The sequence below is a fragment of the Ruegeria sp. K5 genome (assembly GCF_056531805.1).
Window position 1 is genome coordinate 55129 of record NZ_JBQFML010000006.1, and the last position, 53905, is coordinate 109033.

The window sequence follows — 53905 nt, forward strand, 5'->3', positions numbered from 1 at the left end:
CGCCCCCAGACCGCGCGAGGCATCGACCAGAGTACGGGTTATCAGAAACACGGCCCCAGACCGGACCAACCCGGCCGAGACGACCAGCACAAGTGCGACGATGATCGTGGCCGGGTGCCCGAACCCCGCAAAAGCGTTGTCGACCGGCACCACGCCCAGCACGACGCCCACCATCAAAGCGGCAAAGGCCACAAGGTCATAGCGAAAACGCCCCCATAGCAGCAGCCCAAAAACAGTGATGAAAAGTGCAAAAAGAATGATTTGATCTGTCGTCATGGGCTCACCATACCCGCAAGGGGGCGTCTCGCAAGCCGGTCTCTTGATCCTGCCCCCCGCAAACGTCTATATGAGCGCCGAATACGCAAACACGATGACGAGGACGCATTATGGCAGGCCACTCCAAATGGGCCAATATCCAGCACCGCAAGGGACGTCAGGACGCCGCGCGGTCCAAACTGTTTTCCAAACTGTCGAAAGAGATCACCGTGGCCGCCAAGATGGGCGACCCCGATCCCGACAAGAACCCGCGCCTGCGTCTGGCGGTGAAAGAGGCCAAGTCGAACTCGGTCCCCAAGGACGTGATCGACCGCGCGATCAAGAAATCGGTCGCGGGTGAAGGCGACGATTATGAAGAAATCCGGTACGAGGGCTACGGCCCCAATGGCGTTGCTGTGATCGTCGAGACGATGACGGATAACCGCAATCGGACGGCCTCGACCGTGCGCTCGACGTTTTCGAAGAATGGCGGCAATCTGGGTGAGACCGGCTCGGTCGGGTTCATGTTCGACCGCAAGGGTGAGGTTGTCTATCAGGCGGACGCAGGCGACGCGGATACCATTTTCGAAGCCGCGATCGAGGCCGGCGCCGAAGATGTCGAAAGCTCGGAAGACGGTCACATCATCTGGTGCGCGGATACCGATTTGAACGATGTCTCCAACGCGCTGGAAGAGGCGCTGGGTGAATCCGAATCCACCAAGCTGGTCTGGAAACCCACGACCACAACCGAACTTGGTCTGGAAGACATGCAAAAGCTGATGAAACTGGTCGATGCGCTGGAAGACGATGATGACGTGCAGCGCGTCACAACCAATTTCGAAGCGACTGATGAGGTCATGGCGCAGCTCTGACCCTTTCAACCCGATCGGTGTTGGGCCCGGCCAGTTTGGCCGGGCTTTTTTGTTTCGGGCATTTCACGGGATGCTTGGTCAAGGCCCGGGAACGCAATAGTCTGGGGGCCTGACAAAGCAACCGGGACGGGCCCGCAGGCTGGCTGCGTGGCTTGGGATTTTGACAAGCATGGCAAAAGACCCATCAGATCTGGCAAGGCGAAACGTTCCGGTTTTGGCGGGGCAGAGCATTCTGTCTCAGGTCGCCTGGACGTTGGGAAGCCCATCCGTTGTTCTGCCGTTTCTGGCGGTGTCTTTTGAATTGCCGATGTTCGTCGCCGGGGCTTTGGTCTCGGTTCGGATGGTCGGCAGCATGATCGCCGATTTTTTCCTGGCCCGAACCATTGCCGCCCAGACGCAGAAAAAGCGCGGGATCGCGATGACCGAGGTTGCAATTGGCGCCTGCCTGTTGATCGCCATAGCTGTGGCGGCGACGGGATTGGTGCCCCTGATCGCGGTTGCATTCATTTCGATCTTTTTCCTGATCGGTCTGTTCGATGAGATCCAAAACCTGATGTATACGGATCTGATCGGGGATCATGTTCAGTCCAAATCCCGAATGCTGATGCATTACCTGCAACTGGGTGCAGGCGGTTTGGGCGCAATTGGGCTGGCATTGCTGGTCCACGAAATCACCAAGGACAACCCGCCCTTTTCCCGCCATTCTGCCGTTATTGCCGTTTCGGTCACGTTCTTCCTGCTGTCCGGCCTGTCGATCCTTGCCATGGCCGAGATTGGTCAGGCTATACAGGGCAAAGGCACTGAAAAATCGACACCGAAACTGTCGCTGAGGGCCAATATCCAATCCGTTCTCAGCATGTTTCAACATCAGTGGTTCCGGCGCTATCTGGTCATGCGGATGCCGCTGGTTGTTGTCTCGCTATCTGTGCCCTTCTTCGCGTTGATCGCGGCCGAGGCGCATCACAGTTCGGCCAAAGGGCTGACGGCGATGATTGTGTCGTCGGCGTCGGGATATCTGGTCTCGGCCCCGCTTTGGCAGATCGTGAACATGAAATCTCATCGCGCGGTGATGGTGGCCGGAACGCTGATGGTGGCGGCGACGGGGATCATCCTGCTGGGGTTTCACTATCTTGGTATCGATCACGAGGTTCACCTGCACGCGATTGCGTTGTTCATCGTCACGGTCGCGGTGACCGGGATCAGCAGCGCCCGCAAGCTGTACTTTCTGGATGTCGCGCCGAAAGAGCAGCGCGTTCAGGGGTCAGCCGCGATCAAAAGCATCGTGCGCCTGACCGCCGTTGCCGTATCCGCCGCCCTTGCAGGCGTTGCGCATCTGCATGAGGTGTCGCTGGCGGTCGCCTTCATCGTGTTGTGCAGTTTGATCGCCGCGGTGGCCTGTTACCGTGTGGTTTTGCCGAAAGAGGCACAGGTTGCGCCAGGCAGCGCAACCGGCACCTGATCCAAGATCGAGTTGCTTAGAAGAAGGAGGAAATCTCCTCCAGCGGCTTTTTCAACTTGGCCACAGCCGGAACCGTCGCACTGTTCGACGGGTGCCCGACCGCGATGATCATCGTGGGCTTTTCCGAGGCCGGACGCCCCAAAGCGTCGTTGAGGAATTTCATGGGATTGGGTGTGTGCGTCAGGGTGGACAACCCCGCGTGGTGCAAGGCGGCCAGCAGAAAGCCGGTGGCGATGTTGACGCTTTCGGGAACGTAGTAGTTCTTGTAGCGTGTCCCGTCCTCGAACTCGCCCCAGCGCTGGGCGAACACCACGATCAGCCAGGGGGCGATGGTCAGGTGCTCCTTGACGGCGTTGGTGCCGATGGGTTCCAGCGCCTTGATCCACTCATCGCTTGCACCGCCATCGTAGAACCGGCGCTCTTCTTCTTCCGCCTCTTCCCGGATGCGCTGTTTCAGGGCGGGGTCGGAAATGGCCGCAAAATGCCAGGGTTGATGGTTTGCACCAGAGGGCGCGGAACCCGCTGTACGCAGGCAGGTCTCGATCACTTCTTTTTCAACCGGTCGATCTGTGAAGTCGCGGACCGAGTGGCGCTGCCGCATCTTGTCATAGAAGGCCTGCGCCGCCTCCTGCATCTGTGCGTCGGTGAAATCGCAGCGGTCGGGCAGGGGAATGGGATCATAGCTGAGAGCGTCGCGTGAAAACATAAAGTTACTCCGAAGGTTTCCCTTTTATCCGGTGGTCAGCGGCAGGGATCAAGGCTTTGGCAGCAGCGTGTTTGACTGCCCGGGTCAACGGGGCCAGCGCCGGGGCCAGAACGCGCCTGACCTGCCAGGTCAGCGCAATGTCCAGCGGCGCGTCCGGGACAATCGGCTGCAAGCGCCCATCTGATATGGGGCCGTGCACAAGGGGTTCGGGGTTCATGCCCCAGCCGATCCCCGCAATCGCCGCATCGACGAACCCATGGGATGACGGCAAAAAATGTGACGGAGGAGAAATGCGGCGACTGGTCCGCCCGGCAATCCACGCCTTTTGCAGCCCGTCCTTGCGATTGAACACAAGTTTGGGCGCTGCGCTAAGGGATTCGGCATCGACACCGTCGCGAAACCAGCGTCGGATGAAGTCCGGGCTGGCAGTTGGCAGGTATCGCATGGCCCCAAGCTCGACCGCGTCGCAGCCCGTGACCGGCTGGCCGCCCACGGTGATCGCCGCGCTGACCTCGCCCCGGCGCAGCCACTCGGCAGAATGGTCCTGATCGTCGATGACCAGATCGAACAGCAGGCCCGTTGCGCTGGCCATGGCATCCACGAACCACGTGGCCAGAACATCAGCTGGAATCGCCACCCGCACCCGTGCCGGATCGGTGCCTTGATCCAGCGTGAGCTCGCGGGCCAGCTGCGCCTCTAGCAGCCCGATATCCTCGGCATATTGTGCGATGCGCAGGCCAGCCGGTGTGCCGGTGCAGGGTGTCCCCCGGTTGATCAGCGCCGCGCCGATGCGATCCTCCAGCGCCTTGATCCGTTGCGAGATCGCCGAAGGCGTCACCGCCAGCGCGTTTGCGGCCGCGTCAAAGCTGCCATGGCGCAGAATGGCGGACAAAGCCGACAGATGGTTGGGATCAAGTAGCATTAGCCAGATTTAATTCACTTCAGCATCTTTAATTTGATAGAGCGCGCCGCGATCGCTAGTCAACGCCTCGCAACAGCAGGAGGCCCCATGTCGACAACCCTCATCGCCGGATTTGTGCTCAGCTTCAGCCTGATTCTTGCCATCGGGGCGCAAAACGCCTTCATCCTGCGGCAGGGTGTGCGGCGCGAGCATGTGTTTGTCCTGTGCCTGACCTGCGCGGTCTCTGACGCGATCCTGATTGCAGCGGGTGTGGCGGGGTTTGGTTCGTTGGCAAAGGCAATGCCCTGGTTCGAACCCGTCATGCGGTACGGCGGGGCCGCTTTTCTGACCTGGTACGGGCTGCGCAGCTTTCTGTCGGCCTGGCGAGGTGGCGCGGCATTGGAGGCGGCCAATGGCCAACGCACAAGCCTGCGCAGCGCGTTGCTGACAGTGTTGGCCTTCACCTGGCTGAATCCGCATGTTTATCTGGATACGGTTGTCCTGATCGGTTCGATCTCGGCGCAATATGACGACCGGCTGAGCTTTGCGGTCGGGGCCATTCTGTCCAGCTTTGTATTTTTCTTTTCCCTTGGCTACGGGGCCCGAATTCTGTCCCCGCTTTTTGCACGTCCCCGGGCCTGGCAGGTGCTGGATGTCCTTATCGGTCTGGTCATGCTGAGTATCGCTTTGAAACTTGTTATCATGTGAAGGGTTGTTCCCGACCGGGTTTCGGTGTTCAACCAAAGCCATGAACACCCTTGCCGTTTCATCCCGCCCGATCGCAGGCATGTTCTGGATGTTTTCCGCCGGGCTGTGCTTTGTTGTCATGACCGCGCTGGTGAAATCGCTCGGCTCGACGATGGACCCCATTCAGGCGGCGTTCCTGCGCTATGCTCTGGGGCTTGTGTTTCTGCTGCCCGCGCTGCGATCCATTCTGGCCACCCATCTCAGCAAACGCGATCTGACGCTGTTCGGGCTACGCGGCGTGATCCATGCGGGCGCAGTGACGCTGTGGTTCTATGCGATGACCCAGATCCCATTGGCAGAAGTTACCGCAATGAACTACATGACGCCGGTTTACGTCACTCTTGGGGCTGCGCTGTTTTTGGGCGAAAAACTCGCCTTTCGCCGGACCGCTGCCATTCTGGTCGCGGTGGTGGGCGTGCTTATCATCCTGCGCCCCGGATTCCGAGAGGTCTCGACCGGGCACATAGCGATGATCGGTACCGCTCTGACGCTGGGCGGGTCTTACCTGTTGGCCAAGCTGCTGGTGCGCGACATCCCGCCCTCGGTCGTGGTGGCGCATTTGTCGATCTGGACGACGCTGGCTTTGATCCCTTTCGCCATTGCGGTCTGGAGCGCGCCCAGCCTGCGCGACATCGGTGTTCTGTTCCTGATCGCCACTTTCGCCACTGCCGGGCATTATTTCATGACGCTTGCCTTGCAGGCGGCCCCGGTTGCGGTGACGCAGCCGGTAACGTTCCTGCAACTGATCTGGGCGACCTTGCTGGGCGCCGCTGTGTTTCACGAAGGCGTTGACGTGTGGGTGGTGGCTGGTGGTACGTTGATCCTTGCGGCGGTCAGTTTCATTTCCTGGCGCGAATTTGTGCTGAACCGCCGCGACGTGACCCCACCCAGCATCGCGACCAAGCTGTAACCCGGCGCGGCTTCGTTATTGATTGACGAGTCAATAAAAACGCCCTAGCTTTGGCGTGTAGCGCCAGTTCAGGGGGTAGGGATGCCGAAAGTCGGAATGGAACCAATCCGTCGCGATGCGATTGTCCGTGCCACGATCGCCGAGCTTGGCGTGAAGAAATCCCTGGACGTCACGGTCAGCCAGATCGCCAAGCGGGCGGGCATGTCCAGCGCGTTGGCCCATCACTATTTCGGTGGCAAGGACCAGATCTTTCTGGCGGCCATGCGACAGATTCTGTCGGATTTCGGGGCCGAGGCACGGGCCGAGCTCAAAGCTGCCGCCCCGACCGAGCGCGCGCAGGCCATTATCCGCGCCTGTTTTGCCCCTTCGTGTTTCTCGCCGGATGTGATCGCCGCCTGGATGACATTCTATGTTCTCGCGCAGACCAATGATGATGCGCTGCGGTTGTGGAAGATCTATCAGGCGCGGATCCGGTCGAACCTGATCGTCGGGCTGCGGCCCTTGCTCGACGATCCGGTGGCTGCTGCGGAAGACATGACCGCGCTGATCGACGGGCTATATATCCGCGCGGCGCTCAGCGCGCCCGAAGACCCGCAACTGGCCGTGAACCATGCGATGCGTGTCCTCAACACTCTGCTCGAGGCTGAAAAATGACAAACCCGAACATTCTGATCCTGATGGTGGATCAGCTGAACGGAACCCTCTTCCCCGATGGTCCCGCGGAATGGCTTCATGCACCGAACCTTAAAAAGCTGGCCGAACGTTCGACCCGGTTTGCCAATGCGTATACGGCGTCCCCGCTTTGCGCGCCGGGGCGAGCGAGCTTCATGTCCGGTCAGTTGCCCTCGCGCACGGGGGTATATGACAACGCCGCTGAGTTTCGTAGCGATATCCCCACCTATGCGCACCACCTGCGCCGGGCGGGCTATTACACCTGCCTGTCGGGCAAGATGCATTTCGTCGGCCCCGACCAGTTGCACGGGTTCGAGGATCGCCTGACCACCGACATCTACCCCGCCGATTTCGGCTGGACCCCTGATTATCGCAAACCGGGCGAACGCATCGACTGGTGGTACCACAACATGGGCTCGGTCACAGGCGCGGGCGTGGCCGAAATCTCGAACCAGATGGAATATGATGATGAGGTCGCCTACAACGCCAAGGCCAAGCTTTACGATCTGGCCCGGGGCAAGGATGAGCGCCCGTGGTGCGTGACCGTCAGCTTTACCCATCCGCACGATCCGTATGTGGCGCGCCGGAAATACTGGGATCTCTATGAGGATTGCGAGCACCTGCTGCCCGAGGTCGCAGACCTTGGCTATGACAATCAGGATCCGCATTCGCAGCGCATTTTCGATGCCAATGACTGGCGCAGCTTTGACATTACCGAAGAGAACATCCGCAAGTCCCGCCGGGCCTATTTCGCCAACATCTCGTATCTTGACGACAAGATCGGCGAAATCCTTGAGGTACTGGAAAGCACCCGGCAAGAGGCGATCATCATGTTTGTCTCGGATCACGGTGATATGCTGGGCGAGCGTGGTCTTTGGTTCAAAATGACCTTCTACGAAGGTTCGGCACGTGTACCGCTTATGATTTCCGCGCCGGACCTGCCTGCCGGACGGATCGATACGCCGGTTTCGACCATCGACGTCACGCCGACCTTAGGCGCATTAGCAGGCGTGGATATGGCCGAGATCGCGCCTTGGACCGATGGCGAAAACCTTGTGCCGCTGGCGCAGGGCGAGGAACGCACCACACCGGTGGCAATGGAATACGCGGCCGAGGCGTCTTATGCGCCGCTGGTGTCGCTGCGCTATGGCAAATGGAAATACAACCGCTGCGCGCTGGACCCGGACCAACTGTTTGATCTGGAAAACGACCCGCAGGAATTGACCAATCTGGCGGGCAATCCGGAACACGCAGGCACGTTGCAAACCCTGCGCGCCAAATCCGAGGCACGCTGGGATCTCGACCGGTTCGATGCTGATGTCCGCGCCAGTCAGGCCCGCCGCTGGGTGGTTTATGAGGCGTTGCGGCAGGGCGGTTATTACCCCTGGGATTACCAGCCGCTGCAAAAGGCCTCGGAACGCTACATGCGCAACCACATGGATCTGAACATCGTCGAGGAAAGCCAGCGCTTCCCGCGCGGCGAATAACCTCTTCATCTTTTTGAAAATACTCCCGCCGGAGGCGAATTGATTATGCGACGGATAATCTGGGCTGGGGGGCAAAGGAGACCCGAAAATGGAAGCTGATTTCGTCATTGTGGGTGCCGGTTCCGCCGGTTGCGCGATGGCCTATCGCCTGAGCGAGGCCGGGGCCTCGGTTCTGGTGATCGAGCATGGTGGCACGGATGCCGGACCGTTCATCCAGATGCCCGCCGCGCTGAGCTACCCGATGAATATGTCGCGTTATGACTGGGGCTTTAGCTCGGAACCCGAGCCACATCTGAACAACCGCCGTCTGGCTTGCCCGCGTGGCAAGGTGATTGGCGGGTCGTCCTCGATCAACGGCATGGTCTATGTGCGCGGCCATGCGCGCGACTTTGACACCTGGGCGGAAATGGGGGCCGATGGTTGGTCCTATGCCGATGTGCTGCCCTATTACAAACGGATGGAGACCTGGCACGATGGCGGCCATGGGGGCGATCCCGAATGGCGCGGTACGGATGGTCCGCTGCATGTCTCGCGCGGCCCTCGCGAAAATCCGCTGTTCCAGGCTTTCGTCGATGCAGGTCGGCAAGCGGGATACCAAGTCACGGGCGATTATAATGGCGAACAGCAGGAAGGCTTTGGCCCGATGGAGCAGACCGTCTGGAAAGGGCGGCGCTGGTCGGCGGCGAATGCTTATCTGCGGCCTGCGCTCAAACGGGACAATTGCGAAATCATCCGCGGTCTGGCGGCGCGTGTGGTGATGGAAAACGGACGCGCCACCGGTGTCGAGCTGGTGCGTGGGGGAAAGACCGAAATTATCCGCGCCCGGCGCGAAGTGGTTCTGGCCGCATCGTCGATCAACTCTCCCAAACTGCTGATGCTGTCGGGGATCGGCCCTGCGGCCCATCTGGCCGAGCATGGGATCGATGTGGTCGCAGATCGCCCCGGCGTGGGTGCGAACCTTCAGGATCATCTGGAGCTTTATATCCAGCAGGCCTCGCTGCAGCCGATCACGCTGTACAAGCATTGGAATCTGATCAGCAAAGGGCTGATCGGGGCGCAATGGCTGTTCACCAAAACCGGGCTTGGTGCCTCGAACCAGTTCGAAAGCGCGGCCTTTGTCCGGTCGAAACCGGGTGTGGAGTATCCCGATATTCAGTACCACTTCCTGCCTATGGCTGTTCGGTACGACGGGCAGGCAGCGGCCGAGGGGCATGGGTTCCAGGCGCATGTCGGTCCGATGCGCTCACCCTCGCGCGGGGCAGTTACCTTGCGGTCGAGCAGGCCCGAGGATGCGCCTGTTATCCGGTTCAATTACATGAGCCACGAAGAGGATTGGGAGGATTTCCGAACCTGCATCCGCTTGACCCGCGAAATCTTTGGTCAGGATGCCTTTAAGCCCTATGCGGGGAAAGAAATTCAGCCGGGCGCAGATGTTCAAAGTGATGAGGAATTGAACGGCTTCATCGCGGAACATGCCGAAAGCGCCTATCACCCCTGCGGCACCTGTCGGATGGGGCGGGCGGACGACAAGATGTCCGTTGTCGATCCCGAAGGTCGTGTCATCGGTGTGGACGGTTTGCGCGTCGCCGACAGCTCGGTTTTCCCGCAGATCACAAACGGCAACCTGAATGCGCCGTCGATCATGGTTGGCGAGAAAGTCTCGGACCACCTGCTGGGTAAAGACGCGTTGCCAAAGGCCAATGATCGCCCGTGGATTCACCCGAAATGGGCCATTGCGCAACGGTGATTTGATCCGCGTCAAAGCGGGGTGAGGCAGCGACCTGTAGATGTGACTTGCAATGACATAATTCAGGAGCGAACAGGAATGTCCCACACCCCGCATGAACTGGCCGAAGAGTTTCCGGACAAGGTCGAATTGATGAGCCAGCTCAAGCAATCGGACGCGCATTTCGCCCGGTTGGCCGAGGAATATCACGAGATCAATCGCGTCGTGCATCGGGCCGAAACCAATATCGAGCCGATGGAAGATCTGGCTGAGGGTGAGATGCGCAAGAAACGCGCAGCCCTGAAAGACGAGATCTGGGCGATTCTGTCAAAAGCCTGAGCCATGTGGCGGGGGCTCTGCCCCCGTCGCGGCAGGCCGCGACTCCCCCGGGATATTTTCAGCCAGGTGAAGTTCAGGTGACCTGATAGGGCAGGGTGCCGCGGGTATGGGTGTCGATGGTGAGGCGACGTTCCAACGGCGGAACCGAGCGCTGGTGGCAGGTTTGCCGCTCGCAGATGCGGCAGGAAATGCCGATGGGCTCGTAGGCGCTGGCGTTGTTGATGTCGAGGTTGTCGGCATAGACCAGGGCTTGGGCGTGGCGCACCTCGCACCCCAATGCAATGGCATAGCGGCGGACGGGCGCGCCATAAGATCCGCCCGATTTCGAAACATCTGTGGCCAACGAGATATAGCGGACGCCATCCGGCGTTTCCGCAAGTTGCAACAGGAAGTGACCGGGTGTCTCAAACGCGCGGTGAACGTTCCACAGGGGGCAGGCACCGCCGAAACGCGCAAATTGCAGCCGCGTGGCCGAGTGGCGTTTGGTGATTGTTCCGGCCTGATCGACGCGTACGAAGAAGAACGGGATACCCTTTGCGCCGGGTCTTTGAAGTGTGGACAGGCGGTGGGCGATTTGTTCGATTGATGCGCCGAACCGGGTGCTGAGCAATTCCAGATCGTGCCGGTAATCCTGTGCGGCGGCCAGAAATTTGGCATAGGGCATCAGGGATGCGCCTGCAAAGTAATTGGCCAGCCCGATTTTGGCGATCGAGCGCGCCTCTTCGCTTTGGAATTTGGCGAAATCCAGTGTGGCTTCGAGGAGTTTGTCCTGGCTGATCAGGGCCACTTGCAGCAGCAGTTGAAAAACCTGCGTCTGTGGTGCGGTCCGTGAGGACAGGCGCAGCGTTTTGCTTTCGGCATCATAGACGCGCAGGTCCTCGATATCGGAAAAGACGACCTGAATCCCGCGCTCGGACAGGCTGCTGAGGGCGGCTTCTCGTATGCCGCCCGGCTCTTCAGCGCGGTTGGCGAACAGTTCGGCGGCGCGGTCGACGGCGTCGATATAGTTGTCGCAATAATGGAAGAAATCCCGCACCTCTTCCCAGGGGCTGGCCTGGGTGCTGGCATCCTCGCGCCCCAGCGCTTCGTCCAGCGATGCCAGACGTTCGTGGGTCTGGCGGTAAGTGCGGTGCAGTTCGATAAAGGCGCGGGCAAGGGCCGGAGCATTCGAGGCCGTCAGGCGAAGATCGGCCAGCGGCGGGACCGCGTCGGCAAAGACCGGATCGGCCAGCGCCTCGCGCATGTCCGACACGAGGCGTTCGCTGTCACCGGTGCTGAGCTCGGTGACGTCCATGCCGAATTCCTGCGCAAGCGCCAGAACCACCGTGGTCGAGATCGGGCGGTTGTTGTTCTCCATCTGATTGAGGTAGGGCAGCGAGACGCCGAGTTTTGCGGCGAATTCCCGTTGTGTCAGGGACAGTCGTGTGCGCATCTCGCGCAGTTTTGCACCGGCGTAGAGTTTCTGGGTGGCCATGGAGTGCCTTTGCAACTTTACTTCTGTTGCAGGCTAACTTTGCAAACCCACAATGGCAAGCGATGTTAAAGGCCCAATTGCCGCTCGCGCCAGATCACGGTGCAAATCGCGCAGATGGCCAGGATAGCGGTGGTCAGCATCAGCCAAAGCAGCGGCATGGCGCCCGATTCCACGGTCAGCAATGCGCCGGCCAGCGCGCTCAGGCCGGCCCCGCCGCCCAGCATGATCGCCCCGCTGAGGCCCGAGGCCGTGGCCGCCAGATGCGGGCGTACGGACAGGGCGCCGGATGTGGCGTTTGGGATGGTCATGCCGTTGCCGATGCCCACAAAAGTCATGAAGCTGAAAAAGCTAAGTGCCGTCCCCATTCCGGTCAGGAAAATGACTGCAGAAATGGCGACGCCGGTTGCGTTAAGAATGCTGCCCCACAGAACCATACGGTTGACGCCAAAGCGGACAGAAAACCGACCGCTGAGGAAATTGCCGAGGAAGTACCCGACGGCAGGCGCGCCAAAGTAAATGCCGACCTCGGCCGCGCTCAGGCCAAAAACCTCGGTTCCGATGAAGGGTGCGCCACCGAGATAGGCAAAGAATGCGCCTGACGAAAACGCTGAAGACAGCGAATAGCCCCAGAAGCGGGGGGATTTCAGAAGCTCGGGGTATTCGCGGAATTGCTGGATCAGGGTTTTGCCGCTTTTGGCCGAGGTCTCGCCGAAGTCCACATATGTCAAAAGAAGCGTCAGTGCGCCCAAGGCAAATGGCAGCCAGAAATTGGCCTTCCAGCCGAAGGTCTCTTCGAGCAATCCGCCAATGGCGGGACCGATCATCGGAACCACCGCCATGCCCATTGTGACATAGCCGATCATTGATGCGGCTTGGTCCTGATCGTATAGATCCCGCACGGCTGCCCGGCTGAGGACCATGCCGACAACAACCACCGCCTGACACATGCGGAAGGCCAGAAATATCTCGGCAGTTGGGGCGAAAATACAACCCAGCGTGGCCAGCAGGAACAGCGACAGCCCCCACAGAAGAACCGGTCTGCGCCCCGCTTTGTCAGCCAAAGGGCCGAGGAGGATTTGCAGGACAGCGTTCACCAGCAGGTACAGCGCGATGGACAGTTGCATGACCTTGTAATCGGTCTCGAAATGCAGTGCCATGTTCGGCAGGCTGGGCAGAAACAGGTTCATGCTGAGCGCGGCGAGGCCAGACAGCAAGACAAGTGTGCCGATCTTTGGGGGTGTGCGGCGGGCCGGTGACGTTCTGAACTGCATAGTTCACATGTATAGCTGCGGTTCCGAGGAATGCCAGACGGGTGCTGCTGCCACGTCAGCAATTTGCACTTTTACAGTTTTCCAAAATGCAGTTGCCAAAACTTTGCAAATTTGCCGAAAAGGGCTTTGGTCGGATCACAACTGCATATACTGTCCGTCCAAATTTAATAGGGGATACGCGCCATGAAAGACATCCTTTCCGAGCTTGAAGACCGTCGCGAAGCCGCCCGTTTGGGTGGTGGGCAAAAGCGAATTGATGCACAGCACGGGCGTGGCAAACTGACCGCGCGCGAGCGGATCGAACTGTTGCTGGATGAAGGCAGCTTTGAAGAGTTCGACATGTTTGTCAGCCATCGCTGCACAGATTTTGGGATGGATAAACAAAAGCCTGCCGGTGACGGTGTGGTGACCGGCTGGGGCACGATCAATGGCCGTATGGTCTATGTGTTCAGCCAGGATTTCACCGTGTTCGGCGGCTCTCTGTCAGAAACGCACGCTCAGAAGATCTGCAAGATCATGGATATGGCGGTGCAGAACGGCGCGCCGATCATCGGCATCAACGATTCGGGCGGTGCGCGAATCCAGGAAGGTGTTGCCTCGCTTGCCGGTTACGCCGAAGTGTTCCAGCGCAACATCACGGCCTCGGGCGTTGTGCCGCAGATCAGCGTGATCATGGGCCCCTGTGCCGGTGGCGCGGTGTACAGCCCGGCGATGACGGACTTTATCTTCATGGTAAAGGATTCGTCCTACATGTTCGTCACCGGCCCCGACGTGGTGAAAACCGTCACCAACGAGGTCGTGACCGCCGAGGAACTGGGTGGCGCATCGACCCACACCAAGAAATCGTCCGTCGCGGACGGCGCATTCGAAAACGATGTCGAGGCGCTTGCCGAGGTGCGTCGTCTGGTCGATTTCCTGCCGCTCAACAACCGCGAGAAGCCGCCGGTTCGCCCGTTCTTTGATGAACCGGACCGCGTCGAGAAATCGCTGGACACGTTGGTCCCGGACAATCCGAACACGCCCTATGACATGAAAGAGCTGATCACCAAGATCGCGGATGAGGGCGATTTCTACGAAATTCAGGAAGATTTCGCCAAGAACATCATCACCGGTTTCATCCGTCTCGAAGGGCAGACGGTCGGCGTTGTGGCCAACCAGCCGATGGTTCTGGCCGGTTGTCTGGACATTGATAGCTCGCGCAAGGCCGCGCGGTTCGTGCGCTTCTGCGACTGTTTCGAGATCCCGATCCTGACTCTGGTCGACGTGCCGGGCTTCCTTCCCGGGACGCAGCAGGAATATAGCGGCGTAATCAAGCACGGGGCCAAGCTGCTGTACGCGTATGGCGAAGCAACCGTGCCGAAGGTCACCGTGATCACCCGCAAGGCCTATGGCGGTGCTTATGTTGTTATGGCGTCCAAGCACCTGCGCGGCGATTTCAACTATGCCTGGCCCACCGCTGAAATCGCCGTGATGGGCGCCAAGGGCGCGACCGAGATCATCCATCGCGCCGATCTGGACGATGCCGAAAAGACGGCGCAGCATGTGGCGGACTACGAAGACCGCTTTGCGAATCCGTTCGTGGCGGCCGAGCGTGGCTTTGTCGATGAGGTGATCATGCCGCAATCGACCCGTCGCCGGGTGTCGCGCGCATTCGCCAGCCTGCGCGGCAAGCAGCTGAAGAACCCGTGGAAAAAGCACGACAATATTCCGTTGTAAGCCTACGGGGTGGGGCAACCCACCCCATCCGGCCCTTGGCCGGGTAACGCGAAAAACAGGTCAGAACTCACCGCCAAATGAGGCAGGTTTGACAATAGCCGATAAATAGTTAAATGATCCGTCCCACCAGACATAGAACCGCGCAGGCCAACAGCACTGCGCGCGCGACTCCGGAAGGAGGAGCCTGCCGTCGGTGGGTCCGGGGTCGCGCCATTGGTCTGGTCTTGTCCGTTCTTGGCACCGCAACCTTTGCGCAATCCGACGTAACCTTGCCGGTTCCGTCAGGGCAGCCGGTGCACCTGAACGATGTCTTGCTGGACAATAACCCCGGAGAGCTGTGGGTGCGGTTCCGGTTCATCGCTCCGAAGATCGGCGCGACGGTGGGACGGATCGGATATGATGTGGCATCGCAGGACATGGCGCATCTGTGCCAGACGCTGGCGGTGGCCTATGTTGCGCAGCATGAATTGGACCCGGCGCTGGTGATCATTTCGCTGGCCGATCGCCCGATCGAGTTCGGCAACACGGCACCGGATGCCACGCAATTCTTCGAAGCCTACAGGCTGGAATCGTCAGATTGCATCTGGGAGGGGCTTTGATCATGTCCTTCGGGTTTCACGACCTCAGCGCGCCGCAGGCCAAAGCTGCCATATTCGGGGTGCGCCGCATGAAAGCGCCCCATAAAGGCTGTGTTATTTCCCGTCTCGGTGCTACCCGGGGCACGGAGGTAACGACATGCTGAAACATCGTGGATTCCCCGGACGTCTGGCCGGGACAGATTTTCAATTCACCATCCGCCGCGCCAACCCCAAGGGCGTGACGCCGATCACACGGCGCGAGCGGTTTCGGGATCGCAAACCGGCGGACCGGCGGGCTGATGCGGCGTTCATGGAAGCGCTGTGGCACCATTTCGGAGATCAGCCGTTTGAACGCGGCAACCTGGATGCAGGCCGGTTAAGCTGGCTGTTCGGGCGCGAGGTTGTTCCGGCGGAAGATCCGTTTGATCCGGCAAGCTATGATGCGCTGCTGGTGATCGACCCGGATGCGGCGCGTGCGTCGTTCCCTGATCTGTTTGGAGCGGCCTGATCATGCAGAGGCCGATGCCGCATAATCTCGTCCGGTGTGGCAAGACCCCGCCCAGAAATGGGCGAGGCCGATTTGCGGTATCAGAAGTTCAGCTGGGCGGCGACTTGTACCCGGCTGCCATCGAAGGTGTCGCCGGAATTCACGTCATTCCGCTCACCGTAGATGTACTCGGCGCTGAGCGTCAGGTTGTCGGTGGCCTTGTAGAAGGCGTTGACGTGGATCGTCTCAAGTTCGGTGAAGGCCAGATCGCCGGTCGAGGTGGGGAGGTCGTAATCCTCGCGACCGTAGGCGATGCCGACATTCCACTTCGGGCTCAGATCCTGCCGGAACTCTATCGTGTAGCCGTCGACATCGTTGGCCTGCCCACCGACGATTGGATCACCAAGGCCGATCAGGTAGGGGCCAAGCGCTTCGCCGGTCACGTAGTTGACTTGGAACAAGCCGCCCTGCCACGGACGGATCGAACCGGACAGTGTAAAGCCGGTCTGATCCACCTCGACGCTACCGGACTCAGCCTTGCCGTAGAGCGCCGACGCACGCGCGATGTACTTGCCATCATTGTACTCCACCGCACCGGTCAGAACCGGATCGTCCGAGTTCGAGCCGCCTACGTTCTCTTCAACAGACACTGCGAAAGTAGTGTTCGCGCCAATGGTGTTCGTGTAGCGCACTTGGGGTACGCGAGCGAACGGAATACCAACCGGACCGTTGAATTCGACCGAGGTAGGATAGGTGTCCAGCGGCTGGAAGTTTGTCCAGTACTGACCGATGAGCCAATGATCACCAATGGTGATGTTCGCGTGACGCAGGCGAAGCTCAGCAGCGCCGCCACTGGCAAACAAGTCCAGTTCCAACTGACCTCCGATTTCGCCGATGCTGGTGGGGGTGCTTGTCCGCAAACCGATACGCGATTGGCGGATCGTGGCGCCAAACGTTCCGTCAGTAGCCGCAGAAGGCTCACCGATGACGTTCACAAAAGCCGTGTCTCCCTGATCGAAATCGAAATCGTAGAAGAAGTCGGCTTTGACGTATCCGTAGACGTCCAGAGTGGTGTTTCCGATTCTGAAGTCGCCATTGGCGGGGCCGGACTTGTTGGCCTCGAGCGCTTCGACCCGGGCGCGCAGCGCGTCGAGTTCGGCCTGCGAGGCGTCCTGGGCAAAAGCAACCGTGCCGGTCACACAAAGCGCAGAGGCAGCAAGCAGGATTGCCTTGGTTCGTATGGTCTTCATGTAGGTGTTTCCTTGTGTGCGAGTGTGCGCTCGCACCGTTTCACGCAGTTGTTAGTGAAGGAAATCACGAGAATGGGATCGAAAAAGCCAAACTTCTCAAGCAATTGTGCATTGGTTGCGGAAAATTCTCACGCCAAGGTGAACAGATCGGTCAACTCTATGAATCCGAACGTGTTTCTGCACGGCGGCGAGTCATTGGATTGTGATGCTGCGTGTGCGAATTGTCTCAGCCAGAGAGAAAAATGTAACAGCAATGTGACTGCTGATCACCGCCGTTTGGCGGAAATGTCAGACCCCCGGATCGGCACGATTTTGCGCGGATTTTCGCCGGATGGGCAATTTCCAGCCGGAATCTCGCTTGGAAACAATACTTTGTTTGCGGCCATGATTGTGGCGTGCAACCTGTTCAAGCCGTGCGGCTCTACTTTGCCTGCGCCGCACATGCACCTACTATTCCGTACCCCTTCCTTCCGCGGGCAGGCTTGTGTTCCCCACATAGTCCTGTCCGCGTTTTTCTTTGCGCAGTCTGCAGGCGTAAAGCGGCATAAATCTGCGCAAAACGCGGAAATGCCGCGTCTGATATTGAATAACAAAGCCCAAAACCGGCATCTGCCCTCAAAGCTATCGAGACGACAAAAAGGGCAGACATCATGCGACTCTCACGTTTCTTCCTTGTTGCGGCAACCTGTGCGGGCCTTGCCGCGTGCGGCGACACAACCGGCGAACAGGCCATCCTGGGCGGCGGTGCAGGGGCTGTCGGGGCGGCTGTGCTCAGCGCCGATCCGCTGTTCGGGGCCGCAGTGGGCGCCGCGGGCAACGTGCTCTACTGCAAAACGCAGAACACCTGCCGCTAACCTGAAATTCCCGGGGCGCGTTTCGTCGCCCCGTCCGTCATCGCGCATCACGCCGTCGTGGGGGTCATTCCCTGCGGCGGCGTTGTGCGTTTCCAGAACACCAAGCCAAAGGACGTTCCATGTTCAATAAGATCCTGATCGCCAACCGGGGCGAGATCGCCTGCCGGGTTATCAAGACCGCCCGTAAGATGGGTATCGGCACTGTCGCCATCTTTTCGGACGCAGACAAAAACGCGCTGCATGTGTCGATGGCCGACGAATCCGTGCATATCGGCCCGCCCCCTGCGAACCAGTCCTATATCGTGATCGACAAGGTCATGGACGCCATCCGCCAAAGCGGCGCGCAGGCGGTGCACCCCGGCTATGGCTTCTTGTCGGAAAACGCCAAATTTGCCGAGGCGCTGTCGGCAGAAGGCGTGGCGTTTGTTGGCCCCCCAGTCGGCGCAATCGAAAGCATGGGTGACAAGATCACCTCGAAAAAGATCGCTCAGGAGGCCGGTGTTTCGACGGTTCCGGGGTACATGGGTCTGATCGAGGATGCGGAAGAGGCAGTCAAGATTTCCAACGAGATTGGCTATCCGGTGATGATCAAGGCCAGCGCCGGGGGCGGTGGTAAAGGCATGCGGATCGCGTGGAACGACGAAGAAGCACGCGAAGGTTTCCAGTCGTCCAAGAACGAAGCCGCGAACTCGTTCGGCGATGACCGGATTTTCATCGAGAAATTCGTGACCCAGCCGCGTCACATCGAGATTCAGGTTCTGTGCGACAGCCACGGCAACGGCATCTACCTGGGCGAGCGTGAATGCTCGATCCAGCGCCGGAACCAGAAAGTGGTGGAAGAAGCCCCTTCGCCATTCCTGGACGAAGCGACCCGCAAGGCGATGGGGGAACAGGCCGTGGCTCTGGCGAAGGCCGTGGGTTATGCCAGCGCCGGTACGGTGGAATTCATCGTTGATGGTCAGAAGAACTTCTACTTCCTTGAAATGAACACCCGCCTGCAGGTGGAACACCCTGTGACCGAGCTGATCACCGGCGTCGATCTGGTCGAACAGATGATCCGTGTTGCAGCCGGTGAGCCTCTGTCGATCACGCAGGATGACGTGACCCTGACCGGTTGGGCCATCGAAAACCGTCTGTATGCGGAAGATCCCTATCGCAACTTCCTGCCCTCGATTGGGCGTCTGACCCGCTATCGCCCGCCGCAAGAGGTCGCGGCTGGCCCGATGCAGGTAAACGGCAAATGGCAGGGCGAGGCACCCGAAGGTGAGGCCGCAGTGCGTAACGATACCGGCGTCTATGAAGGCGGCGAGATCAGCATGTATTACGACCCGATGATCGCCAAGCTGTGCACCTGGGCCCCGACCCGTGAGGCCGCGATCGAGGCAATGCGCGTGGCGCTGGACAGCTTTGAGGTCGAAGGTATCGGCCACAACCTGCCGTTCCTGTCTGCGGTGATGGATCACCCGAAATTCATCAGCGGCGACATGACCACCGCCTTCATCGCCGAGGAATATCCCGAAGGGTTCGAAGGTGTCACCCTACCCGAGGGCGATCTGCGCCAGATCGCAGCATCGTGCGCCGCGATGCACCGCGTGGCCGAAATTCGCCGCACCCGCGTATCGGGCCGGATGGACAACCATGAACGCAAGGTTGGCAAGCGCTGGGTCGTCTCGCTGGAAGGTCACGAGTTCGCCGTTCAGGTCAACGCCGACAAAGAAGGCGCGACGGTCAAGTTCGAGGACGGCTCGACCCTGCGCGTGGCCTCTGACTGGACACCGGGCGACCAACTGGCCGTTCTGGACGTCGATGGCAGCCCGCTGGTTCTGAAGGTTGGCAAGATCTCGGGCGGGTTCCGCGTGCGCAACCGGGGTGCTGACCTGAAGGTGCAGGTGCGCCGTCCGCGTCAGGCTGAACTGGCCAAGCTGATGCCGGAAAAACTGCCGCCGGATACCTCGAAAATGCTGCTGTGTCCGATGCCCGGCCTGATCGTAAAGGTCGATGTCGAGGTGGGTCAGGAAGTGCAGGAAGGTCAGGCGCTGTGCACCGTCGAGGCGATGAAGATGGAAAACATCCTGCGCGCCGAGAAGAAAGGCGTGGTTGCCAAGATCAACGCAGGCCCCGGCGACAGCCTTGCCGTGGACGATGTGATCATCGAATTCGAGTGATCATGACCGCGTTTTTGTCATATCTCCAAAGGTATCCGGCGTTTTGCGCTGGGGCCTTCGGGCGTGGCAAAAACGCTCAGCCGCCCTCGCGCCGCTCGCGGATTTCGCGTTCGCGCAGGGGGGTTTTGTCGATGGACCGGCCAATCTCACGCACACTCCACGGCGAGGGCTTGCGCAGTTTGACCACGCCGTCCTTGTCGACAAACACCATCTGGAACCCACGCGGGCGCAGTTGCGACCGGATCGGGGATCGGGCCGACGGATCGGTGTCGGTCAGGACCACCACATCTCGGTCCCGCATGGCCTCTTCCCCCTCAAGCAGCATGTCGACCTGTTGCTGGAACCGGGGGTCGGCTGGCGTGTCTGCGAAGACGATTATGGGCCGGTGGGTCCACAGAAATTCAGACAATTCACTGTCGCCGACCGGGCGGACAAATTCATCATCAGCAGGTGCAGACCCGTCAGCGGCCATCGCGGCCAGCGGGATTAGTGCCGAGAAAACAAGGGCAAGCGTTCTGTTCATGGGGCCTCCTGTCCCGTTGAATATAGCCTCTGCGCGCGCGAATGCGACTGACGAAATGCACATGATGCTCAATTTGTTGCGCGTTGCCCCGACCGATTGGATGCTGATCAACCATACGCACGGATTGCAGCCATCTGCGATCCGAATTGACAAGAGGACCCCTCAATGACCGACACAAAGGATTGGCGCGCGCTGGCCGAGAAAGAGCTGCGCGGACGGCCATTGGACGATCTGACCAAGGAAACGCTGGAAGGCATCGACGTCAAACCGCTGTATACGCAGGAAGACACCGCCGATCTGCCGCATATGGGCTCGCTGCCCGGTTTCGGCCCGTTCACGCGCGGCGTGAAGGCCACTATGTATGCGGGGCGCCCGTGGACGATCCGTCAGTATGCCGGTTTCTCGACCGCCGAGGAATCGAACGCGTTTTACCGCCGCAACCTGGCCGCAGGTCAGCAGGGCGTCTCGGTGGCCTTCGATCTGGCGACGCATCGTGGCTATGACAGCGACCACCCGCGCGTGGTGGGTGACGTGGGCAAGGCCGGTGTGGCCATCGACAGCGTCGAGGACATGAAGATCCTGTTTGACGGCATTCCGCTGGACAAGGTCTCGGTCTCGATGACCATGAACGGCGCGGTGATCCCTATTCTGGCGAATTTCATCGTCGCAGGCGAAGAGCAGGGGCATGACAAATCGCTGCTGGCGGGCACCATTCAGAACGACATTCTGAAAGAGTTCATGGTGCGCAACACCTATATCTATCCGCCCGAGCCGTCGATGCGGATCATCTCGAACATCATCGAATACACGTCGAACGAGATGCCGAAATTCAACTCGATCTCGATCTCGGGCTACCACATGCAAGAGGCCGGTGCGAACCTGGTGCAGGAGCTGGCCTATACGCTGGCCGATGGCCGCGAATACGTGCGTGCCGCGACCGAAGCCGGGATGGATGTGGACAAGTTCGCGGGCCGTTTGTCCTTCTTCTTTGCCATCGGTATGAACTTCTTCATGGAGATCGCCAAACTGCGCGCGGCCCGGACCCTGTGGCATCGCGTGATGACCGAATTCGGGGCCAAATCCGAGCGGTCGAAAATGCTGCGCACCCACTGCCAGACCTCGGGCGTGTCGCTGCAGGAACAAGACCCCTATAACAACGTGATCCGCACCGCTTATGAGGCGATGAGCGCGGTTCTGGGCGGCACCCAGTCGCTGCACACCAACGCGCTGGACGAGGCGATTGCGCTGCCGACTGACTTTTCGGCCCGTATCGCGCGGAACACGCAGCTGGTGCTGCAGGAAGAAACCGGCGTGACCGATGTGGTCGATCCGCTGGCGGGCTCGTATTACATCGAAAGCCTGACCAACGAGTTGATCGAAAAAGCCTGGGCCCTGATGGAAGAGGTCGAGGAGATGGGCGGCATGACCAAGGCCGTGGCTTCGGGTATGCCCAAGCTGCGGATCGAGGAAAGCGCGGCACGTCGTCAGGCGATGATCGACCGGGGCGAAGAGGTGATCGTCGGCGTCAACAAGTACCGCAAGGAACAGGAAGACCCGATCGACATTCTGGACGTCGACAACGTCGCCGTGCGCGAAGCGCAGGTGGCGCGTCTGGAAAGTATCCGTGCCACCCGCGACGAAGCGGCCTGTCAGGCCGCGCTTGAGGCCCTGACCACCACCGCCCGCGAGGGTGGCAACCTTCTGGCCGCTGCCGTTGAGGCCGCCCGTGCCCGCGCATCCGTAGGAGAGATCAGCATGGCAATGGAAAAAGAGTTCGGTCGTCACCGCGCCGAAGTGAAAACGCTGGCTGGCGTCTATGGCGCGGCCTACGAAGGCGACGAAGGCTTTGCCGCGATCCAGAAATCCATCGAGGAATTCGCCGAGACCGAAGGCCGCCGCCCGCGTCTGCTGGTGGTCAAGATGGGCCAGGACGGTCACGACCGTGGGGCCAAGGTGATCGCGACCGCCTTTGCCGATATCGGCTTTGACGTAGATGTTGGCCCGCTGTTCCAGACGCCTGCCGAGGCCGCTCAGGACGCGGTGGACAACGACGTGCACGTGATCGGCATTTCGTCTCAGGCGGCGGGGCACAAGACGCTGGCACCGCAACTGGTCGAGGAACTCAAGAAAGCCGGCGCCGAGGATATTATCGTCATTTGCGGCGGTGTGATCCCGCAGCAGGATTACCAGTTCCTGTATGACCACGGCGTCAAGGCGATCTTTGGACCTGGAACAAACATTCCCGAAGCGGCGCAGGACATTCTGCGCCTGATCAGCGAAGCGCGCGGCTAACAGCGACCGCGGTTTTTCGACGAAAAATCTTGTGGTCCGCCGCCTTTGGCGAAAACATGCGACCAGACCTGCTTGGGTCTGGTCGTTTTGTTGGGAGGGCGCGCATGATACTCGATCATTTGGCCGTTGCGGGCGAGACGCTGGAAGAGGCGTCCGCGCATATCGAACAGGCGCTGGGTGTACCGCTTCAGCCCGGCGGAAAGCACGAGAAATTCGGCACCTATAATCGCCTGCTGGGCTTGCGGGATGGTCTGTATCTGGAAGCAATTGCCATCGATCCGGATGCTCCGGTGCCCGAGCGTACCCGCTGGTTCGATCTGGATCGGTTCGCAGGCAAGCCGCGCCTGACCAACTGGATATGCCGTGTGCCCGATATCGAAGCGTCGCTTGCTTTGTTTCCCGATGGCGTCGGCACGCCGATTGATCTGACCCGTGGGGCATTGCGCTGGCGCATGGCTGTGCCGCCCAATGGCCGCCTGCCTTTTGACAATCTGTTTCCCGCGCTGATCCAGTGGCAAGGCGATTTGCATCCGGCGCAGATGTTGCAGGACAGCGGGTGCAGCTTGCGGCGACTGGTGGTGTACCACCCGGACGCGATGCGTTTGGCGCAGCATCTGGGCGCACTCGATCTGGTTGTCTTTGACACCGGTCCGGTGTCCATGCGGGCCGAGTTTGATACGCCGCACGGGCTGCGCGTGCTGGAATGAGGGTGCGTCAGGCCCAACCTTCGGACGCCGCCGACATTGCCGCGATCAACAACGCGATCATTCGCGACACGCTGGTGACCTTCACAACCGACGAACGCAGTGCCGAGGCGATTGCAGCCGACATCCGCCAACGTGGCCCATCCTATCTGGTGGTCGAGGATCACGGTGCGGTACTAGGCTCTGCCACCTACGGTCCATTTCGGCACGGGCCCGGCTATGCCCGTAGCTGCGAGCATGCGATCTATTTGGCCCCAGATGCGCGGGGCAAAGGCGCGGGGCGGGCTTTGATGACGGAATTGGAAGCCGCCGCATGTGCTGACGGAATCCATGTTCTGGTCGCCGGGGTGTCCTCGGCCAATCCTGCGGCCATTGCGTTTCACAAGGCGTTAGGGTTTCAGCAGGTCGGCCTGATGCCGGAAGTGGGGTTTAAATGGAACCGGTGGTTGGATCTTGTGCTGATGCAGAAAATTCTTGCCACTGAGTGACCTGTTCCACCTGACAGTCCCGAAATGGGACGCTAGGGTACGCCCATGTCGATCTGGACCCGCATATCCGATGCGCTGAGCGCGCTGGCCCAAGGCGAAAGCCTGACCGCTGTTTTCGAGAAGCTGCGCTCGCCGCCCGAGCGATCCGTGGCATTTACCATCGCGGTGATTGCCCTGGGCGCCAAAATGGCCAAGGCCGATGGGCAGGTGACACGGGATGAGGTCACGGCCTTCCGCGATGTGTTCCAGATCGCGCGCGAGGATGAGGAAGGCGCTGCACGCGTCTTCAACATGGCGCGGACAGATGTGGCAGGCTATCAGGACTATGCCCGCAAGATCGCCCGGATGTTCGCCGAAGACAGCACCACGCTGTGCGATTTGATGGAGGGGCTGTTTCACATCGCAATGGCGGACGGGTTCTATCATCCTAACGAGAACGAGTTTCTTGAGGATGTCAGTCGCATTTTCGGCCAGACCGACGCGCAGTTTCTGGCCCTGCGCGCGCGTTTTGTGCCGGATGCGCCAAACGATCCTTACGTGGTGCTGGGTGTCTCGCGCGATATGCCGGTGTCCGAGATACGCAAAGTCTGGCGTCAGTTGGTGCGCGAGACCCATCCCGACGCTATGATGGCAAGGGGCGTGCCGGAAGAGGCGATCCGGCTGGCCGAGAAAAAGATGATCGACATCAACCGCGCCTGGGACGACATCAACGGCGCGCGAGCCTGAGCGGATGCGGCTGGCGACCTACAATATCGAATGGTTCGCCAATCTGTTTGATAAGAACGACACTCTGATCATCGATGACAGCTGGTCCGGTCGGCATGACGTCACCAAGGCACAGCAGGTCGAGGCCATTGCCAAGGTTCTGACCGCGTTGGACGCGGATGCGATTTTGATCGTTGAAGCTCCGAACACCGGAAAAGTTCAAAACACCGTGCGGGCCTTGCAGCAGTTCGCCGAAGCCTTCGATCTGCGGACCAGTCATGCCATCATGGGATTTGCCAACGACACCCATCAGGAATTGGCGCTGCTATATAATCCCGGCGCATTGACGGCACGCCATGATCCCCGAGGCGACACAAACGCGCCGCGCTTCGATGGTGATTTCCGGATCGATCTGGATGTGGACGCGACCGAAGATGTGGTGCGCTTCTCCAAACCGCCGATGGAGTTGTCGGTAAAGACAAAGTCCGGTTCTGAGTTCCGCCTGATCGGGGCACATCTCAAATCCAAAGCACCGCATGGGGCTGACTCACGCGATGAGGCGATACGAATTTCAATTGCCAACCGACGCAAGCAACTGGCGCAGGCAATCTGGTTGGCGCGGCGGGTTGAGGCGCATATTGATGCCGGAGAACCGGTCATGCTGCTGGGCGACCTCAACGATGGGCCTGGGCTGGATGAGTTCGAGCATTTGTTTGGGCGATCTTCGGTCGAAATCCTCTTGCAAGCGGGTCTGTTTGATCCCCATGCGGTGACGGCGCATGGCCCGCGGCCCGGGTCCGTGCCTTCGACCGCGCGGTTTGCACGTCCGAAACAGGGGACGTTTCTAGAAGCGCTGTTGGACTACATCATGATCAGCGCCGATCTTCGTGCCCGCCGTCCGGCCTGGCGCATCTGGCATCCGTTTCGCGATGCGGGCTGTTGGGAGAACCCCGAACTGCGAGAGGCGCTTTTAACGGCCTCGGATCATTTCCCGGTGACGCTGGATATTGAGCTGTGATCTTTCCACAGATGTCACGGTTGCTTATATTCCAGATATGAAACGCATTCTGATCATCGCCGCCGTCTCGGCCAGCTTTAGCGCTCCGGCTCTGGCGCAGGACGAAGACAGCAAATCCCTGATGGAGCAGGGCGCAGAACTGTTTCTTGAGGGTTTGCGCAAAGAGATGGAGCCCGCGCTGGACGAGTTGCTGGGCATGGTCGATACGTTCGGCCCAGCCATGCAGTCGTTTTTCGAAGAAATGGGGCCTGCGCTGGCGGAACTGGCTGATGAAGTTCAGGACTGGAGCGCGTACGAGGCGCCCGAGATATTGCCGAATGGCGACATTATTATTCGCAAAAAGCCTGAACCAGCCGAGCCTGAGGACTCCACTCCGCAGAATCAAGCGCCCGAAGAAGAGGGCACCGATATCTGATCAGGCTCGACCTTAACCTTTTATGATCACTCGGAAATCGGATTTCAGCGCGTTCGCAAGAGAGTTCAAGCGAGCCTCGGCCACTTCGTTGAACAAAGGGCCAGCCGCTTTGGGCAGATACAGTTCAAGCTCGCGCTTTTTGGGATAGTATCTCAACCGCCCCATATTGGCGTCATTGTGCATCCAAAGCATCGCACCGAAGCGCATCGCCTTACCTAGAATTTCGGCCTGTTTCTGCCCCGGTTCGTCCAGCAAATCATATAGCGGTGCGAACCGGTTCCCCTCGCGCTTGTTGCGATAGCGGTGTTGCAGGGCGAGCCCGATAAACACCCGTTCCGAATGCTTTAGCCCGCCCAGATTGGCACGGGTGACATAGTCAAAACACACCTCGGCCCGATAGTCGGGATGCGCGCGCCAGCTGACGTCATGCAGCAAGCAGGCCGCCTTGATCAGCCGAACCCGCGCGGGTGGGGCGGATTTGAATAAGGGCATGACAAAATCATAAAGGTTCCGCCCAAAGCCCGGCAGGCGCGCGTCTTTAGATTCCGAGAACCGGCTGGCCTCGATCAGCGGATCCCGGTCGCGCAGCTCTTGCGACATTTGCTCGTAGAGCAGCCCTTCGCGAATGCCGTAGCTTGAGATTGCGATGTCCTTGGGTTTGAACGTCCTGATCAAACGGGCCAGAACGTCCATCGCATAAGGGATCAAAGCCATACGGGAACTGGAGACCCCGGCCTGACTGCGCAGTTTGTCGTGGTCATTGGCTTCGATGAATTTGATCGTCTCGCGCACCTGACTGGTGGTCATACGATATTCGTGCAGAACGTTCAGCGGGTAACCGCGGCGCAACATGTCCAATCGGGCAAAGGCGCGCCAGCTTCCGCCGACCAGGAACAGACGGTCGCGCTGTTGGCCGAGATGTGAGCGCAAATCCTCCATCGTGTCTTTGATATGGGCTTTTCGCGCCCGACGCCCGCCCTTGATGTCGCGCAGCTTTAGGGGGCCGAGGGCCGAAGTGACTCGTCGCCCAACATCCCCGCCACCGATTTCGGCCAGTTCCATCGACGACCCACCGATATCGCAGATCAAACCATATGCCCCGGGCCAACCCAGCATGACGCCCTGCGCGGACAGCCGGGCCTCCTCTTCCCCATCGATCACGGCTACATGCAGGCCTGTTTCGGCTTTGACCTGATCGCAAAACTCGGGGCCGTCTTTCGCCTCGCGCACGGCGGCTGTTGCAACGACGTGCAGACCGGGCAGGTTCAGATCGCGTGCTAGCTGCTGGAATCGGCGTAACGCGGCCAGCGCCCGCTCACGTCCGCGCGGGTTTAGCTTGCCAGTTTCGGACAGGCCGGCACCAAGCTCGCACATGACTTTTTCGTTGTAGAAATAGGCGGGCGAGCGCGCCGCGCCATCAAAGATCACCATCCGGACCGAGTTCGAGCCTACATCAACAACGCCCACCCGCGACAAGGCTCGGGTTTTCGGGTCATCGAACAGAGGTTTACCGAAAGGGCCCCAATCCGGGATGTCGGTTTCGACGGTCTGATCCATGTGTCTTCCAGATATTCCAGTCGTAAGATGCGAAATCCCCGGTGCCCGGTCAATCGCCAGTATCCATTTCGTATTGGTCTGTGTTCAGGACCCGTATCGCCAGCGCCCGCGTGATTTCGCGCTTTTCGGCCAAAGCAAGCTGATCCAGTTGCTGCACGACGTCTGCCGCAGATTCAAAGCGTCGGTCCATGTGTTTGACCAGATAGGCAATAACCTCGGGGCCCGGGTTCAGCTGGCGGTCCACGAACAGCTTGGCCAGCACCGCGCCCAACAGCGCGTCATCCGGCGGGTCGAGCGCCACATGATGCGCCCCTTCGACCCGGCTTTGCAGATCGGCCAGCGGCAATTGCCAGAACCGGGGCGCAAGCCGTCCGGTCATCAGCAGCGCATGTCCTTCGGCGAGGACCAAATTGTGCAGGTGAAACAGGACCTTTTGCTGTTCGACATCTGCAGCAATATCCGGCACATCCTCGACCGCAATGGCCGAGCGTGCCAGTTCAGGCACATCGTCATGGTGCAGGTCCACGGCGCGCACGATACGTCCACCGGTTTCGGCGGCCCAGACATGCGCCAGATGGGTCTTGCCCGCGCCTGCCGGGCCGCTCAGCACCAGTTTGTTGCCGGGCCAGGATGAGGCCGAAATCATCGCCACGGCCAGCGCATTAGAGGGCGAGACAAAGAAATCCTCGCGCCCCAGCGCGGTTTTGGCTGGTAGATCAAAGCTCAGTTGTCGAGCCATTTATTTGTCTTCCTGATCCGGGCTTTCAAGGCCGGTGTAAAGGCGACTGTCAAGATAAAGCGATGTGCCGAACCGCGCTACGACCCCCAAGGCTGCGGCGACAGGCACAGCGATCAGCATCCCGACAAATCCGAACAGCGCGCCAAAGACCGACAGGGCCAGCAGCAGCCAGACCGGGTGCAACCCAACCGAACTGCCGACCAGTTTGGGCGTCAGGAAATTGCCTTCGGTCACCTGACCCAGCGCGAAAATCCCGGCAACCAGACCGATATGGGCCCAATCGCCCCAGAACTGGAACAGGGCCAGCCCGATGGCCAGAGTACCCCCGATCAGCGCGCCCAGATAGGGGATAAAAGTGACCAGCCCGGCGATAAAGCCGACGATCAGCCCGAACTGCAGGCCGACAATCATCAGGGCAACTGCGTAGTAGGTACCCAGGATCAAACAGACCGTGCCCATACCGCGTACGAATGAGGCCAGAACCGCATCGATCTCACCGGCCAGCCGCTTGATTGTGGGGGCGTGATCGCGGGGCAGAAGCTCTCCGATACGGGCGATCATACGGTCCCAGTCCAGCAGCAGGTAGACCGCGACAACCGGGACGATGACCAGCAGAACAACGATGTTGATGGCCGAACCCAGCGAGGCCAGCACCGTTTCCAGCACATCGCCGGTTTTCGATTTCAGAGTTTCCCCGAATGAGACCAGCATCTGATGGGTGCTGGATTCGCGGTCCAGCAAGGATGGGAATTGTTGTTCGACGAAGCCGCGCAATTGCTTGAACAGGCTGGGCAGGATGTCGACCAGTTCGAGCAACTGCGTGATCAGGGCCGGGACGACCATCAGGATCATCAGGACGAATCCCAGAACGCCGACAACGGTTATGATGCCGGTCGCCGCAACCCGAGACAGGCCCAACTTTTCCAGCCGGTCGGCAACCGGATCGAGGAAATAGGCAATCGCGCCGCCAATCACAAAAGGCAGAAGGACGTCGCCCAAGGCCCACAGGATCAGAATGATAATCGCTGCGGCGAAGCCCCAGTATCTCAGTTGATCCTTTACCGGAAGCGCCATGGTCGTCCTCGTGCTTTGACCGTCGGGGATGTTCTTCGCTTATACCGGCACATGATGCAAGCGGTTCATGACACGCAGATTTAGGCGCTCAATCCGCCAGCGTCCCCAATTCCGGAGTGTCGCTTGTCGCCGCCTCGTCCGGCCAGTTTGTGCGCCAGATTTCCGCGGACCAATGACCGCAATGCACGGCCGGGCGATCAAAACCGGGCAGGGTGGGCAGCAGCGGCTGGACCACCACGTCATGGCGCGGGACGGCGAAATAAGGGAATGAATACCGTTCCTTGCCGGATCGATTGACGACGCGGTGCGGTGTCGATTTCAACCGCCCGCCTGACCATAGCTCTAACATGTCGCCAATGTTTACGACAAAGCCACCTTCGGGACAGTCAGGTGTGATCCAGCCACCATCGCGGGTTTGCACCTCCAGCCCGCCAACCGGGTCGGGGGCGATGATTGTCAGCGCGTCGGTGTCTTTGTGCGGATGGATACCATACCCGTCCTCTTCTGCGGCTTGCGGCGGATAGTGCAGCAGGGTCATGTTGGTCAACGGATCGCGAAATGCGTCTTGCAACTGCCCCGGTGTCAGGTTCAGGCCAGTTTCAAGCGCGCCAAGCAACAGGTCGGTCACGTGGTCCAACTGGGACCAATAGTTCAGAATGACCCCGCGCGCCTCGGGCGCGTGGTCAGGCCAGATATTCGGGCCATACAGCGCACAGGCCTGCCGGATTTCCGCGTCTTCCTGGACTTCATGATGCAGCTTGTAGCCTTCGTATTTGTCAGCTTTGCCCGACCCGTCATTCGGGGTGAAAAACCCCATCGGAATGTAGCCGCGATAGTTTTCGCGCGTGATGGCCTGATCCCATTTGCGGCTCTCTTCCAGGTCGAAGATCTTGCGCACCGTCTGCCGGACCTGATCGACGCTGCCCTGCGACACGCCCGTCCCGGTAATCGACAAGAAGCCGATGCCAACACAGGCGTCGAGTATCTGTTGCGCCGTTGCCTTGTATTCGGGGCTGTCCGGGTGTGCCAGTGCCGAGATATCTATGGTCGGGATTGTATCCATCAGTTGATCCTTACGCCCTGACGTTCCAATTCGGTATGCACGGGGGTCAGATTCAACCGATCCAGTTCCTGATTGCTTTTCAGCGACAGCGCGGCCGCAATGCCCGCGCCCTGACCCATCACCGCACAGCAGGCCATGTTGCGTGTGGCCGCATGGGCCACCCGGTCCGCACCGTGCGAGCGCCCGGCGACCAGCAGGCCTTTGACCCCTTTGGGCAGCATCGAGCGATAGGGGATTTGCATGTATCGCCCCGTGGTGGGCAGGATCAGGATGCCATAGCCGTCGATGAATTCGGGGTAGATGCCGATCGTATCCTCAAACCGGCCCTGATGGCGGGCGTCATCCTCGGTCATATTGTAAACCGCGTCGATCTTGCGGGTGTCGCGGATGCCGATGGTCATGCCAAAGTTCCGAAGCCGTGCGTTTTCACAGCCCGGCATAAACCGGCGTAGGGCTTCGATGGCCAGCATCGACTGGCGTCGGCCTTCAATCTCACCCTTTGTCAGGCTGTCGGGATCTGTGCCGTCGACCTCAGCCAGATGGATGAGGTTCATATAGGTCAACTCACCCGTGTCATGCATCGCGCCCCATGTGCCTGCGATGGTGTTCAGGTGCGGTGGGATCAGCCCTTGATCGATGGCCTGCTGGAACGGTTTGTGCACGAAGGGCGAAAACATGTCGTCCTCTTTGCCTGAGGTCTCGATGTTCCACTCACCGCCGCCGCCCCAATCCTTGTAGGTCTGGGGGTCGGCCTTGACGCCCTCCATGAACGCGCGCTTGTCGACGCCTGCCAGATGGAACATGACCGAGGCGGCCATCATGTCTTCGCGCGGCGTCTTTTGCGTGGGCGCTCCGGCACGATGGGCCACATCCGCGTCGCCGGTGGCGTCGATCACCACCTTGGCCAGGATCGCCTCTCGCCCGGCTTTGGATTCGGTAATGATGCCGGTGATCCGGTCGCCGTCCATGATCGGGGCGACGAACTGACGGTGCAGCATCGGATGCACGCCCGCTTCTTCGACCAGTTTGTCAGCCACCAGCTTGAAGCCTTCGCTGTCCAGCTCATAACTCAGCGACTGGCTTTCGGGCACCGCCGCGCCCATCTCTTTGGCGCGGGTTTCGAACTCCATGCCGATACCGCCGGCTTCGACGGTCTGTTCGTGGCGATACCATGCGAACCCCTCGACCCCCACGGCGGTGATATTGCCGCCCATGCAGCCGAACCGGTCGACCAGAGACACCTCGGCCCCCGCCCGCGCCGCCGCCAACGCAGCCGCCAGCCCGGCAGGGCCTGAGCCGACGACCAGAATATCGGTCTGGTGAACAACAGGGATTTGGCGGGCGGGTTCCTGAATCGTCTGCATCGGCGCCTCATGGGTTTTACATTCCTGTCACAATTGAAAACCCTGACTGGCGGGTCAATCAAAAACCGACAGGTCTGGGGTCGCAAATTCGCCAATGCGCGATTGCCCCCGGCGGGGCTTTGGAATAATGACCTTTGAAGTCCAAATTCACCTTTGAAGGTCCACCCATGCGCCTCAGCCGTTACTTTCTGCCCGTTCTCAAGGAAAACCCCTCCGAGGCTCAGATCGTCAGCCACCGGCTGATGCTGCGCGCCGGGATGATCAAGCAGGCCGCCGCCGGGATTTATTCCTGGCTGCCGCTGGGCTTCAAAGTGCTGCGCAAGCTGGAAAACATCGTGCATGAAGAACAGGCGCGCGCGGGTCATATCGCGATCCAGATGCCGATTCTGCAATCGGCGGACCTGTGGCGCGAGTCCGGGCGGTATGACGACTACGGTCAGGAGATGTTGCGGATGCAGGACCGCCATGGCCGCGACATGCTCTATACACCCACAGCCGAAGAACTGGTGACGGACATCTTCCGCGGCCATGTCAGCAGCTACAAGGACCTGCCGCTGACGCTGTACCAGATCCAGTGGAAGTTCCGCGACGAAATCCGCCCGCGCTTTGGTGTTATGCGCGGGCGCGAGTTCTACATGAAGGACGGCTACAATTTCGACCTGACGAAAGAGGACGCGCTGCACGCCTATAACCGCCATCTGGTCAGCTATCTGCGCACCTATGAACGCATGGGTCTGCAAGCAATCCCGATGCGCGCGGACTCTGGTCCCATTGGCGGCGACGACACGCATGAATTTCTGGTACTGGCCGACACTGGCGAGTCCGAGGTTTTCTATGACAGCGCAGTGACCGATCTGACCTTTGGGGATCGGGAGATCGACTATGACAACCGCGACCAATGTCAGGCGATCCTGGAAGAGTTCACCTCGAAATACGCGCGCACCGATGAAACCCATGACGAGGCGCTGTTCAACGAGGTCCCCGAAGATCGCCGCCGCGTTGCGCGCGGGATCGAGGTCGGCCAGATATTCTATTTCGGCACCAAATACTCCGAGGCCATGGGCGCGACCGTTCAGGGCCCCGATGGCAAGCCGGTTCCGGTACATATGGGCAGCCACGGTATCGGCGTCAGCCGCCTGATCGGTGCGATCATCGAGGCCAGCCATGACGACAAGGGCATCATCTGGCCCGAAGGCGTGACCCCGTTCCATTGCGGGATCGTCAACCTGAAGCAGGGCGATGAAGAGGCGGATGCGGCCTGTGAGAAACTCTACGTCGCGCTGACGGCACTAGGCCTTGAGCCGCTCTATGATGATCGCAACGAACGGGCCGGGGGCAAGTTTGCCACGATGGACCTGATCGGTCTGCCCTGGCGGATCACTGTCGGACCGCGTGGTTTAAAAAACGGTGTGGTTGAATTGACCAGCCGCCGGACCGGCGAAAGCGAAGAACTAAGCCCCGAGGCGGCTGTTACCAAGATCGCTGAAATTTATCAGGGTATCGCCTGACCACGGCGATAGGCCTCGATCAATGCTGGCGCGGTGTTACAACCGCGCCGACGCAGGGCGGGCGATCAGCAGCTCGCCATCCGCCTGATTGCCGCGTGCAACCACGATGGGGCGGCCCAGCCGGTTGACCAGTTCTTTCAGCTCAAAGCCCAGAAACCGTATCCCGCAGATGCGCTGACCGGTTGTACGATCGGTGATGCAAAGGCGGCCTTTGAGAAAGGCAAGGCGATAGCCCTTTTCCCTTAGCCGATCCGCTAAGCTGCCCCAGCTTGCTGCTTTTGCGAAGATTGGCCGGATCGCGGCCCGCAGCAACGCGGCCGTTTCGCAATCCAATTCCGTTGATGATGCGCGGACCAAAATCGGGTCCAACCCTTCCGGTGTATTGTGAATATTCATTGAGCGACCCCCGCTCTGAAATGTGTTCCCCCGCAAGCAGGGTGACAAAGTTTCTGAAAATAAGCAAAAAGCGAAATAATATTGCTTACTATATGTGGCATTTTGAGTTCAGTCGATCACGCAATGCCGATATTGACTTCATAGCTGAAACAATGACGCGCGGTCTGTGAAGGTCGTCACAACCAATAGTGTAGTCTTTGATTCTAATATCACTTTTTATCTGAGCGCTGTGTCCGGCAGCCGGAACTGATTCGGTTCGATATTGGGGTTTTCCACGCCGAATTCGCCTGCCGGGACCGACACGCCCATAAGCGGCTTGACCATCGCGCGAAATGCCGAAAGGGTCGCCGCCAAACAACAAGACCGGAGCAGGCATGGCCAAGACACCCCCGCCTTTTGCCCCTTTCGAATGGAAAATCGCGTGGCGATACCTTCGGGCCCGCCGGGCCGAGGGGGGCGTCAGCGTGATGACGTGGATCTCGCTGATCGGGATCACTCTGGCGGTATTTGCCCTGATCGCGACCCTGGCGGTGCGGTCCGGGTTCCGGGCCGAGTTCGTGGGCACGATCCTTGGGGCCAACGCGCATGTCGCCGTGTATTCCTCGGGCGAGATTGACGCGCAGGGCCGCCCGGTGCGCACCATGGCAGATTATGAGGAACGGGCCGCGCGGATCGCTGAGGTGCCGGGCGTCGAACGGGCTGCGCCGTTGGTCAAAGGTCAGGTGCTGATCACCAACCGCGACCGCAGCAGCGGGGTCGAGGTATTTGGCATCCGTCCCGATGACCTGATGGACCTGCCAGGCATTGCGCAAGCCGAACAGGCGGCAGGGGATCTGTCCCTGTTTCAGACGGGCGAGGATGTGATCGCCATCGGCTCGGGCGTGGCGCGCAGCATCGGGGCCACTGTGGGGGATACGGTCAAGCTGACGTCACCCAACGGGGTGAAAACCGCCTTTGGAACCTCACCGCGCGTCAATGCCTATCGCGTGGTCTACGTGTTTTCCGCCGGGCGCTATGACATTGACCGCACCCGCGTCTACATGCCGTTTTCCCAAGCTCAGGGGTTTTTCAACCGCGAGGGTGTGGCGGATGAGATCGAGGTGATGGTCAACAAACCTGAAACGCTGGGCCCGATCCTGATCCCCATCCTCGAAGCGTCGGGCCAGCGCAGCCAGATCTGGACATGGCAGGACGCCTCGGGCGGGTTCCTGCGCGCGCTTGAGGTTGAGGACAACGTGATGTTCATCATCCTGTCGATCCTCGTACTGATTGCGGCAATGAACATCGTCTCGGGCCTGATCATGCTGGTCAAGAACAAGGGTCGCGACATCGGCATTCTGCGCACGATTGGCCTGAGCGAGGGCTCGGTCCTGCGGGTGTTCTTCATCTGCGGTGCCTTCACCGGCATCATCGGAACCGTGATGGGCGTGATCCTGGGTTGCCTGTTCGCGATCTATATCGACCCGATTTTTTCCTTCGTGAACTATGTGATGGGCGGTGGCGTCTGGGATCCGTCTATCCGCGTCATCTATTCCCTTCCCGCCGAACTGCACCTGAGCGACGTGCTCAAGGCTGTGGCCCTGTCGCTGGGCCTGTCCTTCATCGTCACCTATTTCCCCGCCCGCCGCGCGGCGCGGCTGAACCCGGTTGAGGCGCTGCGCTATGAATGATGTGACATTGCGACTGAAGGGCCTGACAAAGACCTATCTGCAAGGTACTCCGGGCGAGGTGCAGGTCTTGCGCGGCGTCGATCTGGACCTGCGCGCGGGTGAGGCGGTGGCGATGGTTGCGCCGTCGGGCGCTGGCAAATCCACCCTGCTGCATATCGCGGGCCTTCTGGACATGCCGGATGACGGCCAGGTCGAGATCGGCGGGCAGAATGTCAGCGGCAAGGGCGATCGGACGCGAACGGCCTTGCGGCGACAGGATGTGGGCTTTGTCTATCAGTTCCACCATTTGCTGCCCGAGTTCACCGCGTTGGAAAATATCACCCTGCCGCAACTGGCCAACGGCGTCTCTGAAAAAGCGGCGCAGGAGCGGGCCATGGACCTGCTGGACCGCGTTGGCGTGGCCCCACGCGCCAGCCACCGCCCGGCGGCGTTGTCGGGCGGCGAACAACAGCGCGTGGCGTTCTGCCGCGCGCTGGCGAACAAGCCGAAGGTTCTGCTGGCAGATGAGCCAACCGGGAACCTTGATCCCGAGACGTCAGATCAGGTGTTCGATGCGCTGATGACGCTGGTGCGGGACGAGGGTCTGTCGGCCCTGATCGCCACGCATAATATGGAGCTTGCGGCGCGTATGGATCGGATGGTGCGGCTTGAGGGCGGTATTCTCAAGCCAGTTGAGTGATCGCCACACCAACGGCCATCACGGCGATCCCACCTGCGCGTATCCAGGTCAGCGGCGTGATCTGTGCGCCAAACAGCCCGAAATGGTCAATCGCGGCGGTGCTGACCAACTGACCCAGCAAAACAAAGAAGACGGCGTTTCCAACCCCGAAATGCGGGGCGACATGGGTGATCGACAGCACGTAGAAGGCGATCAGAACGCCTGCCAGCAAAAGGTGTTTTGGGGCCTGTGCAACCTTGGACAGCGCCTCGAAACCGGGAAACACCAGCATCACCAGGGCCGACGCGGCAAAGGCGATGGCAAACAGGACCACGGCAGCGGTGGTGGGCGACCCGATCAGCTTGCCAAGCGCCGCGTTCAATGCGGCCAGAATGGGAACACCGATCCCTGCGGCCAGCATGATGGCTGCGTATTGTGTCATGGCCCGAACCCTCCTGCCTCGTTGATCTGGATCATTGCGCCAAGCCGCCGCGCGGGCAAGCCTGTAAATGCCAATGCTGACAGGAGGATGCGATGAAGTGGTCAAAGCTCGGAACTGTATCTGTGTTGCTTATGTTCGCCGGACACAGCGCCGCGGCGCAGGATGCGCAAACGGGCGCGGAACTGTATCAGCACTATTGCGCGACGTGCCATGGCATAGATGCCACCGGCCAAGGTCCGATGGCCGGGGTTCTGGTCATTCAGCCGACCGACCTGACGGGCTTGGCGAAAGGGGGTGGCTTTCCAACCGCGCGCGTTGTTGCCCGGATTGACGGGCGTGATCCGTTGGTCAGCCACGGAAGCCCGATGCCGGTTTACGGGCCGTATTTCGACGGGCAGGACACGTCGATGAAAACCGAAGATGGCCAGCCTATCCTGACAAGTCAGCCAATCGTCGATCTGGTGGCGTATCTGAAAACCCTGCAGCGTAATTGACGCTTAGCTGCAGATCCCTTCGACCTTCGCATCGCTCCATGGGATGGCAACCGCACGCTCGCGCCCTTCCTGCGGCAGCGGAGAAAGGTCAAAATGCGCGCCCAGCATACGGTGCAGCCGTTTGGTCCGCTGCGCCTGTGGGTCCAGCGCGCGGCAGCACACATACTCTTCGACAATCGCGCCCTGCTGTTCATAGCCGTAGGACAGGAAATCGGGCGAGGTATCCAGATCGAACAGATACGGATCCTTGCGCCCGCCATGCTCGGCCGCTGCGCGCAGGGGATGATAGCCGGTGGTCTTTCGGTTTTGCCATTGCCAGACATGGGTCAATTCATGCGCCAGCAACATGGCCGCGATCAGGTTCATCTGCTCGGGATAGTCGGACATATAGTCCTCAAGATACCAGTCGCGGGCGAAATAGACCTTGTTGAACAAGGCGATGGCCGCAGGCTTGCCGGTAACCGGTCCCGGCTCGACCGGGGGCAGAATGCGCTCGCGGCAGGCCAGACGCGGGCGGGCTTCGCGGTAATAGGTGATCGGCGCGACCGGGGCACCTTCGACAAGACGAACGCGATCCAGATTCAGCGTCTCGCCTTGCACGGCATCAGCAAAGTCGCGTTCCTGCTGAGTCAACGGGCGTCCGCAAGCCGCCAGAAACAGAAACGCCAGAACCAAAAAACGCAAACCCATGAAGCAAAATTTAGCTTGCCCCATCGGTTCCGCAAGCCGTTTTCATATGCTCATCGCCAGAACACGGCTGATTTCCGTCAGTGAGCGTCCGGACTGATCCATCCATGCATTGAATGCCTCTTGCACGGCAGCCAGCGCCTTTTTGGACGTCGGGGCCTTGTCGATCACGCCTTCGGCGATCAACCGGGCTGTCACGTCTTGTGACAGGATGAAACTGTCGCGCCCGGCAAACCGCATCGCATATTGGGCCGAGGCCCCGCCCAGCCGTGATCCCCGTTTTGCCAGCATCGCCAGAAGGCCGATGTAATCGGTCGAGGGCCAACCGCCCAGAACCTGACCGGCACCGCCTTCGTCCCGCAACTCCAACAGAAACGCCGCGTTGTCGCGGACGGTTGCGATCTTGGTGCCGTTGCGCACGATACGGGTGTCCTGCAAAAGCGCGTCGAATTTCTCGTCATCCATAAAGGCGCAGCGGCCCACGTCGAAGCCGTCAAACGCCTCTTCAAACCCGTCCCACTTGGCCTCGATGACCTTCCAGTTGAACCCGGCCTGAAAGATGCATTTGGTCAGGGTCGCAAGCCAGCGATCCTCGGGCATCGCAGCCAGTTCTGCGGGGGTTTTGGGCTTGCTCAGGTTTGCATTCAGGGCGTCGACCCCGCCGTGGCGACCTGCTGCGATGTCAAAAATCTCATCAAATGAACGCATTGTTGCGACCTCCGCCTGTGACGCTTTTTCTTTGATGCCAGATTGCAGGAGGTTTTGCCAATCCATGGCCCGGCGACTTGATTTCGGACAAAGACCCGCCGGTCCGGTAAACCTACCAATTCCAGAAAACAGGTTCGGAGATCGAAATGGCCGGATGGGGCATCTTCATAGCAGCGTTGACAGTATTTCTGCTCAGCCACGTCATACCCGTGCGCCCACCCGTTCGTGGATGGCTGATCGATGCGATGGGGCGGCGGGCCTATTTCGCCGCTTATTCGTTGTTGTCCGTCGCAGTGCTGATCTGGCTGATCATAGCCGCCGCAAACGCGCCTTATGTCGAGATCATCCCACCGGCGCAGGCCCTGCGATGGGTTCCGATGTTGGTCATGCCGCTTGTGTGCTGGCTGGCAGTCGCCGGTTTGAGTATCGAAAACCCGTTCTCGTTTGGTGGCATGGGTACGCGCAGGTTTGACCCCGAATGCCCGGGTATTCTGCGCACCACGCGCCATCCCATCCTTGCCGCCCTGATGCTGTGGGCCGCCGCGCATCTGGTCGCCAATGGCAGCCTGTCCCATGTGATCCTTTTTGGGTTGTTTGCCGGGTTCGCGCTGATGGGAATGGCCCTGATCGATCGCCGCAAGGCCCGAGAAATGGGGCCAGAGTGGGTGCGCCTGTCGCGCAATACCGCGCGCCTGTCGCTGCGCGCGCCCCGCCCTTGGCCCGGGCCTTGGGTGTGGGTGAGCGCGGTTGCGGCCTATGCGGTGCTGCTTGTGCTACACCCTCTCGTGACCGGCCTGTCGCCGCTTCCCTGACGCCGGGAGTGGTCGAGCCGCAGTCGGCGTGCTATTTGAAACTCTGAAACTCATCCCACGGGGGTCCAAAGATGAATCTGGCCTATGTCACAACCACCGATCGCGGCGCAACCGACCGCTTGCTGAGCGCAGTGGCAGAGCACCTGCTGGCATCGGGCGCGAAGCTGGCAGGCGTTGTCCAGACCAACACGGAATGCGCTGACAGCAGCAAATGCGACATGGATGTGCGCGTGTTGCCGGAAGGTGAGACAATCCGGATTTCCCAATCCTTGGGGACCGAATCCCGTGGGTGTCGTCTGGACCCGGCGGCGCTGGAACAGGCGGTTGGCTATGTCACCGCCTCGCTGTCGGATGCGCCGCAGCTATTGATCATCAACAAGTTCGGCAAGCATGAAGCTGATGGCCGTGGGTTCCGCCCTGTGATTGCCGAGGCATTGGCGCAGGACATCCCGGTTCTGGTCGGTGTGAATGGGATGAACAGCGAAAAGTTTCAAGAGTTCACGGATGGCGAGGCCGAGCAGCTGGCCCCGGACCTGACCGCCGTGTCCGAGTGGTTCAAGCGCGTCTCAGCGCAGCGGGCCAACGCGGCTTAGGTGCGGGTCACGTAGCGTAACGCGCTGATTCCCTGACTTGTTTTACAGTCTGCTGGCTGCAATCCTCTTGCAACGGAGGAGCAGGAGCATGTGGTCAAACTGGGCAGGGAACGAAAGCGCCAAGATCAACGTCGCGCGCCCCGAAACGCTTGCAGAGTTGCAGCAGGCGGTATCCGCGCCCGAAAGCCTGCGTGTGGTCGGGGCCGGGCATTCGTTTACGCCCATTGTGGCCGGGGCCGACAGAATTCTGGACCTGTCAAACCTGAACCTGCCCGCAGTCGGCGACGCTAAGGATGGTCAGGTCTGGGTGAACGCCAACGCCCGCCTGCGCGACCTGTCGCCCGCACTGGGTCAACAGGGTCTGGCCTTTCGCAATCTCGGTGACATCAACGCGCAGTCTCTGGCCGGTGCAACCGCAACCGCGACCCACGGCACCGGGCGCAGCTTGCCCTGTTTGTCGGCCGAGATCACCGATGCCCGTTTGATCAGCGCAGGCGGAGAGATCTTGACCACGGGTGACGTGCCGCTGGAAATGATACAGGTATCGCTTGGCCTGCTTGGGGTGCTGACCGAAGCACGCATCAATGTCGTGCCCAAATACAACCTGCGCCGACGCGTGACCCTGACCGATTTGTCAGAGTGTCTGGCCAATATGCACCAGAACTGGGCCGAGAACCGTAATTTCGAATTCTTCTACATCCCCTTCACCGGCAAGGCGGTCGAACTGAGGCATGCCGTTGTTGATGGTCCGGAAAGCAAGGCGCCGCGCGATCTGGATATGATCGCGGTCAAGGTGCTGAAACTTGCCCGGAATGCGGGCCGCTTCAGCGCAGGCCTGCGATCCGCGCTGTTGAAACTGCTGACGCTGGCGCAGTCCGACGAGGACTATGTTGGTGAAAGCTGGAAGGTTCTGTGCAGCGACAGACATATTCGTTTCAAGGAAATGGAATATCATCTGCCGCCCGATACTGCCGGTGACGTGCTGAACGAAGTATTTCGCAGGCTGGAACGGGATCACAAGGACATCTATTTCCCGATCGAGGTTCGGCAAACCGCCGGAGATACTGCGTGTCTGTCTCCATTTCAGGGCGGCCCCCGGATCTCGGTCGCGGTTCACACGGATGCGGATCAAGATCACAGCCGGTACTTCAATGCGCTGGAACCGCTGTTCCTTGAGGCCGGGGGCAGGCCGCATTGGGGCAAGATGCACAGCCTGACCTACAAGGACCTGTCCGGGCTTTATCCGGATTTCGACCGCTTCTGCGCCTTGCGCGCGCAGCTGGACCCGCAGGATAAATTCCTGACACCCGCATTGGCGCGGCTGTTCCGGCCATGAGCGATCCGTATCTAAAACGATTGTCCGAAACGCTGCACAAACATGGCGTAGATCAGCCCGTTGTGGCCGTCGATCTGGACCGGTTAGAGGCGAATTGCGCAGCCGCCGATGCTGGCGCGGATGCTGCGCTGGATCGGCGACTGGTGGCCAAATCTCTGCCCTGCCTGCCGCTTTTGGATCATATCAGGGGCCTGATCCCAACCTCGGGCCTGATGACGTTCTCTGCGCCGATGCTGACGGCTTTGCTGAAAGCAGAAAGCGGAACGGATCACCTGAGCGGAAAGCCTCTGCCGGTTCGATCCGCCGCCCGTGTCCTGGCGTCCTGTCCTGACGCGGCGGAGCGGGTGCAATGGCTGATCGATACGCCCGACCGGTTGCGTGAGTATCTGGCCCTTGCCGATCAGACCCAGTCCCGGCTCCGCCTGTCGCTGGAACTCGACATCGGTCTGCATCGCGGCGGTCTGACGCCCGAGCAGGTCGCCGAGGTCGCCAAGGGCATCCAAGCGCATCCCTTGGCACGGCTGAGCGGTGTGATGGGCTATGAGGCCCATCTGGCGAAACTGCCAGGCTTTCTGAGAAACAGAGCGGCCCGCGCCTCGGCCCAGACCTTTCGCTGCGCGGTCGCCGCACTGCCGGATCAAGGCGCAGGCCTGTGCCTGAATACCGGGGGCAGCCTGACGTTCCAGACCCATGCCTCGGACAATTCAGCGACCGAGGTCGCCTTTGGCTCGGTTCTGGTCAAACCCTCGGATTTTGACCACAGCGCGACCCGTGCCTTTCAGCCAGCGGCGTTTATAGGGACGCCAATTCTCAAGGCCATGCCCGGCAACGGGTTGCCCGGGCTGGATTTTCTGCCCCGTCGCAAAACCGATATCGCCGTGTTTGGCGGTCACTACCTCGCACATCCGGTGCATCCAAAGGGGTTCGCCTATTCCTCAATATTCGGTCGCTCCAGCAATCAGGAGGTTTGGACAGGACCTGCCACAAGCGCAGCCCGACCCGGCGACATCGCCTTGCTACGCCCCAGCCAAAGCGAGGCTGTTCTGAACCAGTTCGGTACAGTCCTTGCGGTATGCAGCGACGCTGTAGTCGACGAGTGGCAAACCTTGCCGAATTGATTGGTGGTCTTGTTAGACTGCAAACCCAGGTAGATTTGGTGGAGCCTAGGGGAGTCGAACCCCTGACCTCTTGCATGCCATGCAAGCGCTCTCCCAACTGAGCTAAGGCCCCATCCGGGTACTGCCGAAGCAGTGGGAGGACGTTTATGAGACGACGGCGGGGAGTGCAAGTCCAAAAATAGAATTGTGCAAAAACTTTCCGTCGCCATCCGCACAAAGAACCAAGGCGGCCCAGGGCCGCCTTAAGATCAGTTTTCGTCTTCTGATGACATGTCCTTGATGTCGTCCAGCGAGACGTCATCGTTGTTGTCGTCATCATCGTCCAGCAGATCGTCGTCCAGATCCACGTCGACATTGTCGTCATCATCCAGAACCAGATCATCCTCGGATGCGTTTTCGCGTGCTTTCGCGGTCGCTGCGTCCTCGGCATCGGCGGCAATCATCCGGCTTTTGCCGGTTTCAAGCTCCACGATCTCGCCCGTGTAGGGGCTGACGATCGGGTCCTTGTTCAGGTCGTAAAATCGCTTACCGGTGGTCGGGCAAACGCGCTTTACGCCCCATTCTTCCTTGGGCATGTCAAATCCCCTTGATATCAGGTGAGTCGTCTAAAAGATTCAGTTCACCTGCCACAGGCGGCGGGCACTGTCAAAGCCTTTGCGCGGAAGAGGTCGGGATATGGGAGATCACGCTTTGCCGGGAACGCCGCCGGTGCCGCTGACGCTGCGCAGATCGACGCGGGCGCGGCGGATCAGCCTGCGGATTTCCCAATTGGACGGGCGGGTTACCCTGACCTATCCGCAAGGCGTGCCCGAGGCCGAGGCGTTGAGTTTCGCGCGCAGCAAAGAGGAGTGGATCCGGCAGCATTTGGCAGGCCAACCCGATCTGGAACAGGTGCGTCTGGGCGGTGTGATCTGGATCGAAGGCACCGAGCGTCGAATCGTGCCCGCGCCGGGGCGGCGGGTGGTGCTGAGCACAGACTCGGTGGCCGTGCCTGCCGGGGCCGAGGGGCGGCGACTGGCCCGGTTTCTGAAAGAACTTGCACGGGATCGGCTGACTGGGGCCTGCGATGATTACGCCGCCATTCTGGGGCGCTCGTACACCAGTCTGACGCTGCGGGACACGCGATCCCGCTGGGGGTCGTGCAGTTCGCATGGCGGGTTGATGTTTTCCTGGCGCCTGATCCTCGCGCCGTCCGAAGTTCTGCACTATGTCGCCGCGCATGAGGTGGCGCATTTGGCCGAGATGAACCATTCGCCCGCATTCTGGGCGCAGGTCGAACGTATTTTTGGCCCCTATGATGCCCCGCGCCGGTGGTTGCGTGAAAACGGAGCGATGCTGCACAGATACCGCTTTGACGCGTAGTCGAGTTGACCCCGCAGGTTTTTGTGATCACATGAGACCATGTTAGCTACACGCCCGACCGACTCGCATATCGCAACCCATGACAGGGTGTATCGCACTCTGCGGTCCCGTATCCTGCACGGAGAGATCGCCCCCGGCGAGGCGCTGACCTTGCGTGGGATCGGCAAGGAGTTCGATGTCTCGATGACGCCTGCGCGCGAGGCGGTGCGCCGTCTGGCGGCGGAAGGGGCGTTGTTTCTGTCCTCATCGGGGCGGGTTTCGACGCCGGAACTGACGAATGACCGGATCGAGGAACTGGCCGCATTGCGCGCCTTGCTTGAGGTGGAACTGGCCAGCCGCGCCCTGCCGCGTGCCCATATCGCGCTGATCGACCGGTTGCAGACCATCAACATGACCGTCGCCGAAATGGTGACCAAGCGCGACGCCGTGGGCTATATCCGGTCGAATCTGGAGTTTCACAGGACGCTGTATCTGCGCGCGCAGGCCCCCGCGATGTTGGCCATGGCCGAGACGGTCTGGCTGCAACTTGGCCCCACCATGCGGTCCTTGTACGGGCGGCTTCGGCGCACCGAGCCGCCGCATTATCACAAGCTGATCATCGCCGCGCTGAAGGCCGGGGACGAGCCGGGGTTGCGCCTTGCCGTGCGCTCCGACGTAACACAGGGGTTGCGGTTGCTGGTTGCTTAAGCGGCGAACCGCCGAAGCGTCGATTTGGCGGCAGCCACTCTCGGTCGTTCTGGTTTGCGCGTCCGGTCTGCGCTAGGCTGAGGCAAATCACAAACAAGAGCAGATTTCAGTCATGATCAATCGACGGAGCTTTTCCATTGGCCTTGGCGCGGCAATATTGGCCGGGTGCAGCGACGAGGGCGCGCCATCCCGTGCGCGTGCGTCGCGTATGCAGTCGGTGCCGAATGCGGGCTATGATGCCTGGGTGGCCAATTTCAAATCCCGAGCCGCGTCGCAGGGGATTTCCCAGACGACCATAAATCGGGCCTTTCAGGGTGCGGGCTATTTGCCCGGCGTGATCGAGCGCGACCGCAATCAAGTGGAATTCAAACGCTCGCTTGAGGACTACTTGGCCATCGCCGCCTCGGACGAACGCATCAGCACCGGGCGGCAGATGTTGCAGCGGTACAATGGGACGCTGTCGCAGATCGAGGCGCAATACGGTGTCGACAAAGAGGTTGTCGTGGCCGTCTGGGGTTTGGAAAGCCGATACGGCGCGCGGCGCGGCGACGTGCCGGTGATTTCGGCCACGTCCACCTTGGCGTATGAGGGGCGGCGCGGAGAATTTTTCGAAAAGCAACTGGTCGCAGCCCTGAAGATCATTCAGGAGGGCGACACCTCGCCCGCCAACATGACCGGCAGCTGGGCCGGGGCGATGGGGCATACGCAGTTCATCCCAACCTCGTATCTGGCCTATGCGGTGGATTTCACCGGCGACGGTCGGCGCGATATCTGGTCCGAGGATCCAACGGATTCTTTGGCCTCGACGGCGGCCTATTTATCCCGTGCCGGTTGGGTGCGCGGCCAACCTTGGGGCGGCGAGGTCGGCACCGTGTCGGGTACACCGGTTGCTGTGCTGCAACCGCAGGTGCCGGGGCCGCGCATCGCCGTGTTCCGCAATTTCAATGTCATCAAGCGGTACAACAACTCGGACAGCTATGCGATTGGCGTGGGGCACCTGTCGGACCGGATTGCCGGAGGCGCTCCGTTTCAGGCCTCATTCGGGCCAGATGCCACGGGTCTGACGCTGGAGGACCGCAAAGACCTGCAGCGCCGCCTGACCTCGGCCGGGTATGACACGCAGGGCGCGGACGGGGTGATCGGGAACAACACCAAATCCGCCATCAGCGGCTATCAACGCGCCAACGGCCTGCCTGTGACCGGCGAGGCATCGGTTGACCTACTGCGTCGTTTGGGCGGTTGACGGTTTACGCCGCCAGCCCTTTCGACCCGATATCCAGGAATTTCTGACGGCGGTCCTTGATCAGGGCCGCTGCATCTTTGCCGCCCAGCTCTTTCAGCATGGCGGCGATGGCTTCGCGCACCGATTCAACCGCCTCGGGGCGACCGCGATGGGCCCCGCCTTTGGGCTCGGGGATGATCCGGTCGCAGACACCCAGCTTGTGCAGGTCCTGCGCTGTCAGGCGCAGCGCCTCGGCGGCTTCGCGCATCTTCTCGGCGTCTTTCCACAGGATCGAGGCGCAGCCTTCGGGTGAGATCACCGAATAGACCGAATGTTCCAGCATCGCGACACGGTTGGCGGTCGCAAAGGCCACAGCCCCGCCGGACCCACCTTCGCCGATAATGACCGATACTAGCGGCACACCGATTTTCAGACACATTTCGGTCGAACGCGCGATGGCCTCGGACTGGCCGCGTTCCTCGGCGCCTTTGCCGGGATAGGCGCCCGCCGTGTCGATCAGGGTGATCACTGGCAGACCAAACCGTCCGGCCATCTCCATCAGGCGCACGGCCTTGCGATAGCCTTCGGGCCGGGCCATGCCGAAATTCCGTTCGATCCGCGATTTGGTGTCGCTGCCCTTTTCATGGCCGATCACCATCACCGGCTGGTCGTTGAACCGGGCCAGCCCGCCGATCACCGCCAGATCGTCGGCAAAGTTCCGGTCGCCCGCCAGCGGCGTGAATTCGGTGAACAGCTCTTTGACATAGTCCTGGCAATGGGGCCGTTCGGGGTGGCGCGCCACCTGACATTTCCGCCACGGGGTCAGATCGGCATACAGTTCATCCAGCAGCTTGGCGGCCTTGGCGTCCAGCGCGGCGGCTTCTTCGCTCACGTCCATTTCTTCATTGGCACGGGCCAATGCGCGCAGCTCTTCAGCTTTGCCTTCGATCTCGGCCAGTGGTTTTTCGAAATCCAGATACTGGGTCATGACGCCTCTCAACGCGGAAGTTCCCTGCTATATGACCTGACGTCGCCCCGGATGCAACTCAGCAAGATTTGTGGGCCGTGAATATGCAAGCTGAGGAAAGCAATGAGAAGGAAGGATGCCGATGGCAACCAGCTACGAAGACCGGGTTCTGCGCGTGCTGAGCTATATCCACGACAACCCTGCCGGGGATCTGTCACTGGACGCGCTGGCCGATGTCGCCGCCATGTCCCGGTTTCACTGGCACCGCGTGTTTCGCGCCCTGACCGGCGAGACCTGCGCGCAGGCTGTACGCCGCCTGCGGCTGCACCGCGCGGCGACGCTGTTGGTGCGAACCGACACACCGGTGGCCCAGGTCGCGGCAACCGTTGGCTATCCCAACCCAAGCTCATTTGCGCGGGCCTTTACCGAGGCCTATGGCAGCAGCCCCGGTGCCTTTCGCAAGGCGGGGCAGTTTCTGCCGGCTCATCCCAACTTTAGAACCGGAGGATACCCGATGCATCCCGTGACAACCCGTACCGAACCCGCCCGCCGTGTGATCGCGCTGCCCCACAAGGGGGCCTATTCCGAAATCGGCAAGAGTTTCGAGGCCTTTGGTGCCTTGTGCGAATCCCGCCAGCTCTGGCCGCAGATCGGCCCGGTTCTGGCGCTGTATCTCGACAGCCCCGAGGACGTGCCCGAGGATCAGTTGCGCAGCTATGCCGGGGCTGAATTCCGGGGCGATGAGACGCCCCAAGGCATGGAGGACATGCAAATCGCTGGCGGGAAGACTGCGGTGCTAACCTACAAAGGCCCCTATTCAGGTATCGAGGCCGCCTATCACAGCCTGTTCGGCAACTGGTTGCCCGAATCCGGCGAAGAGCCTGCGGATCAGCCATGCTATGAAATCTACCTCAACGATCCGCGCGAAACCCCGCCCGAAGAGTTGCTGACCGAGATCTGTCTTCCCTTAAAGTGATCAGCTTGGCCACAGGACCGGATACAGCGAGGCGACCAGCAGTGCTGCCATGGTCCAATTGAAAACCAGCAACCGGCGCGGATTCGTCAGGAACCGCGCCATTTGCTGGCCCAGCAGGGTCCAGGTGCTGACCGACGGTAAATTGACCGCGCCGAACACCAGCGCGACGACAACGATCACGTTCAGTGTCTGATCCGGCGCATAGGCTGTGGTCGCGGTCAGTGCCATGGCCCAGGCTTTCGGGTTGACCCACTGAAACGCGGCGGCCTGCAGGAACGTCATTGGAGTGCCCACTTCGGCCTTTCCACCGGCGGGCGCGGCGTGTGCGATTTTCCAGGCCAGATACAGCAGATACGCCACCGAGGCGACTTTCAGCACCGTGTAGCTGGCCGGGTATTGGTTGAACACCTGCACCAGCCCCGCGCCGACAAGCAGGACCATGAAGGTAAAGCCAAGCCCGATTCCCAACATATGCGGGATCGAGCGGCGAAAGCCGAAATTGGCCCCTGACGCCATCAGCATCAGGTTATTCGGCCCCGGAGTGATCGAGGACACGAAGGCAAACACAATCAGGGCCAGAAGGATGTCGTAAGTCATGGCCCGAATATTTGCGCCAAAAGTGGCAAATGAAATTGCGTTTTGGTGCGCTTCTTGTTTATTTTCACAATTAATGACGAAGATGGATCAGATAAACCGCGATATATTGCGTGAGCTGACCGCAGATGGGCGGATCAGCAATCTGGAACTGGCGGATCGCGTGGGCCTGTCCCCCTCTGCCTGTCTGCGCCGGGTGCAGGAATTGGAAAGGGCAGGAGTGATCACCGGTTACCGCGCCGTTTTGGACCCCGTCGCGCTGGGCAAGGGGTTTGTGGCCTATATCGGCGTTGGGCTGGGCGAACATACCAAGGCCGCGCAGGAAGGGTTTGAACGGGCCTTGCAGCGCGCGCCCGAAGTGGTCGAATGCCACAACATCACCGGCACGATCGAATACCTGCTGCGCGTCGAATGCGCCGACCTTCCATCCTATAAGACCTTCCATACCGATGTGCTGGGAACGCTGCCCCATGTCACCTCGATCACGTCCTATGTGGTTATGGGGTCGCCCAAGGATTTGCGGGCCTGAGCGGCCACATTGTGAAGATTCACGCTCTTGCAGGGTAAAAATTCACATCCTAGTGTGACGTTAATGATGCCGTAGACCAAAATACCAAACAAACGCGGCGCACACAGGGAGATGATGATGAAACTCTTTCGTACAGGTGCGATTGCGGCAGCCGCCGTTTTGATCGCCGGGGCTGCTCTGGCGGCGCCGCTGAAACTGCAGCCTGCAAGCCCTCAGCCCAGTCCAAAGGCAGGGCTGGACGTCAAATACGCGTGGGAGGGGAACCCGCCGCGCAAAATCCAGAACCTGTCCAAAGTGGACTTTTTGCTGAAGAAGGCAAAGCCCGGTCAACCTTTGCGGGGATTGGACTATCGCGATACCTCCGAAGGCGATCCGGTTCTGACGTTCAACGAAGCCTATAACGTGGCGGCTGAAGTATCGGGCTACATCCGGTTCGACTCACCGGGTGTGTATGAACTGGAAACCTGGTCGAATGACGGCATCGACGCCTGGGTTGGCGGGCAACAGATCGGTTACGTCAACGGGCGTCAGGGCTGTGAGGCCAACCAAAGAACAGCGGTCGAGGTCCCACAAGCCGGGTGGTATCCGCTGAAGATCAAGTATTTCCAGAAATACGGCACATCCTGCCTGATGATGAAGTGGGGCAAGCAGGGTGATCGGTTCACCTGGACGCCAAACAACGTGTTTGGCCGGTAAAAAAAGGCGCCAGATCTGGCGCCTTTTTCAGTCTGGTCAGCCGTTGGCCGCGATCAGCTCGGCCTGTGCCACGATGACTTCGGCCTGTTTGATTGAAGCGATGTCGACAAGACGGCCTTTGTAAACTGTGGCCCCTTCGCCATTGGCCTTGGCCTGTTCCATCGCGGCCAGAATCTCGCGCGCTTCCGAAACAGCCTCATCCGACGGGGTGAAGACCTGATTGGCCAAAGCGATCTGTTTGGGGTGGATCGCCCATTTGCCAACCATGCCCAGCGTGGCCGAGCGTTTGGCCTGCGCGATATAGCCTTCGTCATCCGAGAAATCGCCGAACGGCCCGTCTACCGGCAGAACGCCGTGCGTGCGGCAGGCGGCGACAATGGCGGCCTGCGCCCAGTGCCACGGATCGGACCAGTGCTTTTCACCCTCGCGCAGCATGTAATAGTTTTCCTGCGTTCCGCCGATGCCAGTGGTCTGCATCCCCATCGAGGCTGCAAAATCCGCAGCACCAAGGCTCATGGCTTGCATACGGGGCGAGGACGCGGCGATTTCTTCGACATGGGCGATACCTGCAGCGGATTCGATAATCACTTCGAACGAGATCGGCTTGGTCCGGCCCTTGGCGCGCTCGATAGCAGTAACCAGCGCGTCCACGGCGTAGACATCTGCCGCGCAACCGACCTTGGGGATCATGATCTGGTCCAGCCGGTCGCCCGCCTGTTCCAGAACGTCAACGACATCGCGGTACCAATAGGGTGTGTCCAGCCCGTTGATCCGCACCGACATATACTTACCACCCCAGTCGATGGTGTTCAACGCTTCGATGACATTTGCGCGGGCGGCGTCCTTGTCAGATGGGGCAACCGAGTCCTCGAGGTCCAGATTGATCACGTCTGCGGCCGATGCTGCCATCTTGGGGAACAGCTTGGTGTTCGATCCGGGGCCGAACAATTGGCAGCGATTGGGGCGGGCCGGGGCGGCGGGTTGAATGCGGAAACTCATCGGGGCCTCTTGTGGGTAAGGAAATTGCGATTTTTCTCTCGATTGAGGTATTAAATTACGTAGATCAGCGCAAGCGGGATTGTGCGCCTGCGGCAATGCGCGTGCAGAAATCGCAGTTTCGACTGCGAAGTAAGGGTGATTAAAGTTTAATCAGTTTGAAAACTTCGAATATTTTTGCGCAGTCAGAGAACACGGCGCAAAAACCTCGCGTGCTGTGTGGGGTTAGGCGGTGAAAACGCGAAGCGCTCGTATTGGCGCTTGTCTACTTTGCGTCGGAATCAAAGGAGTGACCGCAATGATCGAGACACCGTACCTGCTGTTTTTGGGCGATGCGCCCGACCAACTGGCCGCCAAAGTTGCAATCGGAATCCGGGACTGGCGTCCCGAGAACGCCGTTGGCCAATTGCGGATGGACGGCTGCAAGGCCGACCTGGGCATGACCGACATGACGCTTGAAGAAGGCAAGGCCGCCGGTGCCAAGACCCTGGTTATTGGTGTTGCGAACCGTGGCGGCGTGATCAGCCAGGCCTGGAAAGAGGTTCTGATCGCTGCGCTGGAAATGGGCTATGATCTGGCGTCGGGCCTGCACAACCTGCTGCGGGACGAGGGTGATCTGGTTGCAGCGGCGCAGACTCATGGCTGCACATTGCACGACGTTCGCGTACCGACCGTCGGCTACCCGATCGCAAACGGCAAAAAGCGCAGCGGCAAGCGCTGCCTTGCCGTTGGAACCGACTGTTCTGCCGGTAAGATGTATACCGCCATGTCCATGGACGCCGAAATGCGCAACCGTGGCATGAAGTCGACATTCCGCGCCACTGGTCAGACCGGTATTCTGATCACCGGTCAGGGCGTGCCTCTGGACGCCGTCGTTGCAGACTTCATGGCAGGCTCGGTGGAATACCTGACGCCTGAGAATGATGAGGATCACTGGGATCACATCGAAGGGCAGGGCTCGTTGTTCCATGTCTCGTATTCCGGCGTCACCATGGCCCTGATCCACGGCGGCCAGCCGGATGCCCTGATCCTGTGCCATGAACCCACCCGGACGCATATGCGTGGTCTGCCCGAGTATTCTGTGCCGACGCTGCCGCAGCTGCGCGACACCGCATTGCCGCTGGCACGGGTTGCAAACCCGGACTGTCAGGTGGTCGGCGTGTCGATCAACACCCAGCACCTGAGCGAGGATGAGGCGAAGGCCTATATCGCCAAGGTCGAGGCCGAAATGGGCCTGCCCGCCACCGACCCGTACCGTTTTGGTGCCGGTAAACTGGTAGACGCGCTGGCCGCGCTGTGATCTGAACGGCGCGCCGGAGGCGGGTGTTGATCCGCCTCCGGCGGCCGTATTTTGAACGAGAAGAAGGAGCGTGCGCGTGCAGATTGACGTCTCTCGTGATGTTTTCCGGCTGGCGCAGGTGTTCACCATCTCGCGCGGGTCGCGGACCGAGGCAAAGGTGCTGACGGTACGGCTGTCGGATGGGGCGCATGAAGGCTGGGGCGAATGTGTGCCCTATGCGCGGTATGATGAGACGCTTGAGTCCGTTGAGGCCGAGATTGCCGGGTTGCCTGCGGAGTTCACGCGTCAGGCGCTGATGGATCTGCTGCCAGCCGGTGCGGCGCGGAACGCGGTGGATTGTGCGCTGTGGGATCTTGAGGCCAAGCGGGCGGGCAAGCGCGCCTGGGATCTGGCCGGATTGCCGGTGCCGGGGCCTGAGATCACGGCCTATACCCTGTCGCTGGATACGCCTGAGGCGATGCAGAAGCAGGCGGCCGAGAATGCGCATCGCCCGTTGCTGAAGATCAAGCTGGGCACCCCGGACGACATGCCTCGGCTGGAAGCCGTGCGCGCGGGTGCGCCGGATGCCAAGATCATCGTGGATGCGAACGAAGGCTGGTCGGCTGAGGTTTACGCCGATCTGGCGCCGCATCTGGTGCGTCTGGGTGTGGCGCTGGTCGAGCAGCCTCTGCCCGCCGGACAGGATGACGCGCTGATCGGGATGGAGCGTCCGGTGCCTGTCTGTGCCGATGAATCCTGCCATGACCGGACCAGCCTGCCCAAGCTGAAGGGCAAGTATGATGTGGTCAACATCAAGCTGGACAAGACCGGTGGTCTGACCGAGGCGCTGGCCCTGCGGGAACAGGCGCTGGCCGAGGGCTATCGCGTGATGGTCGGCTGCATGGTCGGCAGTTCACTGGCGATGGCCCCTGCGACATTGCTGGCGCAGGGCGCGATGGTAACGGACCTTGACGGCCCGCTGTTGTTGGCCGAAGACCGCGCGACACCGCTGACATTTGATGATGCCGGAGTGCACCCGCCCATGGCGGCACTTTGGGGCTAAGGAGAGATACATGACTCGCACCGTTTATGTGAATGGCGAATACCTGCCCGAGACCGAAGCCAAGGTTTCGATCTTTGACCGTGGTTATCTGTTTGCGGACGCCGTTTACGAAGTGACCAGCATTCTGGACGGCAAGCTGATCGATTTCGAAGGCCACGCCGTGCGCCTCAAGCGGTCCTTGGATGAGCTGGAGATGGCCGAGCCGTGCTCCAAGGAAGAGCTGCTGGAAATTCACCGCAAGCTGGTGGAATTGAACGGCATCGAGGAAGGTCTGGTGTATCTGCAGGTCAGCCGTGGATCGGATGGCGACCGTGATTTTGTGTTCCCGTCGGTGGATACCAAGCCCAGCCTCGTTCTGTTCACGCAGAACAAGCCGGGTCTGGCGGATAGCCCGGCGGCCAAGAAAGGTGCCAAGATCATCTCGATTGATGACCTGCGTTGGGGCCGCCGCGACATCAAGACCGTGCAGCTGCTCTACCCGTCGATGGGCAAGATGATGGCCAAGAAAGCGGGCTGCGACGATGCCTGGCTGATCGAGGATGGCTATGTGACCGAAGGCACCAGCAACAACGCCTTTTTCGTCAAGAACGGCAAGATCGTTACCCGCCCGCTGTCCAACGACATTCTGCACGGCATCACCCGCAAGGCAGTGCTGCGCATGGCGGCTGAGGCGCAGATGGAAATCGAAGAGCGTCTGTTCACCATCGACGAGGCCAAAGAGGCGGACGAAGCCTTTACCACCTCGGCCAGCGCCTTTGTCATGCCGGTGATCGAGATTGACGGCGTGACGCTGGGCGACGGGACGCCCGGCCCGGTCGCAAAGCGTCTGCGCGAGATTTATCTGGACGAAAGCCGTAAAGCGGCGATCTAAAGAAAAGGCCCGCCAATCCGGCGGGCCTTATTCGTTTTGGGGGCGTCAGCCTTTCTTGGTGACGTTTTCCTCGAAGGCGACCTTGAAGGCGGCCTGTTTCTCGGGGCTGGCCTCGGTCTGATAGTTGGCTTTCCACTCATCCATGGTCATGCCGTAGAAAATTTCGCGCGCCTCGTCCTTGCCCATTTCGATGCCCTTTTCATTGGCCGCTTCCTGATACCAGCGCGACAGGCAATTTCGGCAGAACCCGGCCAGGTTCATCATGTCGATGTTTTGTACGTCCCTGCGGTCTTCCATCAGGTGCTGCTGCAACCGGCGGAAGGCGGCGGCCTGAAGTTCGATTTCGGTTTGCTTGTCCATAAGTCTGGCTCCGGGTGGTTCTGGTGCGTGTCACACCTGACCTAGCGGTCCGGTGGGGATGTTTCAATAA

57 protein-coding genes and 1 tRNA gene (1 of these 58 cut by a window edge) are annotated in these 53905 nt (G+C 60.3%); 36 read left to right on the top strand and 22 right to left on the bottom strand.

Annotated elements, in window-relative coordinates:
- Window positions 1-276 carry the beginning of an SLC13 family permease gene (locus ACR0MO_RS15790; protein WP_480892209.1) on the bottom strand. The gene continues 1497 nt to the left of window position 1, outside the view, so 276 of the gene's 1773 nt are visible here — the first part of the coding sequence; it begins with the start codon at window positions 274-276; its stop codon lies beyond the left edge, outside the window.
- 110 nt (window positions 277-386) lie between these two features.
- On the opposite strand from ACR0MO_RS15790, the gene ACR0MO_RS15795 reads away from it, so the two are divergent.
- Window positions 387-1127: a YebC/PmpR family DNA-binding transcriptional regulator gene (locus tag ACR0MO_RS15795; RefSeq protein ID WP_170519960.1), complete on the top strand. Its 741-nt coding sequence runs from the start codon at window positions 387-389 to the stop codon at window positions 1125-1127.
- Between the two features lie 169 nt (window positions 1128-1296).
- A complete protein-coding gene (locus ACR0MO_RS15800; protein ID WP_170454918.1) occupies window positions 1297-2586 on the top strand; it encodes a permease in 1290 nt (429 codons plus the stop codon).
- Between the two features lie 16 nt (window positions 2587-2602).
- On the opposite strand, the gene ACR0MO_RS15805 is transcribed toward ACR0MO_RS15800, so the two are convergent.
- Together ACR0MO_RS15805 and ACR0MO_RS15810 are read right to left on the bottom strand one after the other, a co-directional pair.
- Entirely contained in the window at window positions 2603-3292 is a 690-nt protein-coding gene (locus ACR0MO_RS15805; protein WP_170737509.1) for a nitroreductase family protein, read from the bottom strand.
- A gap of 4 nt (window positions 3293-3296) precedes the next feature.
- Window positions 3297-4214 carry a LysR family transcriptional regulator ArgP gene (locus ACR0MO_RS15810; RefSeq protein WP_480892212.1) on the bottom strand — a complete coding sequence of 306 codons (918 nt, stop codon included), beginning with the start codon at window positions 4212-4214 and terminating at the stop codon, window positions 3297-3299.
- Window positions 4215-4301: 87 nt separating this feature from the next.
- Here ACR0MO_RS15810 and ACR0MO_RS15815 point away from each other — a divergent pair, with 87 nt between their 5' ends.
- The 6 genes from ACR0MO_RS15815 to ACR0MO_RS15840 all read left to right on the top strand — a co-directional run bounded on the left by ACR0MO_RS15815 (window position 4302) and on the right by ACR0MO_RS15840 (window position 10074).
- Entirely contained in the window at window positions 4302-4901 is a 600-nt protein-coding gene (locus tag ACR0MO_RS15815; RefSeq protein WP_170519975.1) for a LysE/ArgO family amino acid transporter, read from the top strand.
- 40 nt (window positions 4902-4941) lie between these two features.
- On the top strand, window positions 4942-5850 hold the full coding sequence (locus ACR0MO_RS15820) for a DMT family transporter (RefSeq protein ID WP_480892216.1): 909 nt from the start codon (window positions 4942-4944) through the stop codon (window positions 5848-5850).
- Window positions 5851-5931: 81 nt separating this feature from the next.
- Window positions 5932-6504 carry a choline-binding transcriptional repressor BetI gene (gene betI / locus ACR0MO_RS15825; protein WP_170454908.1) on the top strand — a complete coding sequence of 191 codons (573 nt, stop codon included), beginning with the start codon at window positions 5932-5934 and terminating at the stop codon, window positions 6502-6504.
- Window positions 6501-8009: a choline-sulfatase gene (gene betC / locus ACR0MO_RS15830; protein WP_170519983.1), complete on the top strand. Its 1509-nt coding sequence runs from the start codon at window positions 6501-6503 to the stop codon at window positions 8007-8009. Before betI ends, betC begins: the two co-directional genes overlap by 4 nt.
- A gap of 88 nt (window positions 8010-8097) precedes the next feature.
- Window positions 8098-9756: a choline dehydrogenase gene (gene betA / locus ACR0MO_RS15835; protein WP_480892219.1), complete on the top strand. Its 1659-nt coding sequence runs from the start codon at window positions 8098-8100 to the stop codon at window positions 9754-9756.
- A 78-nt stretch (window positions 9757-9834) separates the two neighbouring features.
- Window positions 9835-10074, top strand: coding sequence for an HP1242/YdcH family protein (locus tag ACR0MO_RS15840; protein WP_170454901.1), 240 nt, complete (start codon window positions 9835-9837; stop codon window positions 10072-10074).
- 73 nt (window positions 10075-10147) lie between these two features.
- On the opposite strand, the gene ACR0MO_RS15845 is transcribed toward ACR0MO_RS15840, so the two are convergent.
- A complete protein-coding gene (locus tag ACR0MO_RS15845; protein WP_170519989.1) occupies window positions 10148-11548 on the bottom strand; it encodes a helix-turn-helix transcriptional regulator in 1401 nt (466 codons plus the stop codon).
- A 65-nt stretch (window positions 11549-11613) separates the two neighbouring features.
- A complete protein-coding gene (locus ACR0MO_RS15850) occupies window positions 11614-12819 on the bottom strand; it encodes a multidrug effflux MFS transporter (protein ID WP_480892222.1) in 1206 nt (401 codons plus the stop codon).
- Window positions 12820-13002: 183 nt separating this feature from the next.
- On the opposite strand from ACR0MO_RS15850, the gene ACR0MO_RS15855 reads away from it, so the two are divergent.
- The 3 genes from ACR0MO_RS15855 to ACR0MO_RS15865 all read left to right on the top strand — a co-directional run bounded on the left by ACR0MO_RS15855 (window position 13003) and on the right by ACR0MO_RS15865 (window position 15621).
- Window positions 13003-14535, top strand: coding sequence for an acyl-CoA carboxylase subunit beta (locus ACR0MO_RS15855; RefSeq protein ID WP_170519996.1), 1533 nt, complete (start codon window positions 13003-13005; stop codon window positions 14533-14535).
- A gap of 113 nt (window positions 14536-14648) precedes the next feature.
- Window positions 14649-15134 (top strand): DUF6497 family protein, encoded by a 486-nt coding sequence (locus ACR0MO_RS15860; RefSeq protein ID WP_170520000.1) that lies wholly within the window; start codon window positions 14649-14651, stop codon window positions 15132-15134.
- A 136-nt stretch (window positions 15135-15270) separates the two neighbouring features.
- The gene (locus ACR0MO_RS15865; RefSeq protein ID WP_170624363.1) at window positions 15271-15621 is read left to right on the top strand and encodes a hypothetical protein; all 351 of its coding nucleotides are present in this window, start codon (window positions 15271-15273) and stop codon (window positions 15619-15621) included.
- Window positions 15622-15701: 80 nt separating this feature from the next.
- Here ACR0MO_RS15865 and ACR0MO_RS15870 read toward each other — a convergent pair whose 3' ends face one another.
- Entirely contained in the window at window positions 15702-16850 is a 1149-nt protein-coding gene (locus ACR0MO_RS15870) for a DcaP family trimeric outer membrane transporter (RefSeq protein WP_480585144.1), read from the bottom strand.
- A gap of 650 nt (window positions 16851-17500) precedes the next feature.
- Here ACR0MO_RS15870 and ACR0MO_RS15875 point away from each other — a divergent pair.
- Both ACR0MO_RS15875 and ACR0MO_RS15880 read left to right on the top strand, forming a co-directional pair.
- A complete protein-coding gene (locus ACR0MO_RS15875; RefSeq protein ID WP_170454887.1) occupies window positions 17501-17704 on the top strand; it encodes a hypothetical protein in 204 nt (67 codons plus the stop codon).
- A 119-nt stretch (window positions 17705-17823) separates the two neighbouring features.
- A complete protein-coding gene (locus tag ACR0MO_RS15880; RefSeq protein ID WP_480781604.1) occupies window positions 17824-19869 on the top strand; it encodes an acetyl-CoA carboxylase biotin carboxylase subunit in 2046 nt (681 codons plus the stop codon).
- A gap of 76 nt (window positions 19870-19945) precedes the next feature.
- Here ACR0MO_RS15880 and ACR0MO_RS15885 read toward each other — a convergent pair whose 3' ends face one another.
- A complete protein-coding gene (locus tag ACR0MO_RS15885; RefSeq protein WP_170454883.1) occupies window positions 19946-20392 on the bottom strand; it encodes a DUF4174 domain-containing protein in 447 nt (148 codons plus the stop codon).
- A 165-nt stretch (window positions 20393-20557) separates the two neighbouring features.
- On the opposite strand from ACR0MO_RS15885, the gene scpA reads away from it, so the two are divergent.
- The 6 genes from scpA to ACR0MO_RS15915 all read left to right on the top strand — a co-directional run bounded on the left by scpA (window position 20558) and on the right by ACR0MO_RS15915 (window position 26014).
- Window positions 20558-22684: a methylmalonyl-CoA mutase gene (scpA, locus tag ACR0MO_RS15890; RefSeq protein ID WP_480892225.1), complete on the top strand. Its 2127-nt coding sequence runs from the start codon at window positions 20558-20560 to the stop codon at window positions 22682-22684.
- 104 nt (window positions 22685-22788) lie between these two features.
- Complete coding sequence (locus tag ACR0MO_RS15895) at window positions 22789-23391, top strand: VOC family protein (protein WP_480585149.1); 603 nt, start codon at window positions 22789-22791, stop codon at window positions 23389-23391.
- A complete protein-coding gene (locus tag ACR0MO_RS15900; RefSeq protein ID WP_480585151.1) occupies window positions 23388-23876 on the top strand; it encodes an N-acetyltransferase family protein in 489 nt (162 codons plus the stop codon). Before ACR0MO_RS15895 ends, ACR0MO_RS15900 begins: the two co-directional genes overlap by 4 nt.
- A 45-nt stretch (window positions 23877-23921) precedes the next feature.
- Entirely contained in the window at window positions 23922-24602 is a 681-nt protein-coding gene (locus ACR0MO_RS15905) for a molecular chaperone DjiA (protein WP_170454875.1), read from the top strand.
- Window positions 24603-24606: 4 nt separating this feature from the next.
- A complete protein-coding gene (locus tag ACR0MO_RS15910; RefSeq protein WP_480892229.1) occupies window positions 24607-25599 on the top strand; it encodes an endonuclease/exonuclease/phosphatase family protein in 993 nt (330 codons plus the stop codon).
- Window positions 25600-25636: 37 nt separating this feature from the next.
- Window positions 25637-26014: a hypothetical protein gene (locus ACR0MO_RS15915; protein ID WP_480892232.1), complete on the top strand. Its 378-nt coding sequence runs from the start codon at window positions 25637-25639 to the stop codon at window positions 26012-26014.
- A gap of 12 nt (window positions 26015-26026) precedes the next feature.
- Here ACR0MO_RS15915 and ACR0MO_RS15920 read toward each other — a convergent pair whose 3' ends face one another.
- The 5 genes from ACR0MO_RS15920 to ACR0MO_RS15940 form a co-directional block, all read right to left on the bottom strand.
- Window positions 26027-27571, bottom strand: a complete 1545-nt coding sequence (locus ACR0MO_RS15920; RefSeq protein WP_480892234.1) for a Ppx/GppA family phosphatase — start codon at window positions 27569-27571, stop codon at window positions 26027-26029.
- Between the two features lie 49 nt (window positions 27572-27620).
- Window positions 27621-28310 (bottom strand): HdaA/DnaA family protein, encoded by a 690-nt coding sequence (locus ACR0MO_RS15925; protein WP_480892235.1) that lies wholly within the window; start codon window positions 28308-28310, stop codon window positions 27621-27623.
- The gene (locus ACR0MO_RS15930; protein ID WP_480892238.1) at window positions 28311-29384 is read right to left on the bottom strand and encodes an AI-2E family transporter; all 1074 of its coding nucleotides are present in this window, start codon (window positions 29382-29384) and stop codon (window positions 28311-28313) included.
- A gap of 88 nt (window positions 29385-29472) precedes the next feature.
- Window positions 29473-30447, bottom strand: coding sequence for an isopenicillin N synthase family dioxygenase (locus tag ACR0MO_RS15935; protein ID WP_480892241.1), 975 nt, complete (start codon window positions 30445-30447; stop codon window positions 29473-29475).
- Window positions 30447-31811, bottom strand: a complete 1365-nt coding sequence (locus ACR0MO_RS15940) for an FAD-dependent oxidoreductase (protein ID WP_480892243.1) — start codon at window positions 31809-31811, stop codon at window positions 30447-30449. The genes ACR0MO_RS15935 and ACR0MO_RS15940 overlap by 1 nt, the downstream gene beginning before the upstream one ends.
- Before the next feature lie 167 nt (window positions 31812-31978).
- Between ACR0MO_RS15940 and proS the strand changes: the two genes are divergently transcribed.
- On the top strand, window positions 31979-33319 hold the full coding sequence (gene proS / locus ACR0MO_RS15945; protein WP_170454859.1) for a proline--tRNA ligase: 1341 nt from the start codon (window positions 31979-31981) through the stop codon (window positions 33317-33319).
- 36 nt (window positions 33320-33355) lie between these two features.
- Here proS and ACR0MO_RS15950 read toward each other — a convergent pair whose 3' ends face one another.
- The gene (locus tag ACR0MO_RS15950; protein ID WP_170454857.1) at window positions 33356-33715 is read right to left on the bottom strand and encodes a hypothetical protein; all 360 of its coding nucleotides are present in this window, start codon (window positions 33713-33715) and stop codon (window positions 33356-33358) included.
- Window positions 33716-34089: 374 nt separating this feature from the next.
- Here ACR0MO_RS15950 and ACR0MO_RS15955 point away from each other — a divergent pair, with 374 nt between their 5' ends.
- Complete coding sequence (locus ACR0MO_RS15955) at window positions 34090-35385, top strand: lipoprotein-releasing ABC transporter permease subunit (protein ID WP_170624339.1); 1296 nt, start codon at window positions 34090-34092, stop codon at window positions 35383-35385.
- Window positions 35378-36064: an ABC transporter ATP-binding protein gene (locus ACR0MO_RS15960; protein WP_480892246.1), complete on the top strand. Its 687-nt coding sequence runs from the start codon at window positions 35378-35380 to the stop codon at window positions 36062-36064. Before ACR0MO_RS15955 ends, ACR0MO_RS15960 begins: the two co-directional genes overlap by 8 nt.
- Here ACR0MO_RS15960 and ACR0MO_RS15965 read toward each other — a convergent pair.
- Window positions 36048-36485 carry a DMT family transporter gene (locus ACR0MO_RS15965; RefSeq protein ID WP_170520060.1) on the bottom strand — a complete coding sequence of 146 codons (438 nt, stop codon included), beginning with the start codon at window positions 36483-36485 and terminating at the stop codon, window positions 36048-36050. The two genes, ACR0MO_RS15960 and ACR0MO_RS15965, sit on opposite strands and share 17 nt — an antisense overlap.
- Window positions 36486-36577: 92 nt before the next feature.
- Between ACR0MO_RS15965 and ACR0MO_RS15970 the strand changes: the two genes are divergently transcribed.
- The gene (locus ACR0MO_RS15970; protein ID WP_170520063.1) at window positions 36578-36979 is read left to right on the top strand and encodes a cytochrome c; all 402 of its coding nucleotides are present in this window, start codon (window positions 36578-36580) and stop codon (window positions 36977-36979) included.
- 3 nt (window positions 36980-36982) lie between these two features.
- On the opposite strand, the gene ACR0MO_RS15975 is transcribed toward ACR0MO_RS15970, so the two are convergent.
- The gene (locus ACR0MO_RS15975; protein WP_170624333.1) at window positions 36983-37669 is read right to left on the bottom strand and encodes a hypothetical protein; all 687 of its coding nucleotides are present in this window, start codon (window positions 37667-37669) and stop codon (window positions 36983-36985) included.
- Between the two features lie 42 nt (window positions 37670-37711).
- A complete protein-coding gene (locus ACR0MO_RS15980) occupies window positions 37712-38374 on the bottom strand; it encodes a DNA-3-methyladenine glycosylase I (RefSeq protein WP_170520068.1) in 663 nt (220 codons plus the stop codon).
- A 146-nt stretch (window positions 38375-38520) separates the two neighbouring features.
- On the opposite strand from ACR0MO_RS15980, the gene ACR0MO_RS15985 reads away from it, so the two are divergent.
- The 4 genes from ACR0MO_RS15985 to ACR0MO_RS16000 all read left to right on the top strand — a co-directional run bounded on the left by ACR0MO_RS15985 (window position 38521) and on the right by ACR0MO_RS16000 (window position 42233).
- On the top strand, window positions 38521-39186 hold the full coding sequence (locus tag ACR0MO_RS15985; protein ID WP_170520071.1) for an NnrU family protein: 666 nt from the start codon (window positions 38521-38523) through the stop codon (window positions 39184-39186).
- Window positions 39187-39257: 71 nt separating this feature from the next.
- Window positions 39258-39779, top strand: coding sequence for a DUF2478 domain-containing protein (locus tag ACR0MO_RS15990; protein WP_170454843.1), 522 nt, complete (start codon window positions 39258-39260; stop codon window positions 39777-39779).
- An 88-nt stretch (window positions 39780-39867) separates the two neighbouring features.
- A complete protein-coding gene (locus ACR0MO_RS15995) occupies window positions 39868-41115 on the top strand; it encodes a D-arabinono-1,4-lactone oxidase (protein WP_480874989.1) in 1248 nt (415 codons plus the stop codon).
- On the top strand, window positions 41112-42233 hold the full coding sequence (locus ACR0MO_RS16000; RefSeq protein WP_170624326.1) for an alanine racemase: 1122 nt from the start codon (window positions 41112-41114) through the stop codon (window positions 42231-42233). The genes ACR0MO_RS15995 and ACR0MO_RS16000 overlap by 4 nt, the downstream gene beginning before the upstream one ends.
- Window positions 42234-42269: 36 nt before the next feature.
- Here the strand turns inward: ACR0MO_RS16000 and ACR0MO_RS16005 are convergent.
- A tRNA-Ala gene (locus tag ACR0MO_RS16005) sits at window positions 42270-42345 on the bottom strand.
- A gap of 136 nt (window positions 42346-42481) precedes the next feature.
- Window positions 42482-42808, bottom strand: a complete 327-nt coding sequence (locus ACR0MO_RS16010) for a TIGR02300 family protein (protein WP_170520078.1) — start codon at window positions 42806-42808, stop codon at window positions 42482-42484.
- A gap of 100 nt (window positions 42809-42908) precedes the next feature.
- Between ACR0MO_RS16010 and ACR0MO_RS16015 the strand changes: the two genes are divergently transcribed.
- The 3 genes from ACR0MO_RS16015 (at window position 42909) to ACR0MO_RS16025 (ending at window position 45525) form a co-directional block, all read left to right on the top strand.
- On the top strand, window positions 42909-43595 hold the full coding sequence (locus ACR0MO_RS16015) for a M48 family metallopeptidase (protein WP_480708619.1): 687 nt from the start codon (window positions 42909-42911) through the stop codon (window positions 43593-43595).
- A 39-nt stretch (window positions 43596-43634) separates the two neighbouring features.
- Window positions 43635-44282: a GntR family transcriptional regulator gene (locus ACR0MO_RS16020; RefSeq protein ID WP_170454826.1), complete on the top strand. Its 648-nt coding sequence runs from the start codon at window positions 43635-43637 to the stop codon at window positions 44280-44282.
- 112 nt (window positions 44283-44394) lie between these two features.
- Window positions 44395-45525 (top strand): lytic murein transglycosylase, encoded by a 1131-nt coding sequence (locus ACR0MO_RS16025; RefSeq protein ID WP_170454825.1) that lies wholly within the window; start codon window positions 44395-44397, stop codon window positions 45523-45525.
- 4 nt (window positions 45526-45529) lie between these two features.
- Here ACR0MO_RS16025 and ACR0MO_RS16030 read toward each other — a convergent pair whose 3' ends face one another.
- Entirely contained in the window at window positions 45530-46492 is a 963-nt protein-coding gene (locus ACR0MO_RS16030; protein WP_480892253.1) for an acetyl-CoA carboxylase carboxyltransferase subunit alpha, read from the bottom strand.
- 121 nt (window positions 46493-46613) lie between these two features.
- Between ACR0MO_RS16030 and ACR0MO_RS16035 the strand changes: the two genes are divergently transcribed.
- Complete coding sequence (locus ACR0MO_RS16035) at window positions 46614-47447, top strand: AraC family transcriptional regulator (RefSeq protein WP_170454820.1); 834 nt, start codon at window positions 46614-46616, stop codon at window positions 47445-47447.
- On the opposite strand, the gene ACR0MO_RS16040 is transcribed toward ACR0MO_RS16035, so the two are convergent.
- Window positions 47448-48044: a LysE family translocator gene (locus tag ACR0MO_RS16040; protein ID WP_170454818.1), complete on the bottom strand. Its 597-nt coding sequence runs from the start codon at window positions 48042-48044 to the stop codon at window positions 47448-47450.
- Window positions 48045-48117: 73 nt separating this feature from the next.
- Between ACR0MO_RS16040 and ACR0MO_RS16045 the strand changes: the two genes are divergently transcribed.
- Together ACR0MO_RS16045 and ACR0MO_RS16050 are read left to right on the top strand one after the other, a co-directional pair.
- Window positions 48118-48570 (top strand): Lrp/AsnC family transcriptional regulator, encoded by a 453-nt coding sequence (locus ACR0MO_RS16045; protein ID WP_170454816.1) that lies wholly within the window; start codon window positions 48118-48120, stop codon window positions 48568-48570.
- Window positions 48571-48687: 117 nt separating this feature from the next.
- Window positions 48688-49266, top strand: coding sequence for a PA14 domain-containing protein (locus ACR0MO_RS16050; protein ID WP_170454814.1), 579 nt, complete (start codon window positions 48688-48690; stop codon window positions 49264-49266).
- 36 nt (window positions 49267-49302) lie between these two features.
- Here the strand turns inward: ACR0MO_RS16050 and ACR0MO_RS16055 are convergent, their stop codons facing one another.
- On the bottom strand, window positions 49303-50265 hold the full coding sequence (locus ACR0MO_RS16055; protein WP_170454812.1) for an L-malyl-CoA/beta-methylmalyl-CoA lyase: 963 nt from the start codon (window positions 50263-50265) through the stop codon (window positions 49303-49305).
- A gap of 295 nt (window positions 50266-50560) precedes the next feature.
- On the opposite strand from ACR0MO_RS16055, the gene dgcN reads away from it, so the two are divergent.
- The 3 genes from dgcN to ACR0MO_RS16070 all read left to right on the top strand — a co-directional run bounded on the left by dgcN (window position 50561) and on the right by ACR0MO_RS16070 (window position 53475).
- A complete protein-coding gene (gene dgcN / locus ACR0MO_RS16060) occupies window positions 50561-51562 on the top strand; it encodes an N-acetyltransferase DgcN (RefSeq protein WP_170454810.1) in 1002 nt (333 codons plus the stop codon).
- Window positions 51563-51638: 76 nt separating this feature from the next.
- The gene (gene dgcA, locus ACR0MO_RS16065) at window positions 51639-52604 is read left to right on the top strand and encodes an N-acetyl-D-Glu racemase DgcA (RefSeq protein ID WP_170454808.1); all 966 of its coding nucleotides are present in this window, start codon (window positions 51639-51641) and stop codon (window positions 52602-52604) included.
- Between the two features lie 10 nt (window positions 52605-52614).
- Window positions 52615-53475: a D-amino-acid transaminase gene (locus ACR0MO_RS16070; RefSeq protein ID WP_170624317.1), complete on the top strand. Its 861-nt coding sequence runs from the start codon at window positions 52615-52617 to the stop codon at window positions 53473-53475.
- A gap of 45 nt (window positions 53476-53520) precedes the next feature.
- On the opposite strand, the gene ACR0MO_RS16075 is transcribed toward ACR0MO_RS16070, so the two are convergent.
- The gene (locus ACR0MO_RS16075) at window positions 53521-53835 is read right to left on the bottom strand and encodes a DUF1244 domain-containing protein (RefSeq protein ID WP_480892260.1); all 315 of its coding nucleotides are present in this window, start codon (window positions 53833-53835) and stop codon (window positions 53521-53523) included.
- Between the last annotated feature and the right edge of the window lie 70 nt (window positions 53836-53905).

What these genes read in the sequence shown, in the direction of transcription:
- ACR0MO_RS16045 (WP_170454816.1), top strand. Translation starts at nt 48,118, where the DNA reads ATGACGAAGATGGATCAGATAAACCGCGATATATTGCGTGAGCTGACC.
- ACR0MO_RS16075 (WP_480892260.1), bottom strand. Translation starts at nt 53,835, where the DNA reads ATGGACAAGCAAACCGAAATCGAACTTCAGGCCGCCGCCTTCCGCCGG.
- ACR0MO_RS15965 (WP_170520060.1), bottom strand. Translation starts at nt 36,485, where the DNA reads ATGACACAATACGCAGCCATCATGCTGGCCGCAGGGATCGGTGTTCCC.
- ACR0MO_RS16025 (WP_170454825.1), top strand. Translation starts at nt 44,395, where the DNA reads ATGATCAATCGACGGAGCTTTTCCATTGGCCTTGGCGCGGCAATATTG.
- ACR0MO_RS15920 (WP_480892234.1), bottom strand. Translation starts at nt 27,571, where the DNA reads ATGGATCAGACCGTCGAAACCGACATCCCGGATTGGGGCCCTTTCGGT.
- dgcN (WP_170454810.1), top strand. Translation starts at nt 50,561, where the DNA reads ATGATCGAGACACCGTACCTGCTGTTTTTGGGCGATGCGCCCGACCAA.
- ACR0MO_RS15820 (WP_480892216.1), top strand. Translation starts at nt 4,942, where the DNA reads ATGAACACCCTTGCCGTTTCATCCCGCCCGATCGCAGGCATGTTCTGG.
- ACR0MO_RS15805 (WP_170737509.1), bottom strand. Translation starts at nt 3,292, where the DNA reads ATGTTTTCACGCGACGCTCTCAGCTATGATCCCATTCCCCTGCCCGAC.
- ACR0MO_RS15910 (WP_480892229.1), top strand. Translation starts at nt 24,607, where the DNA reads ATGCGGCTGGCGACCTACAATATCGAATGGTTCGCCAATCTGTTTGAT.
- ACR0MO_RS16020 (WP_170454826.1), top strand. Translation starts at nt 43,635, where the DNA reads ATGTTAGCTACACGCCCGACCGACTCGCATATCGCAACCCATGACAGG.
- ACR0MO_RS15865 (WP_170624363.1), top strand. Translation starts at nt 15,271, where the DNA reads ATGCTGAAACATCGTGGATTCCCCGGACGTCTGGCCGGGACAGATTTT.
- ACR0MO_RS15940 (WP_480892243.1), bottom strand. Translation starts at nt 31,811, where the DNA reads ATGCAGACGATTCAGGAACCCGCCCGCCAAATCCCTGTTGTTCACCAG.
- ACR0MO_RS16050 (WP_170454814.1), top strand. Translation starts at nt 48,688, where the DNA reads ATGAAACTCTTTCGTACAGGTGCGATTGCGGCAGCCGCCGTTTTGATC.
- betI (WP_170454908.1), top strand. Translation starts at nt 5,932, where the DNA reads ATGCCGAAAGTCGGAATGGAACCAATCCGTCGCGATGCGATTGTCCGT.
- ACR0MO_RS15875 (WP_170454887.1), top strand. Translation starts at nt 17,501, where the DNA reads ATGCGACTCTCACGTTTCTTCCTTGTTGCGGCAACCTGTGCGGGCCTT.
- ACR0MO_RS15845 (WP_170519989.1), bottom strand. Translation starts at nt 11,548, where the DNA reads ATGGCCACCCAGAAACTCTACGCCGGTGCAAAACTGCGCGAGATGCGC.
- ACR0MO_RS15960 (WP_480892246.1), top strand. Translation starts at nt 35,378, where the DNA reads ATGAATGATGTGACATTGCGACTGAAGGGCCTGACAAAGACCTATCTG.
- proS (WP_170454859.1), top strand. Translation starts at nt 31,979, where the DNA reads ATGCGCCTCAGCCGTTACTTTCTGCCCGTTCTCAAGGAAAACCCCTCC.
- ACR0MO_RS16010 (WP_170520078.1), bottom strand. Translation starts at nt 42,808, where the DNA reads ATGCCCAAGGAAGAATGGGGCGTAAAGCGCGTTTGCCCGACCACCGGT.
- ACR0MO_RS15935 (WP_480892241.1), bottom strand. Translation starts at nt 30,447, where the DNA reads ATGGATACAATCCCGACCATAGATATCTCGGCACTGGCACACCCGGAC.
- ACR0MO_RS15985 (WP_170520071.1), top strand. Translation starts at nt 38,521, where the DNA reads ATGGCCGGATGGGGCATCTTCATAGCAGCGTTGACAGTATTTCTGCTC.
- ACR0MO_RS15880 (WP_480781604.1), top strand. Translation starts at nt 17,824, where the DNA reads ATGTTCAATAAGATCCTGATCGCCAACCGGGGCGAGATCGCCTGCCGG.
- ACR0MO_RS16070 (WP_170624317.1), top strand. Translation starts at nt 52,615, where the DNA reads ATGACTCGCACCGTTTATGTGAATGGCGAATACCTGCCCGAGACCGAA.
- ACR0MO_RS15990 (WP_170454843.1), top strand. Translation starts at nt 39,258, where the DNA reads ATGAATCTGGCCTATGTCACAACCACCGATCGCGGCGCAACCGACCGC.
- ACR0MO_RS15815 (WP_170519975.1), top strand. Translation starts at nt 4,302, where the DNA reads ATGTCGACAACCCTCATCGCCGGATTTGTGCTCAGCTTCAGCCTGATT.
- scpA (WP_480892225.1), top strand. Translation starts at nt 20,558, where the DNA reads ATGACCGACACAAAGGATTGGCGCGCGCTGGCCGAGAAAGAGCTGCGC.
- ACR0MO_RS15885 (WP_170454883.1), bottom strand. Translation starts at nt 20,392, where the DNA reads ATGAACAGAACGCTTGCCCTTGTTTTCTCGGCACTAATCCCGCTGGCC.
- betC (WP_170519983.1), top strand. Translation starts at nt 6,501, where the DNA reads ATGACAAACCCGAACATTCTGATCCTGATGGTGGATCAGCTGAACGGA.
- ACR0MO_RS16000 (WP_170624326.1), top strand. Translation starts at nt 41,112, where the DNA reads ATGAGCGATCCGTATCTAAAACGATTGTCCGAAACGCTGCACAAACAT.
- ACR0MO_RS15975 (WP_170624333.1), bottom strand. Translation starts at nt 37,669, where the DNA reads ATGGGTTTGCGTTTTTTGGTTCTGGCGTTTCTGTTTCTGGCGGCTTGC.
- betA (WP_480892219.1), top strand. Translation starts at nt 8,098, where the DNA reads ATGGAAGCTGATTTCGTCATTGTGGGTGCCGGTTCCGCCGGTTGCGCG.
- ACR0MO_RS16030 (WP_480892253.1), bottom strand. Translation starts at nt 46,492, where the DNA reads ATGACCCAGTATCTGGATTTCGAAAAACCACTGGCCGAGATCGAAGGC.
- ACR0MO_RS15840 (WP_170454901.1), top strand. Translation starts at nt 9,835, where the DNA reads ATGTCCCACACCCCGCATGAACTGGCCGAAGAGTTTCCGGACAAGGTC.
- ACR0MO_RS15905 (WP_170454875.1), top strand. Translation starts at nt 23,922, where the DNA reads ATGTCGATCTGGACCCGCATATCCGATGCGCTGAGCGCGCTGGCCCAA.
- ACR0MO_RS15970 (WP_170520063.1), top strand. Translation starts at nt 36,578, where the DNA reads ATGAAGTGGTCAAAGCTCGGAACTGTATCTGTGTTGCTTATGTTCGCC.
- ACR0MO_RS15955 (WP_170624339.1), top strand. Translation starts at nt 34,090, where the DNA reads ATGGCCAAGACACCCCCGCCTTTTGCCCCTTTCGAATGGAAAATCGCG.
- ACR0MO_RS15800 (WP_170454918.1), top strand. Translation starts at nt 1,297, where the DNA reads ATGGCAAAAGACCCATCAGATCTGGCAAGGCGAAACGTTCCGGTTTTG.
- ACR0MO_RS15925 (WP_480892235.1), bottom strand. Translation starts at nt 28,310, where the DNA reads ATGGCTCGACAACTGAGCTTTGATCTACCAGCCAAAACCGCGCTGGGG.
- ACR0MO_RS15995 (WP_480874989.1), top strand. Translation starts at nt 39,868, where the DNA reads ATGTGGTCAAACTGGGCAGGGAACGAAAGCGCCAAGATCAACGTCGCG.
- ACR0MO_RS16040 (WP_170454818.1), bottom strand. Translation starts at nt 48,044, where the DNA reads ATGACTTACGACATCCTTCTGGCCCTGATTGTGTTTGCCTTCGTGTCC.
- ACR0MO_RS16055 (WP_170454812.1), bottom strand. Translation starts at nt 50,265, where the DNA reads ATGAGTTTCCGCATTCAACCCGCCGCCCCGGCCCGCCCCAATCGCTGC.
- ACR0MO_RS15850 (WP_480892222.1), bottom strand. Translation starts at nt 12,819, where the DNA reads ATGCAGTTCAGAACGTCACCGGCCCGCCGCACACCCCCAAAGATCGGC.
- ACR0MO_RS15930 (WP_480892238.1), bottom strand. Translation starts at nt 29,384, where the DNA reads ATGGCGCTTCCGGTAAAGGATCAACTGAGATACTGGGGCTTCGCCGCA.
- ACR0MO_RS16015 (WP_480708619.1), top strand. Translation starts at nt 42,909, where the DNA reads ATGGGAGATCACGCTTTGCCGGGAACGCCGCCGGTGCCGCTGACGCTG.
- ACR0MO_RS15810 (WP_480892212.1), bottom strand. Translation starts at nt 4,214, where the DNA reads ATGCTACTTGATCCCAACCATCTGTCGGCTTTGTCCGCCATTCTGCGC.
- ACR0MO_RS15895 (WP_480585149.1), top strand. Translation starts at nt 22,789, where the DNA reads ATGATACTCGATCATTTGGCCGTTGCGGGCGAGACGCTGGAAGAGGCG.
- ACR0MO_RS15900 (WP_480585151.1), top strand. Translation starts at nt 23,388, where the DNA reads ATGAGGGTGCGTCAGGCCCAACCTTCGGACGCCGCCGACATTGCCGCG.
- ACR0MO_RS15980 (WP_170520068.1), bottom strand. Translation starts at nt 38,374, where the DNA reads ATGCGTTCATTTGATGAGATTTTTGACATCGCAGCAGGTCGCCACGGC.
- ACR0MO_RS15915 (WP_480892232.1), top strand. Translation starts at nt 25,637, where the DNA reads ATGAAACGCATTCTGATCATCGCCGCCGTCTCGGCCAGCTTTAGCGCT.
- ACR0MO_RS15860 (WP_170520000.1), top strand. Translation starts at nt 14,649, where the DNA reads ATGATCCGTCCCACCAGACATAGAACCGCGCAGGCCAACAGCACTGCG.
- ACR0MO_RS15870 (WP_480585144.1), bottom strand. Translation starts at nt 16,850, where the DNA reads ATGAAGACCATACGAACCAAGGCAATCCTGCTTGCTGCCTCTGCGCTT.
- ACR0MO_RS15855 (WP_170519996.1), top strand. Translation starts at nt 13,003, where the DNA reads ATGAAAGACATCCTTTCCGAGCTTGAAGACCGTCGCGAAGCCGCCCGT.
- ACR0MO_RS16035 (WP_170454820.1), top strand. Translation starts at nt 46,614, where the DNA reads ATGGCAACCAGCTACGAAGACCGGGTTCTGCGCGTGCTGAGCTATATC.
- ACR0MO_RS15795 (WP_170519960.1), top strand. Translation starts at nt 387, where the DNA reads ATGGCAGGCCACTCCAAATGGGCCAATATCCAGCACCGCAAGGGACGT.
- ACR0MO_RS15950 (WP_170454857.1), bottom strand. Translation starts at nt 33,715, where the DNA reads ATGAATATTCACAATACACCGGAAGGGTTGGACCCGATTTTGGTCCGC.